General features: G+C 68.0%; 53 protein-coding genes, 1 tRNA gene and 2 pseudogenes (1 of these 56 cut by a window edge). 30 read left to right on the top strand and 26 right to left on the bottom strand.

All coding sequences use genetic code 11. The features are described from left to right. Window positions 1-632: 632 nt before the first annotated feature. The 3 genes and pseudogenes from JWP60_RS02245 to JWP60_RS02255 all read left to right on the top strand — a co-directional run bounded on the left by JWP60_RS02245 (window position 633) and on the right by JWP60_RS02255 (window position 3,250). A pseudogene (locus tag JWP60_RS02245) lies at window positions 633-1,768 on the top strand (aminotransferase class I/II-fold pyridoxal phosphate-dependent enzyme). A 47-nt stretch (window positions 1,769-1,815) separates the two neighbouring features. Beyond that, window positions 1,816-2,202 carry a hypothetical protein gene (locus JWP60_RS02250; protein ID WP_299785969.1) on the top strand — a complete coding sequence of 129 codons (387 nt, stop codon included), beginning with the start codon at window positions 1,816-1,818 and terminating at the stop codon, window positions 2,200-2,202. A 31-nt stretch (window positions 2,203-2,233) separates the two neighbouring features. Further along, complete coding sequence (locus tag JWP60_RS02255; protein ID WP_299785971.1) at window positions 2,234-3,250, top strand: succinylglutamate desuccinylase/aspartoacylase family protein; 1,017 nt, start codon at window positions 2,234-2,236, stop codon at window positions 3,248-3,250. 441 nt (window positions 3,251-3,691) lie between these two features. Here the strand turns inward: JWP60_RS02255 and JWP60_RS02260 are convergent, their stop codons facing one another. Next, window positions 3,692-3,967 carry a hypothetical protein gene (locus JWP60_RS02260; RefSeq protein ID WP_299785973.1) on the bottom strand — a complete coding sequence of 92 codons (276 nt, stop codon included), beginning with the start codon at window positions 3,965-3,967 and terminating at the stop codon, window positions 3,692-3,694. A 251-nt stretch (window positions 3,968-4,218) separates the two neighbouring features. On the opposite strand from JWP60_RS02260, the gene JWP60_RS02265 reads away from it, so the two are divergent. Next, window positions 4,219-5,013, top strand: coding sequence for a hypothetical protein (locus JWP60_RS02265; protein ID WP_299785975.1), 795 nt, complete (start codon window positions 4,219-4,221; stop codon window positions 5,011-5,013). A 687-nt stretch (window positions 5,014-5,700) separates the two neighbouring features. Then, window positions 5,701-6,189: a hypothetical protein gene (locus tag JWP60_RS02270; RefSeq protein ID WP_299785977.1), complete on the top strand. Its 489-nt coding sequence runs from the start codon at window positions 5,701-5,703 to the stop codon at window positions 6,187-6,189. 862 nt (window positions 6,190-7,051) lie between these two features. Here the strand turns inward: JWP60_RS02270 and JWP60_RS02275 are convergent. The 5 genes from JWP60_RS02275 to tolB form a co-directional block, all read right to left on the bottom strand. Further along, window positions 7,052-7,127: transfer RNA gene (locus JWP60_RS02275), tRNA-Lys, on the bottom strand. A 72-nt stretch (window positions 7,128-7,199) separates the two neighbouring features. Beyond that, window positions 7,200-7,973, bottom strand: a complete 774-nt coding sequence (locus tag JWP60_RS02280; RefSeq protein WP_299785979.1) for a tRNA threonylcarbamoyladenosine dehydratase — start codon at window positions 7,971-7,973, stop codon at window positions 7,200-7,202. A 27-nt stretch (window positions 7,974-8,000) separates the two neighbouring features. Beyond that, window positions 8,001-8,774 carry a tol-pal system protein YbgF gene (gene ybgF / locus JWP60_RS02285; RefSeq protein WP_299785981.1) on the bottom strand — a complete coding sequence of 258 codons (774 nt, stop codon included), beginning with the start codon at window positions 8,772-8,774 and terminating at the stop codon, window positions 8,001-8,003. A 5-nt stretch (window positions 8,775-8,779) separates the two neighbouring features. After that, on the bottom strand, window positions 8,780-9,319 hold the full coding sequence (gene pal, locus JWP60_RS02290) for a peptidoglycan-associated lipoprotein Pal (RefSeq protein WP_299785983.1): 540 nt from the start codon (window positions 9,317-9,319) through the stop codon (window positions 8,780-8,782). Between the two features lie 29 nt (window positions 9,320-9,348). Next, on the bottom strand, window positions 9,349-10,635 hold the full coding sequence (gene tolB / locus JWP60_RS02295) for a Tol-Pal system beta propeller repeat protein TolB (protein WP_299785985.1): 1,287 nt from the start codon (window positions 10,633-10,635) through the stop codon (window positions 9,349-9,351). A 112-nt stretch (window positions 10,636-10,747) separates the two neighbouring features. Here tolB and JWP60_RS02300 point away from each other — a divergent pair, with 112 nt between their 5' ends. After that, on the top strand, window positions 10,748-11,536 hold the full coding sequence (locus tag JWP60_RS02300; protein ID WP_299785987.1) for a glycosyltransferase family 2 protein: 789 nt from the start codon (window positions 10,748-10,750) through the stop codon (window positions 11,534-11,536). 136 nt (window positions 11,537-11,672) lie between these two features. Here the strand turns inward: JWP60_RS02300 and JWP60_RS02305 are convergent, their stop codons facing one another. Continuing rightward, on the bottom strand, window positions 11,673-12,497 hold the full coding sequence (locus tag JWP60_RS02305) for a glycosyltransferase (RefSeq protein ID WP_299785989.1): 825 nt from the start codon (window positions 12,495-12,497) through the stop codon (window positions 11,673-11,675). A gap of 146 nt (window positions 12,498-12,643) precedes the next feature. On the opposite strand from JWP60_RS02305, the gene JWP60_RS02310 reads away from it, so the two are divergent. Genes JWP60_RS02310 through JWP60_RS02325 form a run of 4 tightly spaced genes read left to right on the top strand, consistent with a single transcriptional unit; the run spans window position 12,644 to window position 17,757 of the window. After that, window positions 12,644-13,990, top strand: a complete 1,347-nt coding sequence (locus JWP60_RS02310; protein WP_299785991.1) for an O-antigen ligase family protein — start codon at window positions 12,644-12,646, stop codon at window positions 13,988-13,990. Beyond that, window positions 13,987-15,777, top strand: a complete 1,791-nt coding sequence (gene msbA / locus JWP60_RS02315) for a lipid A export permease/ATP-binding protein MsbA (protein ID WP_299785993.1) — start codon at window positions 13,987-13,989, stop codon at window positions 15,775-15,777. The genes JWP60_RS02310 and msbA overlap by 4 nt, the downstream gene beginning before the upstream one ends. Beyond that, entirely contained in the window at window positions 15,774-16,883 is a 1,110-nt protein-coding gene (locus JWP60_RS02320) for a glycosyltransferase family 9 protein (RefSeq protein ID WP_299785995.1), read from the top strand. Before msbA ends, JWP60_RS02320 begins: the two co-directional genes overlap by 4 nt. Before the next feature lie 7 nt (window positions 16,884-16,890). Then, window positions 16,891-17,757 (top strand): hypothetical protein, encoded by an 867-nt coding sequence (locus JWP60_RS02325; protein ID WP_299785997.1) that lies wholly within the window; start codon window positions 16,891-16,893, stop codon window positions 17,755-17,757. Between the two features lie 196 nt (window positions 17,758-17,953). Here JWP60_RS02325 and rng read toward each other — a convergent pair whose 3' ends face one another. The 9 genes from rng to JWP60_RS02370 form a co-directional block, all read right to left on the bottom strand. Then, window positions 17,954-19,423 (bottom strand): ribonuclease G, encoded by a 1,470-nt coding sequence (gene rng, locus JWP60_RS02330; protein ID WP_299785999.1) that lies wholly within the window; start codon window positions 19,421-19,423, stop codon window positions 17,954-17,956. 158 nt (window positions 19,424-19,581) lie between these two features. After that, the gene (locus tag JWP60_RS02335) at window positions 19,582-20,178 is read right to left on the bottom strand and encodes a Maf family protein (RefSeq protein WP_299786001.1); all 597 of its coding nucleotides are present in this window, start codon (window positions 20,176-20,178) and stop codon (window positions 19,582-19,584) included. A gap of 171 nt (window positions 20,179-20,349) precedes the next feature. After that, window positions 20,350-20,817, bottom strand: coding sequence for a 23S rRNA (pseudouridine(1915)-N(3))-methyltransferase RlmH (gene rlmH, locus JWP60_RS02340; RefSeq protein WP_299786002.1), 468 nt, complete (start codon window positions 20,815-20,817; stop codon window positions 20,350-20,352). Window position 20,818: 1 nt separating this feature from the next. Continuing rightward, window positions 20,819-21,541, bottom strand: coding sequence for a ribosome silencing factor (gene rsfS, locus JWP60_RS02345; protein WP_299786004.1), 723 nt, complete (start codon window positions 21,539-21,541; stop codon window positions 20,819-20,821). Next, a complete protein-coding gene (gene nadD / locus JWP60_RS02350) occupies window positions 21,541-22,140 on the bottom strand; it encodes a nicotinate (nicotinamide) nucleotide adenylyltransferase (RefSeq protein WP_363320818.1) in 600 nt (199 codons plus the stop codon). Before nadD ends, rsfS begins: the two co-directional genes overlap by 1 nt. Then, window positions 22,137-23,051, bottom strand: coding sequence for an oxygen-dependent coproporphyrinogen oxidase (gene hemF / locus JWP60_RS02355; RefSeq protein WP_299786006.1), 915 nt, complete (start codon window positions 23,049-23,051; stop codon window positions 22,137-22,139). Before hemF ends, nadD begins: the two co-directional genes overlap by 4 nt. Window positions 23,052-23,055: 4 nt before the next feature. Next, entirely contained in the window at window positions 23,056-24,336 is a 1,281-nt protein-coding gene (purD, locus tag JWP60_RS02360) for a phosphoribosylamine--glycine ligase (RefSeq protein ID WP_299786008.1), read from the bottom strand. Beyond that, window positions 24,333-25,058 (bottom strand): YebC/PmpR family DNA-binding transcriptional regulator, encoded by a 726-nt coding sequence (locus tag JWP60_RS02365; protein ID WP_299786009.1) that lies wholly within the window; start codon window positions 25,056-25,058, stop codon window positions 24,333-24,335. The genes purD and JWP60_RS02365 overlap by 4 nt, the downstream gene beginning before the upstream one ends. Before the next feature lie 161 nt (window positions 25,059-25,219). Then, window positions 25,220-25,756: a transposase gene (locus JWP60_RS02370; RefSeq protein WP_299786011.1), complete on the bottom strand. Its 537-nt coding sequence runs from the start codon at window positions 25,754-25,756 to the stop codon at window positions 25,220-25,222. 179 nt (window positions 25,757-25,935) lie between these two features. Here JWP60_RS02370 and JWP60_RS02375 point away from each other — a divergent pair, with 179 nt between their 5' ends. Genes JWP60_RS02375 through JWP60_RS02395 form a run of 5 tightly spaced genes read left to right on the top strand, consistent with a single transcriptional unit; the run spans window position 25,936 to window position 30,530 of the window. Continuing rightward, on the top strand, window positions 25,936-27,183 hold the full coding sequence (locus JWP60_RS02375; protein ID WP_299786013.1) for a GTP cyclohydrolase II: 1,248 nt from the start codon (window positions 25,936-25,938) through the stop codon (window positions 27,181-27,183). Next, on the top strand, window positions 27,180-28,448 hold the full coding sequence (locus JWP60_RS02380; RefSeq protein WP_299786015.1) for a URC4/urg3 family protein: 1,269 nt from the start codon (window positions 27,180-27,182) through the stop codon (window positions 28,446-28,448). The genes JWP60_RS02375 and JWP60_RS02380 overlap by 4 nt, the downstream gene beginning before the upstream one ends. A gap of 15 nt (window positions 28,449-28,463) precedes the next feature. Next, entirely contained in the window at window positions 28,464-29,099 is a 636-nt protein-coding gene (gene upp, locus JWP60_RS02385; protein ID WP_299786017.1) for a uracil phosphoribosyltransferase, read from the top strand. Between the two features lie 3 nt (window positions 29,100-29,102). Next, window positions 29,103-30,374: an amidohydrolase family protein gene (locus JWP60_RS02390; RefSeq protein WP_299786019.1), complete on the top strand. Its 1,272-nt coding sequence runs from the start codon at window positions 29,103-29,105 to the stop codon at window positions 30,372-30,374. 27 nt (window positions 30,375-30,401) lie between these two features. Next, the gene (locus JWP60_RS02395; protein ID WP_299786060.1) at window positions 30,402-30,530 is read left to right on the top strand and encodes an SDR family oxidoreductase; all 129 of its coding nucleotides are present in this window, start codon (window positions 30,402-30,404) and stop codon (window positions 30,528-30,530) included. Window positions 30,531-30,616: 86 nt separating this feature from the next. Here JWP60_RS02395 and JWP60_RS02400 read toward each other — a convergent pair whose 3' ends face one another. Beyond that, window positions 30,617-31,006 carry a collagen-like protein gene (locus JWP60_RS02400; RefSeq protein ID WP_299786021.1) on the bottom strand — a complete coding sequence of 130 codons (390 nt, stop codon included), beginning with the start codon at window positions 31,004-31,006 and terminating at the stop codon, window positions 30,617-30,619. A 244-nt stretch (window positions 31,007-31,250) separates the two neighbouring features. On the opposite strand from JWP60_RS02400, the gene JWP60_RS02405 reads away from it, so the two are divergent. After that, the gene (locus JWP60_RS02405) at window positions 31,251-32,003 is read left to right on the top strand and encodes an HAD family hydrolase (protein ID WP_299786023.1); all 753 of its coding nucleotides are present in this window, start codon (window positions 31,251-31,253) and stop codon (window positions 32,001-32,003) included. Between the two features lie 77 nt (window positions 32,004-32,080). Here the strand turns inward: JWP60_RS02405 and JWP60_RS02410 are convergent, their stop codons facing one another. Beyond that, window positions 32,081-32,974: a 2-dehydropantoate 2-reductase gene (locus tag JWP60_RS02410; protein WP_299786061.1), complete on the bottom strand. Its 894-nt coding sequence runs from the start codon at window positions 32,972-32,974 to the stop codon at window positions 32,081-32,083. Window positions 32,975-33,123: 149 nt separating this feature from the next. Here JWP60_RS02410 and JWP60_RS02415 point away from each other — a divergent pair, with 149 nt between their 5' ends. The 4 genes from JWP60_RS02415 to JWP60_RS02430 are packed head-to-tail and all read left to right on the top strand — an operon-like array spanning window position 33,124 to window position 36,663. Continuing rightward, window positions 33,124-34,134, top strand: coding sequence for an aminoglycoside phosphotransferase family protein (locus tag JWP60_RS02415; RefSeq protein ID WP_299786025.1), 1,011 nt, complete (start codon window positions 33,124-33,126; stop codon window positions 34,132-34,134). Next, the gene (gene eno / locus JWP60_RS02420) at window positions 34,131-35,408 is read left to right on the top strand and encodes a phosphopyruvate hydratase (protein WP_299786027.1); all 1,278 of its coding nucleotides are present in this window, start codon (window positions 34,131-34,133) and stop codon (window positions 35,406-35,408) included. Before JWP60_RS02415 ends, eno begins: the two co-directional genes overlap by 4 nt. A 27-nt stretch (window positions 35,409-35,435) precedes the next feature. Continuing rightward, window positions 35,436-35,894 carry an EVE domain-containing protein gene (locus JWP60_RS02425; RefSeq protein ID WP_299786029.1) on the top strand — a complete coding sequence of 153 codons (459 nt, stop codon included), beginning with the start codon at window positions 35,436-35,438 and terminating at the stop codon, window positions 35,892-35,894. 7 nt (window positions 35,895-35,901) lie between these two features. Continuing rightward, window positions 35,902-36,663: a TSUP family transporter gene (locus tag JWP60_RS02430; RefSeq protein WP_299786031.1), complete on the top strand. Its 762-nt coding sequence runs from the start codon at window positions 35,902-35,904 to the stop codon at window positions 36,661-36,663. 147 nt (window positions 36,664-36,810) lie between these two features. Here JWP60_RS02430 and JWP60_RS02435 read toward each other — a convergent pair whose 3' ends face one another. Both JWP60_RS02435 and JWP60_RS02440 read right to left on the bottom strand, forming a co-directional pair. Further along, window positions 36,811-37,965 carry a DUF1501 domain-containing protein gene (locus tag JWP60_RS02435; RefSeq protein ID WP_299786033.1) on the bottom strand — a complete coding sequence of 385 codons (1,155 nt, stop codon included), beginning with the start codon at window positions 37,963-37,965 and terminating at the stop codon, window positions 36,811-36,813. Then, entirely contained in the window at window positions 37,962-39,344 is a 1,383-nt protein-coding gene (locus JWP60_RS02440) for a DUF1800 domain-containing protein (RefSeq protein ID WP_299786035.1), read from the bottom strand. Before JWP60_RS02440 ends, JWP60_RS02435 begins: the two co-directional genes overlap by 4 nt. A gap of 113 nt (window positions 39,345-39,457) precedes the next feature. Here JWP60_RS02440 and JWP60_RS02445 point away from each other — a divergent pair, with 113 nt between their 5' ends. Next, a complete protein-coding gene (locus JWP60_RS02445; protein ID WP_299786037.1) occupies window positions 39,458-41,509 on the top strand; it encodes a M3 family metallopeptidase in 2,052 nt (683 codons plus the stop codon). A 127-nt stretch (window positions 41,510-41,636) separates the two neighbouring features. Here JWP60_RS02445 and clpA read toward each other — a convergent pair whose 3' ends face one another. Together clpA and clpS are read right to left on the bottom strand one after the other, a co-directional pair. Beyond that, window positions 41,637-43,982, bottom strand: a complete 2,346-nt coding sequence (clpA, locus tag JWP60_RS02450; protein ID WP_299786039.1) for an ATP-dependent Clp protease ATP-binding subunit ClpA — start codon at window positions 43,980-43,982, stop codon at window positions 41,637-41,639. 54 nt (window positions 43,983-44,036) lie between these two features. After that, a complete protein-coding gene (clpS, locus tag JWP60_RS02455; RefSeq protein WP_299786041.1) occupies window positions 44,037-44,405 on the bottom strand; it encodes an ATP-dependent Clp protease adapter ClpS in 369 nt (122 codons plus the stop codon). A 234-nt stretch (window positions 44,406-44,639) separates the two neighbouring features. On the opposite strand from clpS, the pseudogene JWP60_RS02460 reads away from it, so the two are divergent. Then, a pseudogene (locus tag JWP60_RS02460) lies at window positions 44,640-44,837 on the top strand (cold-shock protein); the annotation flags it as partial. 379 nt (window positions 44,838-45,216) lie between these two features. Here JWP60_RS02460 and JWP60_RS02465 read toward each other — a convergent pair. Both JWP60_RS02465 and icd read right to left on the bottom strand, forming a co-directional pair. Beyond that, complete coding sequence (locus tag JWP60_RS02465) at window positions 45,217-47,454, bottom strand: NADP-dependent isocitrate dehydrogenase (RefSeq protein ID WP_299786042.1); 2,238 nt, start codon at window positions 47,452-47,454, stop codon at window positions 45,217-45,219. Window positions 47,455-47,556: 102 nt separating this feature from the next. After that, window positions 47,557-48,813 (bottom strand): NADP-dependent isocitrate dehydrogenase, encoded by a 1,257-nt coding sequence (icd, locus tag JWP60_RS02470; RefSeq protein ID WP_299786043.1) that lies wholly within the window; start codon window positions 48,811-48,813, stop codon window positions 47,557-47,559. A 201-nt stretch (window positions 48,814-49,014) separates the two neighbouring features. Here icd and JWP60_RS02475 point away from each other — a divergent pair, with 201 nt between their 5' ends. Together JWP60_RS02475 and JWP60_RS02480 are read left to right on the top strand one after the other, a co-directional pair. Then, window positions 49,015-49,269, top strand: coding sequence for a hypothetical protein (locus JWP60_RS02475; protein WP_299786044.1), 255 nt, complete (start codon window positions 49,015-49,017; stop codon window positions 49,267-49,269). Window positions 49,270-49,347: 78 nt separating this feature from the next. Beyond that, window positions 49,348-49,785 (top strand): DUF192 domain-containing protein, encoded by a 438-nt coding sequence (locus JWP60_RS02480; protein ID WP_299786045.1) that lies wholly within the window; start codon window positions 49,348-49,350, stop codon window positions 49,783-49,785. 63 nt (window positions 49,786-49,848) lie between these two features. Here the strand turns inward: JWP60_RS02480 and JWP60_RS02485 are convergent, their stop codons facing one another. After that, entirely contained in the window at window positions 49,849-50,430 is a 582-nt protein-coding gene (locus tag JWP60_RS02485; RefSeq protein ID WP_299786046.1) for a Fe-Mn family superoxide dismutase, read from the bottom strand. Window positions 50,431-50,469: 39 nt separating this feature from the next. Then, complete coding sequence (xseA, locus tag JWP60_RS02490; protein WP_299786062.1) at window positions 50,470-51,843, bottom strand: exodeoxyribonuclease VII large subunit; 1,374 nt, start codon at window positions 51,841-51,843, stop codon at window positions 50,470-50,472. A gap of 348 nt (window positions 51,844-52,191) precedes the next feature. Between xseA and JWP60_RS02495 the strand changes: the two genes are divergently transcribed. The 6 genes from JWP60_RS02495 to adk all read left to right on the top strand — a co-directional run. Next, window positions 52,192-52,824, top strand: a complete 633-nt coding sequence (locus JWP60_RS02495; RefSeq protein WP_299786047.1) for a MotA/TolQ/ExbB proton channel family protein — start codon at window positions 52,192-52,194, stop codon at window positions 52,822-52,824. A gap of 13 nt (window positions 52,825-52,837) precedes the next feature. Further along, the gene (locus JWP60_RS02500) at window positions 52,838-53,269 is read left to right on the top strand and encodes a biopolymer transporter ExbD (RefSeq protein ID WP_299786048.1); all 432 of its coding nucleotides are present in this window, start codon (window positions 52,838-52,840) and stop codon (window positions 53,267-53,269) included. A 3-nt stretch (window positions 53,270-53,272) separates the two neighbouring features. Beyond that, window positions 53,273-54,265 carry a tetraacyldisaccharide 4'-kinase gene (gene lpxK, locus JWP60_RS02505; RefSeq protein ID WP_299786049.1) on the top strand — a complete coding sequence of 331 codons (993 nt, stop codon included), beginning with the start codon at window positions 53,273-53,275 and terminating at the stop codon, window positions 54,263-54,265. Then, window positions 54,246-54,452 carry a Trm112 family protein gene (locus JWP60_RS02510; RefSeq protein ID WP_299786050.1) on the top strand — a complete coding sequence of 69 codons (207 nt, stop codon included), beginning with the start codon at window positions 54,246-54,248 and terminating at the stop codon, window positions 54,450-54,452. Before lpxK ends, JWP60_RS02510 begins: the two co-directional genes overlap by 20 nt. A 13-nt stretch (window positions 54,453-54,465) precedes the next feature. Then, complete coding sequence (kdsB, locus tag JWP60_RS02515; RefSeq protein WP_299786051.1) at window positions 54,466-55,230, top strand: 3-deoxy-manno-octulosonate cytidylyltransferase; 765 nt, start codon at window positions 54,466-54,468, stop codon at window positions 55,228-55,230. A 133-nt stretch (window positions 55,231-55,363) separates the two neighbouring features. Beyond that, on the top strand, window positions 55,364-55,777 hold the 5' portion of the coding sequence (adk, locus tag JWP60_RS02520) for an adenylate kinase (RefSeq protein ID WP_299786052.1). Its footprint extends 246 nt past the window's final position; only the first 414 of its 660 coding nucleotides appear in the window; the start codon lies at window positions 55,364-55,366; its stop codon lies off the right edge, out of view.

Consider the following 55,777-nt stretch of genomic DNA (forward strand, 5'->3'; position numbering starts at 1 on the left):
GCCTCGGCCTGGCGGATGAACCCGATGATCTGCTCCTCGCTGAACCTGCTCTTCTTCATGCCCGTCATTCTCCTGGTTGACGGACTTCGCTAACTTCAGGCTGGTACGGCAGGAGGGGAGCAGGTCATTACCACGGCTTGCGCTTCAGCGGCGATGGGCATTGCCGCGGTACACCGGAGAAGTTGAGACTTGGAGAGGTTGACTGCTTCACGATCTCATGTTTTCCAGTCGTCTCTCAAGATGGGCTGGTCTGGACATGCTTGATACCTGGAAGCGATGAGAAGGTTCCGAAACTTCTCGGTCTCTCAGAGGATCGGGGGACGGGCGACGAAAAGCTGCCGCTAGCAGTTGGGGCTCGGGCGCGCTTCGATCGCAAGCCCCCAGGCAAAGTGGCCTCCGCAGCGAGCTACTGCGATCCGCTTGAAAGCCTCGCACTCGAAGAGTGTCGCAGGCTGCTCCAAACGATGGGCCTGCAGGCGCATGTGGACCTTAGATGACTTGCATGGCTGGGCGGATACCAAGGCGCGTTCGGTGAGTCGATGGAACCGGCCCATGAAGCACGGACCCGGTCTCTCTAGGATTCAAAGATGAAGCTTTCAAGGCGAGCTCAGACCACCTCTCCCTTCTTTGCGATGGACTTTGGAGAGCGTGCAGCTGCGCTCCAGGCGCAAGGGATCGATGTTGTCAAGCTTAGTATTGGAGAGCCTGACTTCGGACCACCTCCTGCCGTGCTCAGCGCAGCGCACGCCGCGATCGAAGCTGGTGATTTAAGGTATACGCCAGCGCTAGGTTTGCCCGAGCTGCGTAGTGCCATTGCAAACTTTACGCGACGACCCACAAGGTGGATATCTCGCCGAGTCGGGTCGTCGTCACAGCCGGGGCGTCGGCAGCGCTGCTTCTGGTCACGGCTGCTCTCGTCGACCCGGGTGATGAGGTGATAGTGGGCGACCCCTCCTACCCGTGCAATCGGCAACTTCTAAGCAGTTTTGGTGCAACAGTCAAATTGGTCCCTACCGGTCCCTCGAGTCGCTTCCAGCTCGATCTGAGCGGCGTTCAGAAGAACTGGTCCGACCGGACGCGGGGGATGATGATCGCGAGCCCATCCAATCCTACCGGTACTTCAGTGCCAGCCCACGAGCTGAGCGTACTTTGTGACTGGGTGCGGAGCCTTGGCGCATGGCGAGTCGTCGACGAGATTTATCTGAACCTCGGCGACCCTGACCAACAGGGCCGCGCCCCGCAGACCGTACTATCGTTCGACCGCGATGCCGTCGTGATCAACAGCTTTTCGAAGTACTTCGGAATGACGGGTTGGCGACTTGGGTGGTGCGTGGTGCCTCCGGGGATGGTGTCGGCAATAGAGCGCCTTGCGCAGAACTACTACATCTGTGCTTCGACGGTGGCGCAACGGGCTGCACTCGCATGCTTCTCCGTAGCGTCCCTCGAGGCTTGCGAGGCTCGTCGGATCGAGTTTGGTCGACGCCGGCGGCTTGTTCTTGATGGCTTAGCGGAGCTCGGTATTCCAGTTCCGGTGCCGCCCGACGGCGCTTTCTATGTCTATCTGGACGTAAGCGGCACCGGGCTAACGTCTTGGCAGTTTTGTGAGCGGGCCCTGGTGGAGGCTCACGTTGCACTGACGCCGGGAAAGGATTTTGGCAATTTTGGCGCGGACACTTATGTGCGACTGTCGTACGCTGCTTCGATGGCAACTCTTCAGGAAGCGATCAGCCGGCTTGGACGGGCCAGGAGTGCGCTGAGGGCGGGCTGAGGCACGTCATTGCGTATCGGTGGCGGCAACCTGATCTCGGGCGCTCCATGGCCGTGAAGTCCATGTACCGGAAGGTGATCGGCATCGAGTGGAGCGGCGCGCCCTCAATGCCGCGCCCAGTTAAGGAAGAGGCAAGCGCGCGGTGCTGGCGAACGTCACGTCGGTTCTCGGTGGCCTCGTGGTGCGCCAGTCGGCGAGAACAACCGCTGGTCGTGCAGCGCTCCGTGGACGAGATCGTGCTGGTCCACGACAGCAAGATCTTCGACTCAGTCGTGTCGCCTATGGAGCGTTGCAAGCTGGTGACCGAAGGCGCCGCAGCGGCGACGATCGCCGCCTTGCGCACGGGCAAGGTGAACATCCCCAAGGGCACGAAGGCCGTGTGCGTGCTTAGCGGCGACAAGCTGAAGGTCAATCAGATCAAGTGCCTGAACTGAAACTGTGGCGCGCAGGCGCAAGGAGGACGGCATGAGCAGCGGCACCCAGGTCAAATCACAGGTCGGCACCGAGATCAACTTCGAACGCGACGGCATCCAGACCGGTTGCCTGAGCGTCCCGTATTCGCACGACCGGGACGCCTACGGCTACATCCCAGTGCCGCTGATGGTGGCCAGGAACGGCGAGGGGCCGACGGTGTTCCTAAGCGGCGCGAACCACGGTGACGAATACGAGGGTTCGATCGCCATCATGCACCTGATGCGCGAGTTGAAGCTGGAGCACCTGCGCGGTCGCCTGATCCTCATCCCGGCGCTGAACTTCCCCGCGTACCTGAATGGCACGCGGACGTCGCCGGTCGACGGCGGCAACCTGAATCGGCTGTTTCCTGGCGATCCTAATGGAACTCCGACGCAGATGATCGCGCACTACATCGAGACGGAGTTGATGCCGAAGGCCGACTACATCGTCGACTTCCATGCTGGCGGCACGACGATGGACTACCTGCCGATGCTGTTCGTGAACCGTCCCAAGGATGCCGCGGCCAGCGACCGGACCGAGCAGCTGATCGAAGCCTTCGGCGCGCCCCGCGTGATGTACATGGACGAGATCGAAACCGAAGTTATGATCAGTTCGGCGGCGCGCAAGAACCAAACCTTTTTCGCCACCGGCGAATTCGGCGGCAAGGGCACGGTGAGCAAGGAAGGCCTCGCCATCGTGGAACGCGGCATCCGCGGGCTGCTGGCGACGCTTGGCGTGGTGCCTGCGCTCGCACCGAAGGACCGCCCTGCGCCCAGCCGGCGCTACTCCTTCCGCACCGAGAATTACATCTTCGCGCTGGTGCCCGGGATCTTCGAGCCCACCTTCGAGCTCGGTGACGAGGTCAGGGCAGACGACCTGGCCGGATACATCCACGATCCGTACCGCCCCTGGGCGGAACCGGAGCGCGTGCTGTTCCGCGCCAATGGACTGGCCGTGATGAAGCGCACCCTTGCCCGCGTCGACGCGGGCACCTGCCTGGGCCACCTTGCGCAGGAAGAAAACCGCTAGTCCGCAGTCGACGCCTTCATGGTTGCTCCTGGCGTGCGTGGATCGTATCGGGAATTATCGCCACCACCACTCCCCAGGTCCCGCTCCAAGGCTTGCCGCAAGCACTCACATCCGATGTGCGTTTAGGTCGCCGGTCAGCAGCGGCGACGTATGATGCGCGAATGTCCACTCCTGGCGCAGCTTCCGAACGTGCGGAAGAAACTCTTGAAGCAGTGTGAGCGTCCAGCCATCCCACCTTGTTTTGGGATGACGCGCCAGTGACGATGGTGTCCACCTAAAAGAGGTGGACACCAATGCAATCCCAAACATCCCAAACCCCGAGCCGACGCAGTCACGGCGTGAAGTTCAAGACCGCCGTGTTGGCTGCATGCCGCGAGCCTGGCGCGTCGGTGGCGGCAGTGGCCCAGGCCACGCGAGGACTCAGCCTCTCACGACAGCGGTCTACCTGCTCTTCCCGGCTTGCCGGGCGGACCAGTTCGCATAGTTCGTCCGCGCGCGCGCATCGAGTTTCAAACCGCGCGCCGCGCACCACTCCGGAAAATCATTTGGGTCCAGGTAGGCCAGCACCACCCGTATCCCCCTCATTTCGAACTGTCTCTTCGCCGCTTCGGCTTTCGACAGCCACGCTTCGTAGCGCGGAGAAATGGCCTGACTATCCTCGAACATCGATCGCATTTCGTCGAAGGACTCGCGACGAAACCACGCAAGTCCTGCCAAGCGAACTGGCTCCACATCCCACCTCCGGTCGTATGCCTACGAAACCATCGTAGCGGTGTTCGCCCAAGGCGGCACACGCCAGACTCTTACCCGGGCAGGGCAGAAGCCGGCCACGGGGCGGTATAACCTCGGCACGATGACGCCCACCAGCCCCGGCACTTTCCTCTACGCCAGCTTTCCCGACGAGATGCCGCAACGCTGCCACAGTCCTCGGATTTCGCTCGGCGGTCAGTGGCCGGTACACTGTGCCCATGGACACGCCGCGCCCTGAAGTCGATAGTCAGATCCTGGATGAGATCTCCGGGCTGATGGAGCACGGCCGGCCGGATGAGCTGACCCTGCGCAGGCTCGACCGCCGGGCCGAGCAGCTGATGCGCACCGACAGGCCGGACTTAGGGTGGGTGGCGCGAGCTGCTGTCGCCGCGTTCGCGTGGGACGTTGGCGCGGTCGAAGACATCTCTCGGCGTGCGCGGCAAGCATTTGGGCGGAATGCAGTGCAAATTGCGAACCTTTCGGTGTCCCATAAGCACGTGAACCTCATGGACCAAGCCGTGGAGTATGCCCGCGAGGCTACTGAGATAGCTCCTGGTGATGCCACGATCATGGATCACTTGCTCCAGGGGTTGGCGCTGAGTGGCCGTTGGAGCGAAGCACTTGCGATCTCGCGAGAGTTCATCCAACGCGTTGGCCCTACGCATGCTGGTCCCGTCGCTACTGAAATCGAAGCGGCATTCCCAATGCGACTCGACTGGCTTGCCCAGGCCGGTGTAAGTGAAGAGCAGCTGCAGTTCGAACTCCGTGAAGCGTGGGCCGCAATGCGAGAAGCACAGGTGCGCTCCGCTGGCGAGCAGTCTTGGTTCGAGGAGGATTGGGAAGGCGGCAGCGGGACGTTCTGTGTGCGCATCCAATTCCCTGGTGACATTGACCTAGAGATGCGGCTCGGATCGCTCTTGGGCCCGCGCCTCGCGCAGCTCCCGCACTGGGACCCCACTCGCTTGAGCGTGGATTTCGCTTATCACCGGGAAGATGCCGACGCAACCGCCTGAGATTCTCGCGTTGGCCGGTCGAATCCGGGATGCGAACCCTGACGAGTGCGGCAGACGAAGCGCCGCCTCCCGCGCATATTACGCGGCACTTCTGCACACTGAGGGGCTGCTTGGGAAGGCGCAGCGTCGGCCGCAGGGCCAGCCTGACTCAAGCCACGAGCAGATTATCAGAGCAGCCCTTCAGCGCAGCTCCTCGGGCGGAGCCGCAGGCGCTGCAGCAGCGAATTTCGCCCGGGAGTTGGCCAGAATGCGGGTGGAGCGAAACCGCGCCGATTACCGCTTACAGGAGACTTTCTCTGAAGCGAACTGCCGGGACATGTTCATCAGATCGAACAGCGTGATGCGTAACCTGCTCGCACTCGGCGACCCTCCGCCTGTCGCAGAAGCCCCAGCCGGCGGCGGCGGCAACGCGGGCACGTCTTCGTCGCCGGGTCCGGGCTCGCCACCGCCAACGGGGCCCCGACCACCGCTGAAGCGCATCCAGTAAGCCTACGCGGCGCGGCCTACTCAGGGTTGCACCGGGTTCGGCCGTCTCAGTGACGCATCGAGCACAGTGACGTGGCCGCCCAACGGCCGGCCGACTGCCAGGCCTCGCCTAGCGGTGATGCACAGCGGAGCCAACGAGAGAGTTGGCTCGGAGGAAATTTGGTATGGAGACGCTCGCCGCACTCGGTTGGCTCGTGGCCGGTGCCCTGGCTGCACGTGTGTTCTGGCCAGGCCTCACCGGCGATCGTCTTCATCGCGCTCTGGTACGAGTTCTCGTTCACCACAGCGCTTGTGGTTTGCGCCTGCCTGCTCGTGATCGGCTTCATCGGCCTGTACATGGCCAGGGACAGCGACTCTGATGACGATTCGACGACGATCACCATCAGGAAGCGTGAGCGCAAAAGCGGCGGAAAGAATAGCGCGGTTCCTGTCCGGATCGAGCCTCGCATCACCTACGTTGATGGCAAGGGAGAAACCACGACTCGCGACATTCGAACGATCAAGTACACAGTGGGATCCCCCGGTCGCATCTATGCGTATTGCAAGCGGGCGAAAGCCAACAGGACCTTTCGCACCGACCGGGTTCGCGAAGCGATCGACCTGGAGACCGGCGAGGTCATCGGGACGTTGCCAGGGTATATGCAAGCCAAGATCGAGCGCCCACAGATCGAAGCGGCCGCGGCGCAGTGATGCGCGTCACGTGCGCCATGTGCGGCCTTCCTGCCAGCCCTGGCGCTCGTCGACCACGTGCGGCCCACCAGGCAGGCTGGCCAGCAGCTGCGCGATCTCGGGGAACCACTTTGGTGCAGTCGACGCCGCTCTTCGTGCGCACTTCGGTCGGGCCGCCGCCAGCGCGCGCCATGCAACCGATAGCCGTCGTACTTCACCTCGTAGATCCCACTCGGCGTGTGTGAAGGGCTTGCCGCCCTCCGTGGCAAGCAATGGGCGGCGGGAGGCCCGCATCACGCCTACAGAATATTCGCGGCGATGGCTTTGGGGATCCCGCGTTGCTCGGCGGACCAGATCGCGTCCCTTTGTGGGATCAGCATCAGTTCTCGGCAGGCCGTGCACTGGAAAAGTCGCCTCCCTGGCAGCAGGCGCATCCAGCCCGCCCGATGCAGCCGGTCCAAGCGTCCGGCGTCGCACTTGCAGACGGCGAACCTCAGGGCAGGTCTACGAGCGATTCGTTCGGCGGCGCGCATGGCTGAGCTTATACGCGCTCCGCGTGCTCGGCCCCCCAGTGCAAGTACCGAGACTTCCCGTGGTTGTAGGAGCTCAGGCGGTAGGTGATGCGAACGGCGCCCACCGTCGGCACGAAGAGCACGACCTGGTGCTCGGGCTGGCCAGCTTGGTCGGGGCCGGCCGGTGGCAGCTCGGAGCTGGCACCGCCCACGCAGTGCCCGGGGACCAGGGCGAGGATGCCGTTGTCAGCCATATCAGATGATCCCAAGGCAAGCGGTGGCGTACTGTCACCGGACTGTCACCAGCGTCACAATGAAAAGAGCCCGCTATCGTTTCCGTAGCAGGCTCTTTATGTCTCACAAAGGCAAGTTGGTAGGACGTGCGGGGCTCGAACCTGCGACCAACGGATTAAAAGTCCGCTGCTCTACCAACTGAGCTAACGTCCCAACCGGTATTTGCCACTGCTTGCACAGCAGCAAAGCCCGCGATTATAGCGGGCTTTCCCGGGCTTTCCCGGGCTATCCGCGGGTGGCGAGGCGATCGAGCAGCCAACCTGCCGCGCACTGGCCGAAGGTCGCCGTCACGCTCACCACCGAGCCGTAACCATGGCAATTCAGCGACCCATCGCCTTCGATCGCGCACGAAGCATCCGGCGGAGCGACAGCCTCGCGGCTGAACACGCAGGGCACGCCGATGCGCTTGCCTTCCCTGGGCGCGCCATGGAACTTGCGCAGGCGATAGCGCAGTTGGGCCAGCAAGGGATCGTGCGTGGTCTGGGAGAGATCGTCGATGTCCACCATGTGCGCCAGGCGCTTGCCGCCGGCGGCGCCGCAGGCGACGAACAGCATGGCCTTGCGCTCGCGCGCCCACGCCGCCATCGCCGTCTTTGCCTTCACTGCGTCGCACGCATCGATGACCGCGGTGACGCCCTCGGGCAGCAACTGCGGCCAGTTCTCCGGTTCGACGAAGTCTTCCACGGTGTGCACGGTGCAGCGCGGATGGATCTGCGCGATGCGCTCGCGCATGGCCAGCACCTTGGCCTGGCCCAGCGTGCTTTCCAGCGCGTGGACCTGGCGGTTGATGTTGGACTCGGCAACGTGGTCCAGGTCGACCAGCGTCAGCGTGCCGACGCCGCTGCGCGCCAGCGCCTCGGCGGCCCAGGAGCCCACGCCGCCGATGCCCACCACCGCGACGTGCGCGCGGCGAATGGCAGCGGCGCCGGCGACGCCATAGAGCCGCTCCAGGCCGCCGAAGCGCCGCTGCAGGTCGGCGGCCTCGTCCAGGTGCGTCATGCGCGCCGGCGCCTCACGGCAGCCTGATCAGCGCAGGCGCGCCAGCCGCTCGCGGGCGGCACTGGCCGCTTCCGATTGCGGATAGGCCTTGACCAGTTCGTCAAGCGTGCGGCGCGCGCTGGCGTTGTCCTTCAGCTCGATCTGGCAGTTGGCGATCGACAGCACCGCTTCGGGCGCCCGCGGATGGTCCGGCGCCTGCTGCAGCAGCGCGCGGAAGTTGGCGATGGCGCCGCGGTAGTCGCGATTGGCGTACTGCGCATTGCCCACCCAGAACAGCGCCGCCGGGCGATAGCCGCTCGAAGGGTACTTGCGCAGGAAGTCGGCAAACGCCGCTTGCGCCGCGACGAAGTCGCCCTTGCGGAAGGCCGCGAGCGCCGCCTCGAATTCGCGCTGCTCGCCCGGATCGGCCGAGAACTCGCGGCCGTCGACCGTGACCTGCACCGGCTCGAACTTGCGCAGGCGCTCCTCGACGCCGGTGGCGATGTCCTTCTGCCGGCGCTGCACGTCCGAGAGATCGCGCGCCAGCTGCTCGTCGCTGCCACGCAGGCGCGCGACGTCCGCGCGCAGCGTCTCGATCTGGTTCTGCAGCTCCAGCAGGCTGCGCCGCAGGGTGCCGTTCTCGTCGTTCGAGCGGCGCAGTTCCTCCGTGAGGGACTGCGAAGCCTGCCGCTGCTGCTCGATGCGCTGGCGCAGGTCGAGGATGGCGCGACGGGCCTCATCGTCCTCGAACAGCGCGGCGTGCGCGGCAGCGGTGAACAGCGAGGCGGCGACCAGCGCCGCGGCCAGCGCGGAACGTTTCATGGCACTCATCGGTAGGCGATCTCGGCGCGGCGATTCTGTGCGAACGCCGATTCGTCGTTGCCGGGCACGGCGGGCTTTTCCTTGCCGAAGCTCACGGCCTCGACCTGCGCGTCGCGCACGCCCAGCAGCTCGAACGCGCGGCGCACGGCTTCGGAGCGGCGCTGGCCGAGGGCCAGGTTGTATTCGCGGCCGCCGCGTTCGTCGGTGTGGCCCTCGATCACCACGTGGCGCGCGCCGTTCTGCTTCAGGTAGCGCGCGTGCGTCTCGATCAGCGACTGGAACTCCGGCTTGATCGTGTAGCTGTCGTAGTCGAAGTACACGATGCGCGCGGCATCGCGCGGGCCGGCCTGGTTGCCCGCCACTTCGTCGGCCTGCACGGGCCGCACCGCGCTCTGGCCGCCGCCGCCGGGCGGCGTGGTGGCCGCATCGGACGGCACGCCGTGGCCGGTCTTGTCTTCCACCGGCACGTCGTCCAGTTTCACGCCGCTGGCGCAACCCGCCAGCGCCGCGGCGACGGTGAGTGCCAGGAACACACGCTTCATCATTTCCGTAATCCTCCTGTTGGAATCGATGTTCATCGTTGGAAGGGGCCCCAGTCGGGCTCGCGGATGTCACCGCCCTTGCCGGGCAGCCGCGCCTTGATCTTGCCGTCGAGTGTGGTGGTCATCAGTGCCTCGGAACCGCCTTGGCGGGTGGCATAGATGATGAGCCGGCCGTTGGGGGCGAAGCTCGGACTTTCGTCCGCGGTGGTGTCGGTGAGCGACTGCACCGTGCCGGTGGCGAGTTCCATCACTTGCAGCTTGAAGGCGCCACTGATGCGGGAAATGTAGGCCAGCGAGCGACCGTCGGGACTGAGGGCCGGCGAAATGTTGTAATTCCCTGTAAAGGTGACGCGCTGCGCCTCGCCACCACTCGCATTCATCTTGTAAATCTGCGGCGCGCCGCCGCGATCGCTGACGAAATAGATGCTGCGGCCATCGGCCGAATAGATCGGCTCGGTGTCGATGCTGCCCGAGGATTGCGTGAGTCGCCTGGGCTCGCCCCCGGTGGAGGGGATCGTGTAGATCTGCGAGCCACCGTCGCGGGTGAGCGTCACGGCCAGCGTGCGCCCGTCGGGCGACCACGCGGGCGCGCTGTTGGAGCCGCGGAAGTTGGCGATCAGGCGCCGGCTGCCGGTGGCCACGTCGTGCACGTACACCACGGGCTTGCGCGACTCGAAGGACACATAGGCCAGGCGCTTGCCATCGGCGGAGAAGGCCGGCGAGATGATCGGTTCGCCGCTGGCCAGGGCCGACTGCGCGTTCTCGCCGTCGGCATCGGCCACCCACAGGTTGTAGCGCGCGCCCGCCTTGGTGACGTAGGCGATGCGGGTGGAGAACACGCCTTTCTCGCCGGTGAGCTTCTCGTAGATCGTGTCCGCGACGCGATGCGCCGCGAGGCGCAGGTCGGCGGCCACCACCACGAAGCCGTCGGCCGCGAGGCTCTCGCCCTTGACCACGTCCCACAGCCGAAAGCGCACGTCGTAACGGCCGTCGGCGAGGCGCGTGGCGCTGCCCACGGCGAGCGAGTCGGCGGCACGCTGCCGCCAGGGGGCGAGATCGGGACGGCTGGTCTCGTCGACCTCACCGGCGCTAGAAGCGTCGATGGCCCGGAAGCGGCCGCTGCGCTCGAGGTCGGCCTGCACGATGCTCGCGAGCTTCTGCGGCAGGCCCTGCTCGCCGCGGAACGGCGCGATGGCGATGGGCAACTGGGTGAGCCCGACGCCGGTGACCTCGACGCGGAACTGGGCCAGGGCCGGCGCGAAGGGCGCCAGCAGGAGCACGCCGGCGCAGGCACGCCGGACGATGGAAATCTGGTTCATGGGCTTGGGCCTGTGTCCTTTCCACGGGGGTAGTTCGGAAGCGGCGCGGCGACGCGGCGCAGCATGGCGCATGGGCGCGAAAGCCCTGCCGGGCCATGAGGGACAATCCAGCATGCCCCGGCCCACGCTCTCCGTCGTCATCGCTGCCAGAAACGAGGCGCACCAGATCGTCGAATGCGTGCGCAGCGTCTCCTTTGCCGACCAGGTGATCGTACTTGATTCGTCCAGCACGGATGGCACCGCCGAGGTCGCGCGCGCCGCCGGTGCGCAAGTACATGTGACGGACTGGCCGGGATACGGACCGCAGCAGCGGCGGGGCATCGCGCTGGCCACCGGCGATTGGGTACTTTCGCTGGACGCCGACGAGCGCATCGGCGCCGAACTGGCCGCGGAGATTCGCGCCGCCATCGAACAACCGGTGGCCGACGGTTACCGCCTGCCACGTTTTTCCAGCTTCTGCGGCCAGTTCATCGAGCACTCGGGCTGGCGGCCCGACTACACGCTGCGGCTCGTGCGGCGTGAGCGCGCCGGCTTTACCGACCACTTCCTGCATGCGCACATGACGGTGGACGGGCAACGCGCCGACCTGCGCTCGCCGATCATCCATTACAGCTACCGTGACCTCGACGACGTGCTCGACAAATTGAGCCGCTATTCGCGCGGCGCGGCGATCGACGCCAACGACCACGGCCAGGCGGGCTCCCTGGCCCGCGCGCTCACCAGCGGCCTCTGGGCCTTCCTGCGGACGTATATCGTGCGGCAAGGCTTTCGCGACGGCCGCATGGGCCTGGTGCTCGCGATCTACAACGCGCAGACCACGTATTACAAGTACCTGCGGCTGTGGTTGATGCAGCGGCCGGTTTCGCTGAAGTCGTCGGTGGATTCGGGGAATGCCCGGTGAATGCGCGGTGACCCTGCGCTGACTACGAGGACGGTAGTTCGTAGGCTGGGCTGCCGAAGGCACCCCAGCGATCGTGCGCCAAAACGCTGGGGTGCCTGCGGCAGCCCAGCCTACAGGGGACGCTCGCGCTCCGGAATCAACCCCACTCGATCGCGCCGTCGCGGCAATACCCGCGCATGGTCATGCCGTAGCTTGCCATTTCGCTGTCGTGCCACTCCTTCTGCTGGCGCAGCAGCTTCGCCTTGTCCACCTTTCGCTGCAGCCACGACTTGCGCAGCAGGCGGTAGTTGTAGCGGTAGCCGAGGTTGTCCCGCTCGCGCAGGCCGCGCTCCTGCTTCATCGCGCTTTGCGTGATGGAGCCGAAATGATGCAGCCACGAGGCGCCGGTCGTGCCGCCCTCGATGCCGGCCTTGGCCATCTCGTGGAAGAAGAGCGAGTCCTCGTAGCCCAGGAGCCTGGGCACCGGCTGGAAATAGCCGACGTCCAGCCAGACCGAGCGGTGGATCGCCATGCAGACCGCATGGCACCAGCCGCGCCGCAGCGCGTCGCGCATCTTGCGTGACGCCTCGGGCGCGAGCGCCTCGAAGTCGTAGCCCAGTTCGCCTTCGACCAGCGCCGGTGAGATCACGCGCAAGCCGCTGCCGCGGGCGGCGCCGATCAGGCTTTCGATCCAGCCGGGGCTGACCAGGACATCGTTGTTCATCACGATGGTCCATTCGGCCTGCAGCGCCAGCGCACCCTGGTTCCAGGCTACGCCGCAACCCAGGTTGTCGCTGTTGTAGATGCGCCCGCCCAGGGGCAGCGTGGCCAGGTACTCGCGGGTGGCGTCCTTGGAGCCGTTGTCCACCACGACCAGCCGGTCGAGGGGGGTGCCATGGCGCACCATGCTCTCTATGCACTGCCGCGTGTAGTCGAGCTGGCCGTAGCAGGCGAAGGTGAGGGCGTATTCTGTCTTGTCCATCTCGGGGCCGGTGCCTGCGCGGGGGCGCAGGGCCCGGCGGCGGAGGATGGTACCCCAAGTGAAAAGTGCGAATTCGGTATCATCCGACACGTGCCCGATTCCGAGCGGCACCAACGGCCCCCGCGCCCCGCTTTCTGCTTTTTTGCGTGCCCACGTATTTCACCGCAACCCTGTCTCCTCCCATACGCGCCGCCGGAACGCACGGCTACTTCCGATTCGCCGTGGTCATGCTGGCGGCCATCGCGCTGGTGGGCTACTTCGTGCTGCCCGGTTGGCTGAGTGCGGCCGTGGTCCTGCTGGAGCTGGCCAGCCTCTGCTTCATCCTGCGGCCTTCCGTGCGACCGGAGCTCAGGCAACTGATGGAGCTGCGCGACACGCGTTGGATGGTGATGGCTTTCAGCGCGCCGCTGGTGGCCGTGACGATCGTCGAGATCGGCAACGTGGTGGCTTCGCAGCGCCGCTTCGAGGCGCCGGCACGCTTGTTCCTGGCTGCCGCGGTGATGCTGGCGGCCCTTGTCGCCCGGGTGGATTTCAGCCGGGTGGCCGCCTGGGTCTTCCCGACCGGGCTGCTGGTCTGCGCGGCCTGGGTCTTCCATCCCTCCAATGCCCTGTTCTACTGGGACGGCCGCGCGGCGACCATCTTCATGGACCCGATCTCGCTGTCGCAGCACGCAGTGATCTGCAGCTTCGTGTGCGCCTTCCTGATCGAGCGGGGGACCCACCAGCGCCGCCTGCAGCAGCTCGTGCTGGCGGCCGGCTTCCTGCTGGGACTGGCGGTAGCGCTGCGCACCGAATCACGCACGGGCTGGCTGATCGTGCCGCTCGCCGCGATCGTGCTGGCCGTCAAGAACACGCGTTGCAAGCGCAGCCTGGCGGCGACGTTGCTGGTCGTGATCGCCCTGCTGCTTGGCGTGTACCTGCTCGCGCCGACCGTGCAGACGCGCATCCATGAAGCGGTGCGGGAATTCGTCACCTACTGCGATGGCGGCGACCGGGACACGTCGATCGGCGTGCGGCTCTCGCTGTTTCGCACCAACCTGATCCTGTTCTCGCAGCGGCCTTGGCTGGGATGGGGCTTCTCGACCGACCCGGACATCCTCTCGATCCCGGCGATCCGCGCGCTCTACACGCCGCTGTTCGGCCACTACTGGACGACGGCCGGAGGCCACAACGAATACCTGCAGGCCATGATGCGCATGGGCCTGCTCGGCCTCGCCTCGCGCTTGCTGTTGCTCGTGACGCCGCTGTGCGTGTTCGCAGCGGCCGTCCGCTCGGGCAATGCGCTGCGCAGGCGCAATGGCTTCCTGGGGCTGGCCGTGGTGATCGGCTACATGGTCGGCGGACTTACGGTGGAGGTGCTCAATCTCTCGTATTCGAGTTCGTTCTACGCCCTGCTGGTCTCCCTGTTCGCCGCGGGCGCCCTGCCCCGGCCGCAGTCCTTCGGCGAGGCCACTGGCGTGCCGCCGATGACGGCATGCGGGACCCTGCCATGAGCGACGCCAGCGCCGCTGCCGCCGGCTCCGCACTGGCCAGCGCCACCCCCGGGCGCTCGGCGATGCTGGACGGCCTGCGCCGCTTCCTGCCCTACATCCGCAACGTGCGCGGCCTCTGGACGGCAGTGTTCCTGTCCACAGTGGTGGTGGCTGCCACCGAACCGGCCGTCCCTGCCCTGCTCAAGCCGCTGCTCGACCGCGGCTTCGGCCAACACCACTTCAGCCCCTGGTGGGTGCCCGCGTGCCTGCTGGTGGTGTTCGGCATCCGCGGGACGGCCGGCTTCATCGCCGACATCGCGCTGGCCAAGATTGCCAACTCCGCGATGTACGCGCTGCGGCAGGCGCTGTTCCAGCGCATGCTGGCCGCGCGCATGGACCTGTATGCGCGCGAGACGGCCAGTTCCCTGTCCAACAGCATCGTGCACGAGGTGCAGAACGCCGTGAGCATGCTGACCAACGCGCTCAGCAACTTGGCGAAGGATGGCCTCACACTGATCGCACTGCTCGGCTACCTGGTCTACCTGAACTGGATGCTCACGCTGGTGGTCGCCTTCCTCGCGCCCGCGGTGGCGTGGCTGATGCGCACGGCCTCGCGCCGGCTGCGCAAGCTCACGCGCAGCAGCCAGGCCGCGACCATCGAACTGGCGTACGTGGTGGAAGAGAACGTGCTGGCCAGCCGCGAGGTGCGCCTGCACGAGGCGCAGACGGCGCAGGCGCATCGCTTCGAGCGCCTGAGCACGACCTTGCGCCAGCTGGCGATGAAGTGGTCGGTGGCCGCGGCCGGCATCACGCCGCTGACGCACATGCTGGCGGCCTGCGCGCTCTCGGTCGTGATCTGCATCGCGCTCTCGCAGACCACCGACGGCATGACCGTTGGCGGCTTCGCATCGTTCGTGACGGCCATGCTGATGCTGCTGTCGCCGATCAAGAAACTGTCGGAGGCGACCAGCCCGATCACCAAGGCGCTCACCGTGCTGGAGCGCTCCTTCGCCCTGGCGGAGTCGTGCCCGCTGGAGACCGGCGGCAGTTTCGACCCCGGCAAGGCGCGGGGCAACATCGAGTTCCGCAACGTCACGATGGCCTATGCCGGCGCGACCGTCGCCGCGCTGCAGGACGTGTCGCTGCAGATCCGCCCTGGCGAAACGCTCGCGCTCGTCGGGCCGTCGGGGTCCGGCAAGACGACGCTTGCAAGCCTGCTGCCGCGCTTCGTCGAGACCACGGGCGGCACCGTGCTGCTCGATGGCCGCGACATCCGCGAATGGGACCTGCACGCGCTGCGCCGCCAGTTCGCCATGGTCAGCCAGAGCGTGGTGATGTTCAACGAGTCGCTGGCGGCCAACGTCGCGCTCGGCGAGGAAATCGATCGTGCGCGCGTGCTCGAAGTGCTGGAGGCGGCCAACCTGCAGGACCTGCATGCGCAGTTGCCCGAGGGCATCGACTCGGTGCTCGGTCACAACGCCGCCATGCTTTCCGGTGGCCAGCGCCAGCGGCTGGCCATTGCCCGCGCCCTGTACAAGGACGCGCCGATCCTGATCCTCGACGAGGCGACCTCGGCGCTCGACAACGAATCGGAGCGCATCGTGCAGCAGGCGCTGCGCCGCCTGATGGCCGGGCGCACCACGCTGATCATCGCGCATCGGCTCTCGACCATCCAGCATGCCGACCGCGTCGCCGTGCTCAAGAGCGGCCGGGTCGTCGAGCTCGGCTCGCATGCCGAGCTGATGCAGCAAGGCGGCTTGTACGCAACCTTGCGCGCCTTGCACGACGGCGGGGGACTGCTCGATTGATCCCTCCGGCACCCTCGTCCGTGCTGGTGGTCGTCACCCGGCAGATCGGCGATGTGCTGCTCACCACGCCGCTGATCCGCCGCGCGCGCGAGCTCTGGCCGCAGGCGCGCATCGACGTGCTTGGCTTCGAGGGCACGCTGGGCATGCTGCGCGGCAATCCCGACGTGAACGAACTCATCGCCGCCGGCAAGCGCCCGGGCTGGCGCGGCGGCTTGCGCCTGGTACGCCGGCTGTGGCGCCGCTATGACCTGGGCCTGGTGGCGGAGGCCAGCGACCGCGCGCACCTGATTGGATGGCTGGCCGCGCGGCGCCGGCACGGCCTGCTGCGCCGCGGCCACGGCAGCAACTGGTGGAAGCGCCTGGGCCTGGCCCACGCGGTCGAGAGCGATGGCGACACGGGCGAGGTGCACGTCGTCGACGAAAAGCTGCGCCTGCTCGAGCCCTGGGGATCCCCGGCTGCCCCGCGCGCGGTCGCACCGCCGCCCACACCGCTGCCCGCCGAGATCGCGGCGCAGGTGCAGCCCGGCGCCGTCGTCATGCACGTGCCCTCGATGTGGCCGTACAAGCAATGGGCGCCGGAGAACTTCCGCGCCGTGGCAAGCGAGCTGCTGGCGCGTGGCCACCAGGTGGTGCTGACCGGCACGGCTGGCGCGCGCGACCAGGAATGCATCGCGCCGCTGCGTGACCTGGCGCCGGCGCCGCGGCTGCTGGACGTGTCCGGCCGGCTCGACCTGGACCAGGTCGGCACGCTGCTGGCCGGTGCCGCGCTCTACATCGGGCCGGACACCTCGGTATCGCATCTCGCCGCGGCGGTCGGCGTGCCGACGCTGGTGGTGTTCGGGCCGACCAACCCGCAGCGCTGGGCACCCTGGCCCGCGACCGCGCAGGCGCCGGTGCAGTTCCAGCGGCGCGCGCCGGCGCAGACGATAGGCAACGTCACCATCGTGCAGGCGATGCTGCCCTGCGTGCCGTGCAGCCGCGCCGGCTGCGAGGATCACCTCGCCAGCCGCAGCGATTGCCTGCTGCAGATCACGCCCGGGGAAGTGCTGGCACAGGCGCTGGCACTGCTGCAGGCGCGCGCGCCGCGCGAACTGCACGCGCACTGAAGGCGGCATGGCCAACCCGCGCCCCCGCCTCTTCGACTGCTTCACCTTCAACGGCGAGCACGACCTGCTGCGCCTGCGCCTGCAGCTGCTGCGCGGCGTGGTGGACTATGCCGTGGTCGCCGAGGCCAGCCGCACCTTCACCGGCAAGCCCAAGCCGCTGCGCTTCGATCGCACGCTGCTGCCGGCCGATGGCCCGCAGGTGATCTACCTGCCGGTCGACGACCTCGAGGCCGATCCGCCCTCGCCCTGGTCCAACGAGAACCGCCAGCGCAATGCGCTCGGTCGGATCCTGGCCGAGCCGCCACCGGAACTGGCAGGCGGCGTGCGCGACGAGGACTGGATCCTGCTGTCCGACGTCGACGAGATCCCCGATCCACGGTGCCTGGCCGCGTTCCGGCCCGCGCTCTATCGCAGCGCCCTGCTGCTGCAACGCAATTTCTGCTACGCGTTCAACAACCAGGCGGTCACCGCGAGCGGCCGCGAGGTGCTGTGGCAGCGCGCGCGCCTGACCACCGCCGGCCACTTCCGATCGTGCTTCGGCACCATGCAGCGGCTGCGCGACTTCCGGGTGCCAGGTCCGCTGCGCAGCATCGCGCGCGGCTGGAACAAGTTGCGCACGCAACGGCTGGCGCAGGCCGGCTGGCACTTCTCGTACCTGATGACGCCCCAGCAGATCGTGGAGAAGCTTGCGGCCTTCTCGCACCAGGAATTCAACACCCCGGAGATCGCCAGCGTCGACTACATCCAGCGCTGCATGCGCGAGGGCAAGGACCTCTTCAGCGGTGGGCGCTTCCGCGTGGTGCCCGTCGACGAAAGCTTCCCGGCGCCGTTGCGGCAGGAGCGGGCGCGCTACGAGAAGTTCATCTGGCCGTGAGGCGGGGCGCCTGACCAGCGCCGCATGGATTGCGGGTCAAGCCCGCAATGACATGAGCGTGGAGTGAATGTCATTGCGAGGATGACATGAGCGTGGAATGGATGTCATCCCGGGCTTGACCCGGGATCCACCACGGCGTTTGCACGAGCGCCGCACGGATTGCGGGTCAAGCGCCCAATGACAGCCGATCGCCGTGTCACAGCAGCACGATGTCGTACTGCTCCTGTCCCATCGCGGCCTCGCTTTGCAGCGAGATCGGCTTGCCGATGAATTCCGACAGGCCGGCCAGGTGCTGGCTCTCCTCGTCGAGGAACAGCTCGATCACCTTGGGCGCGGCGATCACCCGGTATTCGCGCGGATTGAACTGGCGCGCCTCGCGCAGGATCTCGCGCAGGATGTCGTAGGCCACCGTGCGCGGCGTGCGCACGATGCCCTTGCCCTGGCAGAGGGGGCACGGCTCGCACAGCATGTGCGACAGCGACTCGCGCGTGCGCTTGCGCGTCATCTCCACCAGCCCCAGCTGCGAGAAGCCGGCGGCCATGGTCTTCACCCGGTCGCGCGTGAGCTGCTTGCGGAATTCGCCCAGCACCGCTTCGCGATGTTCCTCGCGCTGCATGTCGATGAAGTCGACGATGATGATGCCGCCCAGGTTGCGCAGCCGCAGCTGCCGCGCAATCGCCTGCGCCGCCTCGAGATTGGTCTTGAAGATCGTCTCGTCGAAATTGCGGGCGCCGACGTAGCCGCCGGTGTTGACGTCGACGGTGGTCAGCGCCTCGGTCTGGTCGACGATCAGGTAGCCGCCCGACTTGAGCTCCACGCGCCGGCCCAGGGCGCGGGCCAGTTCCTCGTCGACCGAATACAGGTCGAAGATCGGCCGTTCGCCGTTGTACAACTGCAGCCGCTGCGCCGCCGCCGGCATGAACTCCTGGCCAAAGGCCGCCAGCAGTCCGAACTGCTCGCGCGAGTCGATGCGGATGGTCTGCGTCTCCTCGGTCACCAGGTCGCGCAGCACGCGCTGCAGCAGGTTCAGGTCCTGCTGCAGCAGCGAGGGTGGCGGCAGCCGCGTGGCGGATTCGCGGATGCGCGTCCACGTCTTGCGCAGGTACGCGATGTCCTCGGCCAGTTCGGCGTCGCTCGCGTCCTCGCCGTTGGTGCGCAGGATGAAGCCGCCGCCCGCCGTGCCCACCAGCTTGTTCATGCGCCGGCGCAGCGCGTCGCGCAGGTCCTGCGGGATCTTCTGCGAGATGCCGATGTGGTCGTCCTGCGGCAGGAACACCAGCAGCCGGCCGGCGATGCTGATCTGCGTCGACAGGCGCGCGCCCTTGGTGCCTATCGGGTCCTTGATCACCTGCACCATCAGCGCCTGGCCCTCGAAGACCTGCTTCTCGATGGGCACCTGCGCCTGCGCGCTGCGCGTGGGCGGCTCGCCATCGGGCTGGCGCTGCCACACGTCGGCGACGTGCAGGAAGGCGGCGCGCTCCAGTCCCATGTCGATGAACGCCGACTGCATCCCGGGCAGCACGCGCGCCACCTTGCCCAGGTAGACGTTGCCGACGAGCCCGCGTTCGAGCGTGCGCTCGACGTGCAATTCCTGCACCGCGCCGTTCTCGACGATGGCGACCCGCGTCTCCTGCGGCGACCAGTTCACCAGGATGTCCTGCTGCATGTTGGGGGAAAGGATAACCGACCGGTCGGGCTCGCGCGCCGCTTGTTCGAGTGGGCCGGCGCGCCGGTGCCGGCGTGCTGGCGCCGAAGGACGGCCTCCGAGGGCATGGATGGCGCCCCGCTCCTGCCTTTCTCCAGAGCGCCTGGCGGCCGGAGAGGCTAGGCCACTCCCAGCTGCCGCAGCAGCGCCGCGGTCTCGTACAGCGGCAGCCCCATGATGCCGGTATAGGAGCCGGCGATGTGTTCGATGTGCGCCGCCGCGCGCCCCTGCACCGCATAGGCGCCGGCCTTGCCCATGGGCTCGCCGCTGGCGACATAGGCGCGGATCTGCGGCGGCGTCAGCGCTGCGAAGCGCACCCGCGAATCGCTCACGGCCTGCACGCGGGTGCGGCGCGACTGCACCGCGACGGCCGTGAGCACGCGGTGCGTGCGCCCGGAGAGCTCGCGCAGCATGCGACGGGCGTCGGCCTCGTCCTCGGGCTTGCCGTAGATCGCCCGGCCCAGGGCGACGGTGGTGTCCGAGCACAGCACGGGCGCAGGCGGCAGTCCGCGGCGCCGCAGTCGCGCGAGTGCGGCATCGAGCTTGAGGCCGGTGACACGCTGCACATAAGCGGCCGGCGCCTCGGCCGGGCGCACGGCCTCGAGCGCCTCGCTGTCCTCGTCGGGATCGGGCAACAGCAGTTCGTGGCGCACGCCGATCTGTTCCAGCAACTGGCGGCGGCGCGGGCTTTGCGAGGCGAGGTAGATGAAGTCCATGGGCTGCGGATCATGACAGGCGGCGATGTCATTGCGGGTGACATCCTTTCCATGTCATTGCGGGCTTGACCCGCAATCCATGCGGCGCTTGTGCCAGCGCCGTCGTGGATCCCGGGTCAAGCCCGGGATGACATCCGAAGACAGGACATCCGACGGCATGACCTCGCAGCCTCACTCCCGGTGATACGGATGCCCCGCGTTGATCGACCACCCGCGATAGAGCTGTTCGGCGAGCAGCACGCGGACCATCGCGTGCGGCAGCGTCAGGTCGGACAGGCGGATGCGTTCGTGCGCCGCCTGCCGCAAGGAGGGATCGAGTCCGTCCGGCCCGCCGATCAGCAGTGCGACGACGTCGTTTTCCAGCTGCCACACCTTCAGCTTGGCCGCCAGTGCGACGGTGGTCAGCGCTGTCCCGCGTTCATCCAGGGCAACGATGCGCGCACCGCGAGGGATCGCCGCTTCGATGCGCTCGCGCTCCGCCGACAGCAAGGCCGGCAGCGTCTTCGAGGCGCGCGGCTCGGTCTTCACCGCCTTCAGTTCCAGCCGCATCTCGGGCGGAAAGCGCTTGGCGTAATCGTCCCAGGCGGTCTGCGCCCAGTCGGGCACGCGCTGGCCGACCGCCACGACCAGCAGGCGCATGTCAGGCCCTGGTCGGCGTCTTCTTGGCGGCGGTCTTCACCGGAGCGGTCTTCACCGGAGCCTTCTTCGCCGCGGTCTTGGCGGGCGCCTTCAAGGCCGCCTTGCCGGCGGCCGTCCTGGCGGTGGACACCGCGCCGGTCTTGACGGGCGTGTGGGCGGCCGTCTTCGCCGGTGCCTTGGCCGCCGTCCTGCCGCCCGCGCTGCGGGGCGGAGCCTTCTTCGCCGGCCGCTTCTTCGCGGTCTCTGCCGCCTGCTTGGCCTCGCGCTCCGCGGTCTTGGCCGCGCTGCTGCGCCGCAAGGAGGTCGGCACCTTCTTCGCCGGCACGGGCTCACGCTCCGGCGTCGCCGGCTTGGACGCGCCCAGGCGCAGCCGGATCGGCTTCTCGCCCCAGATTTCTTCCAGGTGGTAGTACTGGCGGATGGCCGGCTGCATGATGTGGGCGACGGCGGCGCCGCAGTCCACGATGATCCATTCGCCGTTGTCCTCCCCCTCGATCCGGGGCTTGGGGAAGCCGGCCTCACGCACGGCGTCGATCACGCTGGAGGCCAGCGCCCTGGTCTGCCGGTTCGACGTGCCCGATGCGACGATCACCCGTTCGAACAACGGCGACAGATGCTCCGTGTCGAAGACCTGGATGTCGTGGCCTTTCACGTCTTCGAGGCCGTCGACGATGGCCCTCTGGAGTTTCTGCGTGTCCTTCTTGGCGGCGGTTTCTGTCGTCATCAGTGGGTGTGATAGAGATGATGGGATTCAATATAACTGGCAACCGCTGGACCAACCAGATCGGTGATGTCCTGCCCGGCTGTCAGCCGGGCCCGGATTTGGGTGGCACTCTCGGGCATCTGCGGCAGCGCCAGCAGGGCCACGCGCACTCCGGGCAGCGCCCGCAGCGTGGCCACGCCGGCACCGTCGCCGCGGCCCGCGACGCACAGAACCGCGAGTTGCGCGATCTCCTGCCAGGCGTGCCAGCGCGTGAAGCCCGCGGCCTGATCTTCGCCCAGCAGCAGGTGCAACTGCGCAATGGGATGCTCTGCCTGCAATTCATGCAGCGTGTCGACGCTGTAGGTCGGGCCCGAGCGCCTGAGTTCACGATCGTCAACGTACACGGCTGCGATCCCGGCAAAGGCGAGCCGGCTCATCGCCAGGCGATCTTCCGCTGGCGTGAGCGTGCGGCTCTTGTGCCAGGCATTGCCGGTGGGCAGGACGTAGAGGCGATCGAGCGCGAGCTGCGCGATCGCCGCGTGCGCCATTGCGACATGGGCGCGATGGGGTGGATCGAAGGCGCCGCCGAACATGCCGACGCGTTGCAGCGAAAGCGTCAAACCCAGTCCTTGCGGACCAGGAAGCGGTCCAGGAGTTCGGCTTCACGCGTGCCCGCGGCGGGCTGCTGCCGGTAGGCCCACGAGGCCTGTGGCGGCATCGACATCAGGATCGATTCGGTGCGGCCGCCGGACTGCAGGCCGAAGTGCGTGCCACGGTCCCACACCAGGTTGAATTCGACGTAGCGACCGCGGCGCAGCAGCTGCCACTCGCGTTGCGCCGGTGTCGCCGGCAGATCCTTGCGCCGCTGCAGGATCGGCAGGTAGGCCGCCAGGAAATGGTCGCCCACCGACTGCAGCAATGCGAAGCTGGGCGCGAAGCCCTGCTCGAAATAATCGTCGAAGAAGATCCCGCCGATGCCGCGCGGCTCGCCGCGGTGCTTGAGGAAGAAGTAGTCGTCGCACCAGGCCTTGAAGCGCGGGTGCTTGTCGGCGCCGAAGGGCGCGAGGCTGTCGCGGCAGACGCTGTGGAAGTGGACCGCGTCCTCCTCGTACCCGTAGTACGGCGTGAGGTCCATGCCGCCGCCGAACCAGTACACCGCGGGCGCAGCGGCCGGCAGCGCAGCCAGCATGCGCACGTTCATGTGCACGGTGGGCGCCTGCGGATTGCGCGGATGAAAGACCGCGGAGACGCCCATCGCCTCGAACGACGCGCCCACCAGCTCGGGCCGGTTCTGCGTGGCCGAGGGCGGCAGCTGGGGCCCGCGCACGTGCGAGAAGCCGCAGCCGGCGCGCTCGAATACGCGGCCCTCTTCGAGGATCATGGTGACGCCTTCACCCTGCAGCGGCTCGCCCGGCTCCTTGCGCCAGGCGTCGCTGCGAAAGGGCGTGCCCTCGATCTCGGCGCAGGCGCCGGTGATGCGCTGCTGCAGGCCGGTGAGCCAGTCGCGCACGGCGGCGATGCCCTGCTCCACCCCTTCAGCCTTTCACGGCGCGATGGCCGATGTCGCGGCGGTACTGCGCGCCGTCGAAGGTGATGCCGCGCAGCAGCTCGTAAGCGTGCATCTGCGCTGCCTTCACCGTGGCGGCGAGCGCCGTCACGCACAGCACGCGGCCACCGGTGGTGACCGTCTGGCCGTCACGGGCCGCGGTGCCGGCGTGGAACACCACCGCCTCTTCGGTGTTCTTCGGCAGGCCCTGGATCACGTCGCCCTTGCGCGGATCCATCGGGTAGCCGGCCGCGGCCATTACCACGCCCAGCGCGGTGCGGCGGTCCCATTCCAGGGCGACCTGGTCCAGCGAGCCGGAGGTGGCCGCCATCATCACGTCGAACAGATCGGACTTCAGCCGCACCATGATCGGCTGGGTCTCCGGGTCGCCCATGCGGCAGTTGAACTCCAGCGTCTTGGGCTGGCCGTCCTTGTCGATCATCAGTCCGGCGTAGAGGAAGCCGGTATAGGGGATGCCGTCCTTCTCCATCCCGCGTACCGTGGGATCGATGATCTCGCGCATCACCCGGGCGTGGACATCGGGCGTCACGACCGGCGCCGGCGAATACGCGCCCATGCCGCCGGTGTTGGGTCCCTGGTCGCCATCGCGCAGGCGCTTGTGGTCCTGGCTGGTGGCCAGCGCCGTCACGTTCCTGCCGTCGCACAGGACGATGAAGCTCGCTTCCTCGCCGTGCAGGAACTCCTCGATCACGACGCGCGCGCCGCCGGCGTTGTGCGCCACGCCCAGCTGGTCGCCGACGAGCATGAAATCGATGGCCTCGTGCGCCTCCTGCGGCGTCATGGCCACGACCACGCCCTTGCCCGCGGCCAGCCCGTCGGCCTTGACGACGATGGGCGCGCCCTTGCGGTCAATGTAGGCGTGCGCAAGGGCGGGATCGGTGAAGGTCTCGTAGTCCGCCGTCGGAATCCTGTGCCGCTGCATGAAGGCCTTGCTGAAAGCCTTGGAGCTTTCCAGCTGCGCGGCCGCCTGCGTGGGCCCGAAGATGCGCAGGCCGTGGGCGCGGAAGTCGTCGACCACGCCGGCGGCCAGGGGTCCCTCGGGGCCGACCACCGTCAGCGCGATCTTTTCCTTCAGGGCCCAGTCGCGCAGCTGGCGCAGGTCGGTGATGGGCACGTTTTCGAGCCGCGGATCGAGCGCGGTGCCGCCGTTGCCGGGCGCGACGTAGACCGCCTGCACCTTGGGTGACTGCGCCAGCTTCCAGGCCAGCGCGTGCTCGCGCCCGCCGCCGCCGATGACCAGGACCTTCATTCGGTGATTTCCGCGTTGTGATACACGGCCTGCACGTCGTCGAGGTCTTCCAGCATGTCGACGATCTTCTGCATGCGCGTGGCGTCGTCGCCGGCGAGCGGGATCGAGTTCTCGGGCCGCATCGTCACCTCGGCGATTTCGGCCTTCAGGCCCGCGGCCTCGAGCGCGTTCTTCACGGCCTCGAAGTCGCCCGGCGCCGTCAGCACCTCGATGGCGCCGTCTTCGTCGGTGACGACGTCCTCGGCGCCGGCCTCCAGCGCGAGCTCCATCACCTTGTCCTCGCTGGTGCCGGGGGCCAGGATCAGCTGGCCGCAATGCTTGAACTGGAAGGCCACCGAACCTTCGGTGCCCATGTTGCCGCCGTACTTGCTGAAGATGTGGCGCACCTCGGCCACCGTGCGGACCTTGTTGTCGGTCATGGTGTCGACGATGATCGCGGCGCCGCCGATGCCGTAGCCCTCGTAGCGGATTTCCTCGTAGTGCACGCCTTCGAGGTTGCCCGTGGCCTTGTCGATGTTGCGCTTGATCGTGTCGGCCGGCATGTTGGCCGCCTTGGCCTTCTCGACCGCCAGCCGCAGCCGCGGATTGATGGCCAGGTCGCCACCGCCCTGGCGCGCCGCCACCATGATTTCACGGATGACGCGCGTCCACACCTTGCCCCGCTTCTCGTCCTGGCGCCCCTTGCGGTGCTGGATGTTCGCCCATTTGCTGTGTCCGGCCACGTCAATCTTCCTTGTCGATCTTCTGCGTTACTCTTGGCTATGGTGCCATTCTACTTTTCGCACCCGTGGCGGGCTATTTTGGGAAAGAGCCCGCTGCCCTTGATGCGCGGCGCTGCGCAACCGTAGGCTGGGCTGCGCGCCAGCGCACCCCAGCAACCGCCCTACTCCCCAAATTGGCCCTCGATCGCGGCCGACAGGCCCCAGTCGGCCCCAAGCCTCCCCTCCCGCACGAAGCGATGCAGGCTGGAATGCGGCCAATCCCGCGCCCGCATCACCCAGCCGTGCTTCACCGGGTTGAAATGGATGTAGTCCACGTGGCGCTCGTAGTCGAGATCGTCCCGGATCTGGTGCTCCCAGAAGCGACGCTGCCAGACGCCGCGCTCGTCCTCGCCGCGTCTCGAGCGCGCACCCACCTCGAGAACACCCTGCTGCATCAGGCAGTGCGTGAAGCTGCGCTTGATCAGCCGCCAGCGCAAGGAGAAGTCCGCGTCCTCCTCTGGCAAGGTCCACAGCGCGTGCAGGTGGTCCGGAAGAACCACCATCGCGTCGATGTGAAACGGATGCGCGGTTTTCACCCGAGCGACGCAGGCGCGCAATGAGCTTACATGGTCCACCAGCCAACGGGCACTGCGGTCCTGCAAGGCGGCGGTGAAGAAATAGGTGGCCCCGGGGGTGTTGGCGCGGATGTAGCGTCGCATGAGGCATGTAACGGCAGCGGCGGCGGCGGGATGACGGTGGATGTGGTTCGGGGCATCGCTGGGGTGCGCTTCGCGCAGCCCAGCCTACGAAGCCGTCGAAGCCCATGGCAGCCCCTGGTCGTGCAATACATCCGGCCCGCTCTTTGCTAGAGTTGGCTTTTCGCCTCCTGCGAGCCACGATGCCCACCGATACCTCTGCACCACGCCATATCCGGCTGACCTCTCACGCGGGCGGCCAGGGGGCGCTCCCTATCCAGTGGGGCGCGGCGACGCCAGCGGAACGCGGGCCGGTCGTGGGCACCACGACGAAGCGCGCGCACCGCAACGTGATCGGCACCCACAGCGGCTCGTACAGCGTCTACCGCGCGTTGGCGGTCGCCGCCGGTGCGCTCAAGCGCGAACACAAGGCCGATCTCACCAACACGGCGCCCACCGACATCATCGGCCCCTACCCGCAATGGACCGATCCCGGCAAGATCGTCAGCCTCGACCCTTGGGGTGCCACGGTGGCCGAGGTGTTCTCGGGCGAACTTGCCGCCGGCTACGACATCCGCCCCACCATCGCCGTCACCAAGGCGCACGTGATCCTGCCGGAGGTGATCGAGGCGCTGCAGTCCGGCCGCCTGAAGGCCGACGGCCACTTCCTCACCGACGGCGGCGCCGCGATGGTGACCAAGGCCGCGATCGAGCCGGTGTGGTATCTCCCCGGCGTGGCCAGGCGCTTCGGCTGCAGCGAGTCGACCCTGCGCCGCGTGCTGTTCGAGGAAACCGGCGGCATGTATCCCGAGCTGGTCACGCGCAGCGACCTCGAGGTCTTCCTGCCGCCGATCGGCGGCCAGACCGTCTACATTTTCGGCGACCCGCGCGACCTGGCCAACCCGGAAGTCGAACTCACCGCCCGCGTGCACGACGAGTGCAACGGCTCCGACGTGTTCGGCTCCGACATCTGCACCTGCCGCCCCTACCTCACGCACGCGATCGAGGAATGCATCCAGGGCGCGCAGCGTGGCGGCGTCGGGCTGGTGTCCTATTCGCGCAAGGAAGGCCGCGCGCTCGGCGAGGTCACCAAGTTCCTGGTCTACAACGCGCGCAAGCGCCAGGTGGGCGGCGACACGGCCGACCAGTACTTCGCCCGCACCGAATGCGTGGCCGGCGTGCAGGACATGCGCTTCCAGGAGCTGATGCCCGACGTGCTGCACTGGCTCGGGGTGAAGAAGATCCACCGCCTGGTCTCCATGAGCAACATGAAGTACGACGCGATCACCGGCTCCGGCATCGAGGTCGGTGAGCGCGTCGACATTCCCGACTCCCTGATTCCGGCGGATGCCCGCGTCGAGATGGACGCCAAGAAGGCGGCGGGCTACTTCACGCCCGGCGTGGTGCCCGATGCCGAGGCGCTCAAGCAAACCAAGGGACGCACGCTATGAGCAGTACCGAATTCGTCCTCGGCTCCGGCGAGGCCGAACAGGCCGCGCACACGCTGCGCTCCACCCGTACCGTGCGCGAGCGCTGCGGGCAGTTGCTCGAGCGCGCGCGCGACGGCCGGTCGTCGTGGTTCGAGGTCGACGATGGCGCCATCGCCGCTGCCGCGCGCGCGGTGGCCGATCTCACTCACCGGCGATTTCCCAAGGGACACATCCCGCTGCACAGCCGCTGGCGCCACCTGGAAGCCGGCGGCGTGGACCGCCGGGGCGAACTCCAGCGCCTGCTGGGCGACGTGCCCAAGGCGACGCTCGGCCAGTGCCTGGTGGACCTCACCTTCGTCAGCGTCCTGCTGGATGCCGGCGCGGGGCCGGACTGGAAGTACACCGACTCCGCCACCGGGCAGACCTTCACCCGCTCCGAGGGACTGGCAGTAGCCAGCTACCACGCGTTCGTCGGCGGCATGTTCTCCAGCGACAAGCAGCACCCGCTGCAGGTCGACGCCGAGGGCCTGCGCGCGCTTGCCACCGACCAGCTCGCGCAGGTCTTGCAGGTGCACGGGAACAATCCGCTGGTGGGCCTGGAGGGCCGCGCCATCCTGCTGCGCCGTTTCGGCGAGGCCATGGGCGAGCAGCCCGAAGTGTTCGGCCAGAACATCGCGCGCCCGGCCGGCATCTACGACCAGATCCTGGCGCCTTCGCCCGAGCTGCCCTATACGGCGGACGTGGCGGCCCACGACATCCTCTCGCAGATCCTGGTGTCCTGCTCGGGCATCTGGCCGGCCGACAACGCGATCGGCTTCGTCCCCCTGGGCGACTGCTGGCGCCACGAGGCGGTGCGCGGCGAAGGCCAGAGCGACGGCTGGGTGCCCTTCCACAAGCTCTCGCAGTGGCTGACCTATTCGCTGCTGGAGCCCTTCGCCTGGTCGGGCGTGAACGTGCGCGGCGTCGAGGCGCTGACCGCCCTGCCCGAGTACCGCAACGGCGGACTGCTGATCGACAGCGGCGTGCTGCGCCTGCGCGACGAGGCGGTGACGCGCGCGGTCTGGCAAGCCGGCGACGAGCTGATCGTCGAGTGGCGCGCATTGACGGTGGCCCTGCTCGAGGAAGTGGCGGTCGAAATGCGCAAGCTGCTGCATCTCGATGCCGAGCGCCTGCCGCTGGCCCGCGTGCTCGAGGGCGGCACCTGGGCCGCCGGCCGCGAACTCGCCCAGCGGCAGCGCAACGGCCTGCCGCCGCTGCAGGTGGCCAGCGACGGCACGGTCTTCTGAACAGGCACTCACGACATGCAGAACAACAACGTCCACCTGATCGACCACCCATTGGTGCAGCACAAGCTGTCCCTGATGCGGAACAAGGAGGCCAGCACCAACAGCTTCCGCCGCCTGCTCAACGAACTGGCCATGCTCATGACCTACGAGGTCACGCGCGACGTGGCGATGCAGGACGTCGAGGTCGAGACGCCGCTGGAGAAAATGAAGACCAAAGTCATCGACGGCAAGAAGCTGGTCTTCGTTTCGATCCTGCGCGCGGGCACCGGCATCCTCGACGGCATGTTGAGCGTGGTGCCGGGCGCGCGCGTGGGCCACATCGGCCTGTACCGCGACCCGAAGACGCTGATGGCCGTGGAGTACTACTTCAAGATGCCGCAGAACATGGAGGAGCGCGACGTGATCGTGGTCGATCCCATGCTGGCCACCGGCAACTCCGCGATCGCCGCCGTGGAGCGGCTGAAGGAACTGAGCCCGAAGTCGATCAAGTTCGTGTGCCTCCTGACCTGCCCCGAGGGCGTGCAGGCCATGCAGCAGGCGCACCCCGACGTGCCGATCTTCACCGCCGCCATCGACCGCCAGCTCAATGAGCACGGCTACATCCTGCCGGGCCTGGGCGACGCCGGCGACCGGATGTTCGGCACCAAGTAAGCTATGCTCGACCTGCTGATCACCAATGCGGCACTGCCGGACGGCCGCACCGGCATGTCCGTCGCCGTGCAGGCGGGTCGCATCAGCGAGATCGCGCCGCAGCTCGAGGCGCCGGCGCGCGAGACCGTCGATGCCGGCGGCTACCTGCTCTCGCCGCCCTTGTGCGATCCGCACTTCCACATGGACGCGACCCTGAGCTACGGGCTGCCACGCGTCAACGAGAGCGGCACGCTGCTCGAAGGCATCGCGCTGTGGGGCGAGCTCAAGCCGCTGCTCAAGGCCGAAGACCTGATCCAGCGCGCGCTCGCGTACTGCGACTGGGCGGTCGCGCGCGGGCTGCTGGCGATCCGCAGCCACGTCGACACCAGCGATCCCTCGCTGCTGCCCGTGGAGGCGATGCTGGAGGTGAAGAAGCGCGTGGCGCCCTACCTCGACCTGCAGCTGGTCGCCTTCCCGCAGGACGGCTTGCTGCGTACACCGGGCGGCATCGACAACATGAAGCGCGCCCTCGACCTGGGCGTCGACGTGGTCGGCGGCATCCCGCACTTCGAGCGCACGATGGCGGACGGCGCCACCAGCGTGAAGCTGCTGTGCGAGGCCGCCGCGCGCCGCGACAAGCTGGTCGACATGCACTGCGACGAGAGCGACGACCCGCTCTCGCGCCACATCGAGACGCTGGCCTTCGAGACGCAGCGCCTCGGCCTGCAGGGCCGGGTCAACGGCTCGCATTGCACGTCCATGCACAGCATGGACAACTACTACGTGAGCAAGCTGCTTCCCCTGATCGCGGAGAGCGGCGTCAGCGTGGTCGCCAATCCGCTGATCAACATCACGCTGCAGGGCCGCCACGACACGTATCCGAAGCGCCGCGGCATGACCCGCGTGCCCGAGTTGATGGCCGCCGGCGTCACCGTCGCCTTCGGCCACGACTGCGTGCTGGACCCCTGGTACGGCATGGGCTCGGCCGACATGCTGGAAGTGGCCCACATGGGCCTGCACGTGGCGCAGATGACCAGCCAGGCGGGGATCCGCGCCTGCTTCGACGCGGTGACCGGGAACGCCGCGAAGGTGATGCACCTCGAAGGCTACGGGCTGGAGCCGGGATGCGACGCAAGCTTCGTGCTGCTGCAGGCGCGGGATGTGGTGGAGGCGATCCGCCTGCGCGCGCATCGCCTGAAGGTCTGGCGCAAGGGGGTGGTGGTGGCCGAGACGCCGGAGGTGGTCGCCAAGGTGACGCTGCCGGATCGACCGGCCGCCGTGCGCTTCCTGCGGTGAACCAGCCCCCAGGCGGGCGTCGAACGCATCGATGCGTCGGAACTCGCGCAGCCGTCGGACATCGCCGCGGCGGTCGCCTATCTCGCCTCGGGCGACGCAACCATGGTGCAGGGCGCAGGCCTCATCGTGGATGGCGGCCGACTCAGCGAACTATGAGCTGGTGAGTGTGCCGGGGGCGGTGAATGCCGCCTCCATGGCCTCCCGGTACAGATCCGGGGCTCATTGCGCGCCGCCGCCGCGGATCACCGCGTCGTGGTCGGCGCCGGCACCACCACGATGGTGTCGCCGGTCCGGCCACGCTGGCCGGTGGCTCCCGTGTCGCCGGTCGCACCGGTGCTGCCCGCGACTCCCGTGGTGCCTGTGTCGCCAGTCGCCCCCGTGCTGCCGGTGAGGCCCGAGGCTCCCGTGTCGCCGGTCAGCCCGGTGGAGCCCGTGCTGCCCGTGTTGCCCGACGCTCCGGTGTTGCCGGTCGCGCCGGTGGCACCCGCGGGGCCGGCCGGGCCGGGCACCACGACCACCGCCGCGGGCGCGGGGGCGGGCGCGGCGACCGCCGGCACCACTGCCACCTCGCGCTGGCATGCGGTCAATGCGAGGGCGACCACGGTGATCGAGAGAGCTGCTGCGTATTTCATGTGATTCCTGCCGTTCGAAGCGAAAACCGCGCTCCCCCGGCAGAAATTTGCATGAGGCGCAGTTGACCATGCAAGCCTGAGCCTTGGCGAGCCGCCGTTCCGTCCGCTAGCGTACGAAGGGCGTACCGTTGCCGCGACTGGAGGCTTTCGCCTACAAGCGCGCCGGGCCGCTGGTCAGTTCTTCCCCGGCTTCGGGATCACCTTCGTCCACCCCGGCGGCCTGGGGTTCTCCTATGCTTGCCGCATGGCCCTCGAGCTCTCCCGCGTTCGTGCCCTCTGTTTCGACGTCGACGGCACCATCGCCGACACCGACGATCACCTCGTGGCGCAACTCGCGGCGCTGCTCGACGCGATCCCCGGCGTCAGCGGCCGGCGCAGCGAGCGCCTGGCCCGGCAGGTCGTGATGGGACTGGAGACGCCGGTGCATGGCGCCTATGCCTTGCTCGATCAGCTCGGTCTCGACACGCCGATCGACCGCCTGCGCACGCGCCTGAAGACGATGAAGCAGCGGCAGGCGGACCCCGCCCACACGCGCAATCCCGAAGCGCTGGACGAGGTGCCGCACGACATGGTGCCCGGCGTGCAGGAGATGCTGCACAAGCTGGCCGCCCACTATCCGATGGTGACGATCTCCACCGGGGGCGCCCCGCGCGTGGAACGCTTCCTGGTGCACTACGGCGTGCGCGACCTGTTCACGGCGGTGGTCGGCAGCCAGACCACGCGGCGCATGAAGCCGCACCCGGAACCGCTGTTCTACGCGGCGGAGAAGATGGGCGTGGAGCCGGGGCAGTGCCTGATGATCGGGGACACCACCATCGACGTGCGCACGGGGGTCGCGGCAGGCGCGCAGACGTTGGCGGTGCTGTGTGGCTTCGGGACCGAGCGGGAATTGCGCGATGCGGGGGCGGGACTGATCTTGCGGACCACGTCGGATCTGCTGGGGGTGCTGTTGCCGCAGGAGGATGAATTGGGGAAGACGGCGAGTCCGCGGCCTTGATTCCGAGGCGGGGGAGCGCCCCCACCCCAGCCCTCCCCCGGTGGGGGAGGGGGCAAGACCACCGGCGCGGAGAAGAGTCAGTGCTTTCGTTCGAGCAGCTTCACCAGCGCCCACAGCACGCGGTTGGCAGGCGTGCGAATGCCCAACGTTTCACCGCGGCGCACCACGTAGCCGTTGAGGAAGTCGATCTCCGTCGGCTTGCCGCGCGCCAGGTCCTGCGCCGTCGACGAGTACTGCGCCGGCATGCTCTCCACCAGCTTGCGCGTGACGGCATGGGCATCCGCCGGCACCTGCACGCCGTCGGCATGCGCCACGGCCAGGCACTCGTCGACCACATCGCGCATCACGTCCCAGATGCCCTCGCCCTTGACGTTCTCGCCGTAAGGCTGCTGCGCGATCGCGGAGATGGCGTTGTAAGCGCAGTTGATGATCAGCTTGAGCCACAGCGCGCCGCGCACGTTGGCCGAGATCTCCGTCGGCACGCCGGCCGCAACCAGTGCTTGCGCGACTCGCTGGCTGACGCGCGCCGGCTCGATCACCAGCTCGCCGCGGCCGTGGTGCTTCAGGTGGCCGGGGCCGGCCATCTCGGTGGCGACATAGACCACGGCCGCCGCGACCTCGTGGGCGGGTAGCACGCTGCGCAGCCGCTCGGCGTTGTCGACGCCGTTCTGCAGGCACAGCACCAGAGTGTCCGGCCGCAGGAAGGGCCGCAGCTCCTCTCCGGCGGATTCCGTGGCCATCGACTTGACGCAGAACAGCACCGCGTCCGCCTCGCGCGCACCGGACGCATCGGTGACGGCGCGCACCGGCACCTGCTCGTCGAAGCTCCTGGTCTCCATGCGCAGGCCGGACCGGGCGATCGCCTCGACGTGCTCCGGCCGGGCGATGAAGGTCACGTCGTGGCCGGCGCGTGCGAGCATGCCGCCGAAGTAGCTGCCGACGGCGCCGGCGCCCATCACGGCGACGCGCAGGCGGTTGGGGATCGAAGCCATGGACTTTCTCCTGAATCGCGCAGGCAGGGCCCGCGGGAAGCGCGATGCTAAACGAAGGGCGGAGCGCCCCCACCCCAACCCTCCCCCGGAGGGGGAGGGAGGAACGCGACGCGCGGACATAATCGTGCATGGCCTATGTCGACCTGTCGCGGCAGCCGGACGCGGTGCGGCGCATCGTGCTGGCGCTGGGACTCGCGCGCGCGGACGAACCGGTGCACGCCACCGCGTTGACCGGTGGCGTGTCTTCGGGCATCTACCGTGTCGATCTCGCCTCCGGCAGCTACTGCATCAAGCAGGCGCTGCCGCAGCTGAAGGTGGCCAAGCTGTGGCAGGTGCCGGTGGAGCGCGTGTTCTCGGAGATCGCCTGGCTGCGGGCCGTGCAGCGCATCGTCCCCGGCCACGTGCCACGCGTGCTGGGTGAGGACGCGGCGACCGCCAGCTTCGTCATGCCCTTCCTCGGCCCCGAGTACCGCAACTGGAAGAGCGAGCTGCTCGCGGGCCGCATCGCGCCCGACATGGCCCGCACGGTGGGCGATCTGCTGGGGCGCATCCACGCAGCCACCGCCGACCGGCCGGAGATCGCCGCGCAGTTCGCCAACGGCGACCACTTCCATGCCCTGCGGCTGGAGCCCTATCTGGTGGAGTGCGCCCGCGTGCACCCTGCCCTTGCCGATCGCCTGCACGCCCTCGTCGATCGCACCGCGCGCACCCGGCGCGTGCTGGTGCACGGCGACGTCAGCCCGAAGAACATCCTGCTCGGCCCGGACGGACCGGTGCTGCTGGACGCCGAGTGCGCCTGCATCGGCGACCCGGCCTTCGACCTCGGGTTCTGCCTCAATCACTTGCTGCTGAAGTCGGTGTATGCGCCTGGGCAGGCATCGTTGTTGCTGCAAGCATTCCGGGCGCTGGCCGACGGCTACTGGCCGCATGTGCAATGGGAGGCGCAGCCGGCGCTGGAGGCGCGCGTCGCGACCTTGCTGCCGGCACTGACGCTCGCGCGCATCGACGGCAAGTCGCCGGTGGAATACCTGGGCGAGCCGCAGCGCGCCGCCGTGCGCAGGGAGAGCATTGGCTTGCTGCAGGATCCACCCTCCTCCCTCACCCAACTCGCGGACCGCTGGGTCCGCTCCTTCGCATGACCATCCAGAGCATCGAGGCGCGCCGCATCTGGGATTCGCGCGGGCGGCCCACCGTGGAAGTGGAAGTCGGCAACGCCGACGGCAGCATCGGCCGCGGCATCGCGCCGGCGGGTGCATCGCGCGGCACACGCGAGGCCGTGGAACTGCGCGACGGCGGCCCGCGCTTCGGCGGCCTCGACGTGCAGCGGGCGCTGCGCGGCATCGAACTGGAGATCGCACCGGCGCTGGTGGGCCGTGACGCATCCGACCAGGCCAGCATCGACGCCCTGCTGATCGCGCTGGACGGCACGCCCGACAAATCGCGCCTGGGCGGCAACGCGCTGATCGCCACGTCGCTCGCTGTGCTGCACGCCGCCGCGGCACAGGCGCGGCTGCCGCTGTGGCGCTACCTCGCGCAGGGCCGGCCGGTGCAGTTGCCGCTGCCGCAGGTGCAGGTGTTCGGGGGCGGCGCGCATGCGGGGCGGCGCGTGGACGTCCAGGACTTCATGGTGATCGCCACCGGCGCGCGCTCGTTTGCGCAGGCGATGGAGATGAGCGCCGAGGTGTACCGGGCGGCCGGCGCGCTGATGGCCGAGCGCGGTGCATTGGCCGGCGTCGCCGACGAAGGGGGCTGGTGGCCGGCCTTCGCGCGCAACGAGGATGCGCTGGACACGCTGCTCGCAGCCATCGAGCGGGCCGGCTACACGCCGGGCAGCGAGGTGGCGATCGCGCTCGACATCGCGGCCTCCGAGTTCGGGCACGGCGGCCGCTACCGGCTCGCGCTGGAGAACGAGGAACTCGATTCGGACGCGCTGTGCGAGCGTCTGCTGCGCTGGCTGGAGCGCTATCCCATCGTCTCCATCGAGGATCCGCTGGCCGAGGACGACGAGGCCGGCCTGATCGCCTTCACGCGCGCGGCGGCCGGCCACGTGCAGGTGGTGGGCGACGACTATCTCGTGACCAGCGCGCAGCGCGTGCGCACGGCAGCCGAACGCGGTGCCTGCAACTGCCTGCTGGTCAAGCCGAACCAGGCCGGCACGGTCAGCGAAACGCGCGCGGCCCTCGATGCGGCGCGAGAATCTGGCTACGGGACCATCGTCTCGGCGCGCTCCGGCGACACCGAGGACGTGGCCATCGTGCACCTGGCCACCGGCTGGAACGCGGGCCAGATCAAGGTGGGCTCGTTCGCGCGCTCCGAACGCATGGCCAAGTGGAACGAGGGCATCCGGCTCGAAGGCCGCGTGCCGGCGCCAGCAGGCTTCGCGGGACGGGCCGCGCTGGCGGGTGGGCGCTGACGCATTCGCGGCGACAATCGCCGGGCGATGAACTACTGGCTGATGAAGTCCGAGCCGGCCGAGGTCTCGGTCGACGATGCGCTGGCCGCCCCCGCTGCCACGGTGCCCTGGACCGGCGTGCGCAACTACCAGGCGCGCAACTTCATGCGCGATGCGATGCGCGTCGGCGATGGCGTGCTGTTCTATCACTCCAGTTGCGCGGAGCCGGGCGTCGTGGGCATCGCGCGCGTCGCGTCGACGGCCTATCCCGATCCGACGCAGTTCGATCCGTCTTCCCCTTATCACGATGCCGCCTCCAAGCGCGAAGAACCGCGCTGGCTGCTGGTCGACGTGCAGGTGCTGCGCAAGACGCGCACGCTGGGCCTGCCGGAGTTGCGTGCCGATCCGCAGCTGCAGGACCTGGTCGTGCTGAAGAAGGGCAATCGCCTCTCGATCACGCCGGTGGAGGCGCGGCACTGGCAGCGTATCCTGGCGCTGCTGGCGTGACGCGGACATGAGCGGCTGGCAGCTGGCCGGCTTCCTGCTGTGCGTCGCGATCGCCACCTGGGCCCAGAGCATCACCGGCTTCGCGCTGGCGCTGATCCTCCTCGGCTTGGCCAGCCTGCTGCAGCTCGCGCCCTTGCCCGATGTCGCGAATGTGGCGATGGTGCTTTCACTGGCCAGTGCCGCCGTCGCCCTGCGCGGGTCGCGCCGCTCGCTGAACCGCGGGATATGGCGCGCCACGGTCAGCGGCAGCGTGGTGGGTGTCGCGGTCGGCGTGGCGATCATGGGCTGGCTGCAGGCCAACGTGGTGATGCTGTTGCGGCTGCTGCTCGGTGTGGTGGTGATCGCCTGCGCGGTGGTGGTGCTGCTGCGCGCAAAAACGCTGCCGCGCACTTCATCGCGGCTGTCCTTCGGCGTATTCGGATTCCTCTCGGGCGTGCTGGGCGGACTGTTCTCCGCATCCGGGCCGCCACTGGTGTACCAGTACTACCGGCAGCCGCTTTCGCTGGACGAAGTGCGCGATACGCTGGTCGCGACGCTGGCCGCGGGCTCGCTGGTCCGCCTGGGCATGGTGGTGCCGGCCGGCCATTTCTCGCTGCGCTCCCTGCTGCTGTGCGCGCTGTCGGTGCCGCTGGCGATGGCCGTGACCTGGTGGATGCGCCGGCATCCGCCCGCGTGGCGGCGCGAGACCGTGTTGAAGGTGGTGTGCGCGCTGTTGATCGTGACGGGGGTGGGTCTGATCGGGCCGGCGGTGAAGGCGCTGGTGCGGTGAGCATCATGGTGGGACGCGGCGGTGCCGCGTCCCACCCTACACAGCTGGAGTGGCGGCGGTGGGTCTGGCATGGTGTGCGGCTGCACCCGACGACCACGCTGCCCGGTAGGGTGGGATGCGGCGCAGCCGCACACCACCGCGCCTGCCCTAGCCCCGCAACAAGCGCGGCACCCCCTGCCCCGCCGCCATCTGCGGAAACAGCACCCGACCCACCCGCTCGCGCTCCAGCCCGAAGCTCTCGGCCGCGACGCTGGCGATCAGCGCATCCAGGCCCAAGGTCGGCCGCAGGTCCCGTCCTTCGTAGAGCGCAGCAGGGGCCAGCCCCGGCCAGTCCGCGATCACGCGGCCACCCTGCAGCGCACCGCCTGCCAGCAGCGCCGCCGACGCGGTGCCGTGGTCGGTGCCGCCCGTGCCGTTGACCGCTGCCGTGCGGCCGAACTCGGTGGCGACCAGCACCACCGTCTGCCGCCAGCTGTCGCCCAGGCCTTGCTTGAGCGCGGCCACCAGCGTGTCCAGCGCGCGCAGCTGCGCGGCCAGGCGCGGGTTCTGGCCGCCGTGCGTATCCCAGCCGTTCGTCTCGATCATCGCAATGCGCGCGCCCTTGGGCTGTGCGAGGAAGTTGGCGGCCATGCGGCCCAGCGCCGCAGGATCCTGGCGCTTGCCTTCCAGGCCGGCCGCACCGGCCATGCCACGGGCTTGCATCGCCGCCGACCACAGCGCGTGCAGCTGCGCGTCCTGGGCATAGAGCTGCTGCACGCGCAGCAGCAGGTCGTCGCCGGCCGCCGGCAATGCGGAAGGCGCATACGAGGTCACCTCCGCGGGCCCGCGCAGCGCCAGCGGCACGGTGGGCGCGAGTGCGATCGCCGGTTCGCCCGGGCGCGGCAGCAGGCCGACCAGGCGGTTCAACCAGCCGTCCTTCAGCTGGTAAGGCGCGGTGCCGCCGCTTTCCAGGACGTTCTGGCCGTCGAAGTGGGAGCGGTCGCGGTAAGGCGAAGCCACGGCCTGCACGAACAGCGCCTCGCCGGCGGTGTAGAGCGCGCCGAATTGCGCCAGCGACGGATGCAGCGCAAAGCTGCCGTCCAGGCGGATGGCGCCGGCCGCATCGATCGCGAGCGGCCCGCGCAGGGAGGCGTAGGCGGGATCGGCATAGGGGATGACGGTGTTCAGTCCGTCGGCCGCCCCCCGCTGCAGGATGAAGACGAAGCGCCGCTCGGTGGCAGCCTGCGCGAACGCCACGCGCGGTGCAAGCAACAGGGCCGCGGTGCCGGCCAGGAAGCCGCGTCGGTCCAGGGACAAGCTCATCTCCTCAGGAAATCGGGCGAGACCAGCAGCAGCGCCAGCGCGCCCGCAGGACTCTCGGAACGCGCGATCGCGGAAGCCGTCGCCTCGCTGAGGGCACCCGGCAAGACACGCGGCGCCAGCACCCGCGCATCCACGGCGTCGCCGGCTTGCGCGGCCAGGCGCTGCGCCATCTCGACGCGGCGCACCAGCGCATCGGGCGCCGCCCAGCTCGCGGCGATGTCGTCGTAGCCGGCCGGCGAACCGGGGCGCCACACTGGTTGCCCCAGCTGGTTCATCAGCTCGGCGAGCTGCATGGGTGCGATCTCGCGCTGGCCCATGGCACGCAGGCTGGATAGCGCCCAATCCCAGGGCGTCTTGAACTTGGCCGGCGTCGCCTGCCACGCCTCGCGTGCGACGACCAGTTCGCGGTACACCGTGGGCAGGTCGCCGCCGCTGCGGGTGAAGGCATCGGCAAGCCGCTGCACCAGCGCCGGCGGCGGCTCGTCGCCGACGAAGTGGCGGGCCAGCTTGGTGGCGATGTGCCTTGCGGTCGCCGGCGCCGTGGCCAGGTCGTGCAGGATCGCGCGGGCCTGCTCCTCGCCCGGCTGCGGATAACTGTGTGCCAGCAGCGTGCGCGTGCCCGGCTCGTGCAGCGCGGGGCGAAACAGCGAGGGGACGGGTGCGGCCTCTTTCGAGGGATCCGCCGCAGCGACCGCGGGCAGCGTCCACCCGGTGAGAGCGCGCGCGAATTCGGTGACGTCCGCCTGCGTGTAGCCGCTGCGCACGCCCAGCGTGTGCAGCTCCATGATCTCGCGCGCAAGGTTTTCATTCAGGCCACGGCGGCGCGGCTGTGCGCCCTCGGCAGCGCGCAGGGCGGCAGCGCTTTGCGGGCCGATCGAGTTGGGCTGGTCCAGATAGAGCAGCATGGCGGGATGCCGGGTCACCGCCATCAGCATGTCCTCGAGGCGGCCGAGAACGTGCGGCCGGATCGCATCCGCCTCCAGCGCACCGGCGAGGCCGACCACGGACATCTTGTCGACGGACACCGCGAAGTGATTCGCCCAGAAGTGAACCAGCCGCTCGACGAAGGGCGCGGGCGTGACGAGCGCACTGGCGCCCCGCGCGCCGAGCGCCGCGAGATAAGCCTCGCGCCCCTCGCGACGATAGACCTGGCGCGCCGCCTGTTTCTCGCCCTCGGGGGCGTCGCGCACGGCGCGCTGCCGGGCCAGCAGCTCCTGCAGGAGCGCGGGGGTGCGAGGAAGCGCGGCCCACGCGGCGGGCGCGGGATCGTAGCGACTGAATTGCGCGAGCAGCCAGCCCTGCGGGTCGCTTGGCGGGGTGTCCTCGGCGCGCGCGCCAAGGCCGAAGCGGTTGAGGGCGATGCTGGCAGCGGCGGTCACGCAGGGGATTGAACCGCGCCTGAAGCAGCTCGTGTTGTCGCCGACGTTTCGCGGGTGTAAATCCGGGGCGTCGGGCGTGCACGCCGCAGGGGAAGCCGCTCCTAGAATGGCCCATGCCTCCCGACCGCGCCGCCAATCCCCTGCTCGCCCCCTGGACCGCGGCCTTCGGCTTGCCGCCTTTTGCACAGATCCAGGCTCATCATTTCCCGCCCGCCTTCGAGCAGGTGCTGCAGGAGCACCGCGAGGCAATCGCGGCCATCGGCGAGGCCGCCGCGCCGCCCGACTTCGACAACACGGTTGCGGCCTTCGATCGCAGCTTTCGCGCGCTCGGGCGCCTGCGCATGGTGTTCTACAACCTGTGCGCGTCGGAGACCTCCGCCGAGCTGCAGCAGGTGCAGCGGCAGATGGCGCCGGTGCTGGCCGCCCATGACAGCGCGGTCTCCATGCACGCGGGCCTGTTCCGGCGCATCGCCCTGCTGCATGAGCGGCGAGCCGACCTCAAGCTAGGTCCCGAGCAACTGCGGCTGATCGAACGCGTGCACCTGGACTTCGTGCGCTCCGGCGCCCTGCTGGCGCCGTCGGCGCAGGCCCGCTATGCGCAGGTGGCGCAGGAGCTCGCGGCGTGCTGCACGGCCTTCGGGCAGAACGTGCTGCATGACGAATCGGCCTGGGCCCTGGAGCTGCATGACGAGGCCGAGCTCGCCGGGCTTCCCGAGTTCGTACGCGCCGCCGCCCGGCTTGCCGCGCAGCAGCGCGGATTGGGCGACGTGCATGCCATCACGCTGTCACGCTCTTCGATCCTGCCCTTCCTGAGCTTCTCCGAGCGGCGCGACCTGCGCGAGCAGGCCTGGCGCGCCTGGGTGGAACGCGGCACGCACGCGGGCGAGCACGACAACCGGCCCCTCATAGGCCACATCCTCGCGCTGCGGCAGGAGCAGGCGCGCTTGCATGGGGATTCGAGCTATGCGGAGTTCGCACTGGTGGATCGCATGGCGCGCACGCCCGCCGCCGTCGACCGCCTGCTGGACGACGTCTGCGATCGCGCCATCGCCGTGCTGGTGCACGAGCGGGAGCGGCTGGCCGCGGTGCAGCGGGCGGCCGGCGTGGAGCAGCCCATCGAAGCCTGGGACTGGCGTTACTGGGCGGAGAAAGTGCGGCAACGCGACTTTGCCGTCGACGACGCGGAGCTCAAGCCCTACTTCTCGCTCGACGCGATGGTGCGAGCGGCTTTCGACTGCGCACAGCGCCTGTTCGGGTTGCGCTTCACCCCGCGGCCCGACCTGGTGCTCTATCACCCCGATGCGCGCGGGTACGAGGTGCACGACGAGGACGGCCGCGCTGTCGGCCTCTTCATCCAGGACAACTTCGCGCGTCCCAGCAAGCGCAGCGGTGCCTGGATGAGCAGCCTGGCCGTGCAGTCGCGCAATGGCGGCGAGGTGCTGCCCGTGATCCTGAACAACAACAACTTCGCCCAGGGCAGTCCGACGCTCCTGAGTTTCGACGACGTGCGCACCTTGTTCCACGAGTTCGGGCACGGGCTGCACGGGCTGCTGTCGAACGTCACCTATGCCAGGCTCGCCGGCACCAGCGTGCTGCGCGATTTCGTGGAGTTGCCCTCGCAGTTGTTCGAACACTGGGCCTCGGAGCCCGCGGTGCTGCAGCGCCACGCGCGGCATGTGCACACGGGCGAGCCGATTCCCGCGGCGCTGATCGAGCGGCTGCAGGCAGCGGAGCGCTTCGGCGAGGCGTACGAGACGGTGCGCTACTGCGGCAGTGCGATCGTGGACATGGCGGTGCACCGCCATCCCGATCCCGGCTCCGTCGCCGACTGGCCGGCCTTCGAGGCGCAAACGCTGCGCGATCGCGGGCTGCCCGCAGCCGCCGGCACCAATCATCGACTCGCCCATTTCCAGCACCTGTTCAGCGGCGACAGCTATGCGGCGGGCTATTACGTCTATCTCTGGGCCGAGGTGCTGGACGCGGACGCGTGGGGCGCGTTCGAGGAGGCGGGGGATCCCTTCCATCGCGAGACCGCGCAGCGATTGAAGCGCTGCATCTATGCGGCGGGCAACAGCGTGGAGCCCGGCGCGGCGTTCCGCGCGTTCCGGGGGCGCGATCCGGTGATCGCGCCGCTGCTGCGGCAGAAGGGGCTGGTGAGGACTTAGCACCCGTGTAGGGTGGGATGCGCAAAGCGCACACCACCACGGCGGCCGGTGGTGTGCGCCTTGCGCATCCCACCCTACCGGCATGAAAAAAGCCGCCCGAAGGCGGCTTTTTCAAAGGGCAACCGGCTTACTGGTTGTCCGTGGAGATTTCCTCCGGCTCGGGCTTGGCGCGGCCTTCCTTCCGGGGCAAGGGCTGGATGTCCAGCTGCACGTCCGCCGTCTCGTTGCCCTTCTCGTCGGTCTTCACCTCCATGTCCACCGTCAGGCGACCGCCCTCGGTGAGCTTGCCGAACAGCAGCTCGTCGGCCAGTGCCCGACGGATCGTGTCCTGGATAAGGCGCTGCATCGGCCGCGCACCCATCAGCGGATCGAAGCCCTTCTTGGCCAGGTACTTGCGCAACTGGTCGGTGAAGGTGACCTCCACGCGCTTCTCGGCAAGTTGCTGCTCCAGTTGCAGCAGGAACTTGTCGACCACGCGCAGGATGATCTGTTCATCCAGCGCCCTGAAGCTGACGATCGCATCCAGGCGGTTGCGGAACTCCGGCGTGAACAGGCGCTTGATGTCGGCCATCTCGTCGCCCGTGTCGCGCGAGTTGGTGAAACCGATCACCGCCTTGTTCATGGTCTCGGCACCCGCGTTCGTCGTCATGATGACGATGATGTTGCGGAAGTCGGCCTTGCGTCCGTTGTTGTCGGTCAGCGTGCCATGGTCCATCACCTGCAGCAGCACGTTGAAGATGTCCGGGTGCGCCTTCTCGATTTCGTCGAGCAGCAGCACCGCGTGCGGCTTCTTCGTGACGGCTTCGGTCAGCAGGCCGCCCTGGTCGAAGCCCACGTAGCCGGGGGGCGCGCCAATGAGGCGCGACACCGCATGGCGCTCCATGTACTCCGACATGTCGAAGCGGATCAACTCGATGCCCATGATGTAGGCCAGCTGCTTGGCCGCTTCCGTCTTGCCGACGCCCGTCGGGCCGGAGAACAGGAAGGCGCCGATCGGCTTGTCGCCGCGGCCGAGGCCGCTGCGCGCCATCTTCACCGAGGCCGCCAGCACTTCGAGTGCCTTGTCCTGGCCGAACACCACCGACTTCAGGTCGCGCTCGAGGGTCTGCAGCTTGCCGCGGTCGTCGTTGCTGACGGAGGCGGGCGGGATGCGCGCGATCTTGGCCACGATCTCCTCGACCTCGGTCTTGGAAATCGTCTTCTTGCGCTTGCTCACCGGCAGGATGCGCTGGGCCGCGCCGGCCTCGTCGATCACGTCGATGGCCTTGTCCGGCAGGTGCCGGTCGTTGATGTACTTCGCCGACAGCTCCGCCGCCGCCTGCAGGGCACCCGCCGCGTACTTGACGCTGTGGTGCTCCTCGAAGCGGCTCTTGAGGCCCTTGAGGATCTCGATCGTCTGCTCCACGGTCGGCTCGACCACGTCGACCTTCTGGAAGCGCCGCGACAGGGCCGCGTCCTTCTCGAAGATGCCGCGGTACTCGGTGAACGTGGTCGCGCCGATGCACTTGAGCGCGCCGCTCGAGAGCGCCGGCTTGAGCAGGTTGGACGCGTCCAGCGTGCCGCCCGAGGCCGCCCCGGCGCCGATCAGCGTGTGGATCTCGTCGATGAAGAGGATCGCGTTGGGCTTGTCCTTGAGCGAGCGCAGCACGCCCTTGAGGCGCTGTTCGAAGTCGCCGCGGTACTTGGTGCCCGCCAGCAGCGCGCCCATGTCGAGGGAGTAGACCTGCGAGTCCGCGAGGATCTCGGGCACTTCCTTTTGCACGATGCGCCAGGCCAGGCCTTCCGCGATGGCGGTCTTGCCCACGCCGGCCTCACCCACCAGCAGCGGGTTGTTCTTGCGGCGGCGGCACAGGATCTGGATCACGCGCTCGACCTCGTACTCGCGGCCGATCAGGGGATCGATCTTGCCGTCCTTGGCCGCCTGGTTCAGGTTGAGCGTGAACTGCTCGAGAGGCGATGCCTTCTCGTTCTTCTCGCCACCCTCGCCCTCTTCGGACGACGCGTTCTCGCCGCTCTTGGCGGGCTCCGGCGGATCGCTCTTCTTGATGCCGTGCGCGATGTAGTTCACCACGTCGAGACGGGTGACCCCCTGCTGGTGCAGGTAGTACACGGCGTGCGAGTCCTTCTCGCCGAAGATCGCGACCAGCACGTTGGCGCCGGTGACTTCCTTCTTGCCGTTGCCGGTGGACTGCACGTGCATGATCGCGCGCTGGATGACGCGCTGGAAACCCAGCGTGGGCTGGGTGTCGACGTCGTCCGTGCCCGCGACCTGGGGCGTGTTGTCCTTGATGAAGTTCGACAACGACTTGCGCAGGTCGTCGATGTTGGCGCTGCAGGCGCGCAGCACTTCGGCCGCGCTGGGATTGTCCAGCAGGGCCAGCAAAAGATGCTCCACCGTGATGAACTCGTGGCGCTGCTGACGCGCTTCCACGAAGGCCATGTGGAGGCTGACTTCCAATTCCTGGGCAATCATGAGATTTCCTTCTGCCTATCGTTCAAAACTGATCTGTTCCTTCAGAGTGCCGGTTCACTCCACCGGTTCACTCAAACATTGCAGGGGGTGCCCCGCTTGACGCGCTGCCTCCTGCACCTGCTGGACCTTCGTGGCCGCGACGTCACGGGAATAGACGCCGCAGATGCCCTTTCCGTCCAGGTGGATCTTCAACATGATCTGGGTTGCCGTCTCTCTGTCCTTGCCAAAAAACTCCTGGATCACCACGACCACGAATTCCATGGGTGTGTAGTCGTCGTTCAACATGACGACCTGGTACATCTGCGGAGGCTTGGTCTTCTGGGTTTTCCGCTCTGCGACCACCGAGTCGCCGCCATCGTCCGACGGCCGGATGACGGGACCGGCCGGGGGCGGAATTGGTGTCTGACTGGCCATGAAAATCATTCTATCGACGGGGAATCGCTCTCGCCGACCCAAGGTGAATTGGAGACGGTCCCGTCACATTCAAGCGACAACCGTACAGTACCCCTGTTTCTCCTCTCACGGATGGCGCCCTGGAGGGCGCGAAATGCAGCGCCGGCACGCACTTGCGGGCGACTAAGTGAAAATATTGACAGCTGAGCCGGCTTCAACGACACTCGCGCCCCTTGAGGGAACAAATAAGCGAGGGCGCGCATCATGGCGACCGGAACAGTCAAGTGGTTCAACGATGCCAAGGGCTTCGGGTTCATCGAACCCGATGGCGGCGGCTCGGATATCTTCGCCCATTTTTCGGCGATCACGATGGAGGGTTTCAAGACCCTCAAGCAGGGCTCGCGCGTCAGCTTCGAAGTCCAGCAGGGGCCCAAGGGCCAGCTCGCCCAGAACATCCAGGCGCAGCCCGGCCCCATCCAGACCCAGCCGGCCACCCCTGAGCGGCCCCAGCGCCAGCCCAAGGTGCGCGCACCGCAATTCCATGCGGCGATGGGGCACAGCGGAGAGCACGCGAGCAAGTGACTTCCGGCGCGCGCCAGCGCGCCATCGAAGTCACCCTCCCACGATGAAGCAAAGCCGCCCTCGGGCGGCTTTCGGCCTTTCTCCTTCCCCCGTCGGGGGAAGGTTGGGATGGGGGCGCCCCTCGCACTGTGCGCGCCGCAGCGCCCCCACCCCAGCCCTCCCCCGGCGGGGGAGGGAGCCAACTGCCAAGCCCCACGAAAAAGCCGCCCGAAGGCGGCTTGGAGTCCCTGGTCCCGGCCTGCCCGGAACGACCTGAGACTCAGACCTGCGCCGATGCCAGCGCCGCATTGAACGTCGCGCTCGGACGCATCAGCGCCGTCACCTTCTCGCGGTCCGGGAGGTAATAGCCGCCGATGTCGGCGGGCTTGCCCTGCACCGCATTGAGCTCGTCGACGATCTTCTTCTCGTTGTCGGTCAGGGTCTTGGCCAGGGGCGCGAAGCGCTTCGCCAGTTCGGCATCCTCGGTCTGCGCCGCCAGGGCCTGCGCCCAGTACAGCGTCAGGTAGAACTGGCTGCCCCGGTTGTCCAGCTGGCCGGTCTTGGGCGACGGGGTCTTGCTGTTGGCCAGGAGCTTGCCGGTGGCGGCATCGAGCGCGGTGGCCATGACCTTGGCCTTGTTGTTGCCGGTCTTGATGCCCTCGTCCTCCAGGCTCACCGCCAGCGCGAGGAACTCGCCCAGCGAGTCCCAGCGCAGGTGGTTCTCTTCCACCAGTTGCTGCACGTGCTTGGGGGCCGAGCCACCCGCGCCCGTCTCGTACATGCCGCCGCCGGCCATCAAGGGCACGATGGAGAGCATCTTGGCGCTGGTACCCAGCTCCATGATCGGGAACAGGTCGGTCAGGTAGTCGCGCAGGATGTTGCCGGTGACGCTGATCGTGTCCTTGCCGCGGATCACGCGCTCCAGCGTGTAGCGCATGGCGCGCACCTGGCTCATGACACGGATGTCGAGGCCGTTGGTGTCGTGGTCCTTCAGGTACTTCGCGACCTTCTTGCGCATCTCCGCCTCGTGCGGGCGATACGAGTCGAGCCAGAACACCGTGGTCATGCCGGAATTGCGCGCGCGCGTGACGGCCAGCTTTACCCAGTCGCGGATCGCGGCGTCCTTGGTCTGGCACATGCGCCAGATGTCGCCCTGTTCCACCTTCTGCGTCATCAGGACCTCGCCGGTGGCCAGGTCCGTGATGTTGGCGACGCCGTCCTCGGCGATCTCGAAGGTCTTGTCGTGCGAGCCGTATTCCTCGGCCTGCTGCGCCATCAGGCCCACGTTGGGCACCGTGCCCATGGTCTTCGGATCGAAGTTGCCGTGCCACTTGCAGAAGTTGATGATCTCCTGGTAGATGCGGGCAAAGGTCGACTCGGGGATCACCGCCTTCACCTCGTGCAGGCGGCCGTCGGCGCCGTACATCTTGCCGCCCTGGCGGATCATGGCCGGCATCGAGGCGTCCACGATCACGTCGTTGGGCGAATGGAAGTTGGTGATGCCCTTGGCGGAATCGACCATCGCGAGCGCGGGGCGGTGCTCCTGGCAGGCATGCAGGTCACGCTTGATCTCGTCCTGCTGCGACTGCGGCAGCGTGGCGATCTTCTCGTACAGGTTGGCCATGCCGTTGTTCACGTTCACGCCCAGCTCGTCGAACAGCTTGCCGTGCTTGTCGAAGGCTTCCTTGTAGAACATGCGCACGGCGTGGCCGAACACGATGGGGTGCGACACCTTCATCATCGTGGCCTTGACGTGCAGCGAGAACATCACGCCGGTGTTCTTCGCGTCCTCGATCTGCCTTTCGTAGAAGGCCAGCATGGCCTTCTTGCTCATGAACATCGAGTCGATGATCTCGCCTTCGAGCAGCGGGACCTTGGCCTTGAGCACGATCGTCTTGCCGGACTTCGTGAGCAGCTCCATCTTGACGTCGCGCGCGCGGTCCAGCGTCATCGACTTTTCGCCGGCGTAGAAGTCGCCGCCGACCATGTGCGAGACATGGCTGCGCGAAGCGGGGCTCCACTCGCCCATGCTGTGCGGGTGGGCGCGGGCGAATTCCTTCACCGCCTTCGGCGCACGGCGGTCGGAGTTGCCCTCGCGCAGGACGGGGTTCACCGCGGAGCCCAGCACCCGGGCGTAGCGCTGGCGGATCGCCTTCTCTTCGTCGGTCTTCGGGTTCTCCGGGTATTCGGGAACCATGTAGCCCTTGCCGCGCAGTTCGCGGATCGCGGACACCAGCTGGTTCTGCGAGGCGCTGATATTGGGCAGCTTGATGATGTTGGCATCGGGCTGCAGCGTCTTCTTGCCCAGTTCGGAGAGCGTGTTGGGCACCCTCTGCTGCTCGCTCAGGGAGTCCGGGAACTCGCCCAGGATGCGGTTGGCCACGGAGATGTCGCTCTCGACCACCTCGATGCCGGCAGCGGCGGCGAAGGTGCGGACGATGGGAAGGAACGAATGCGTCGCCAGGAAGGGCGCTTCGTCGGTCAGCGTGTAGATGATCTTCGAACGGTCTGCAGCCAAGGGATGTCTCTCAGGGAAGGTTGGTGGGTCGCGAGCGCCACGATGCGAGCCGTCATTTTAGGCCGCGCAAGCCGCCGGGCCGCCACGGCGGCTTGCGCCAGCTCACATGTTCTCGATCATCACCTGCCCGAAGCCCGAGCAGCTGACCTGCGTGGCGCCCTCCATGAGCCGGGCGAAGTCGTAGGTCACCTTCTTGGCCAGGATGGACTTCTCCAGCGAGGCGATGATGATGTCGGCGGCTTCGGTCCAGCCCATGTGCCGCAGCATCATCTCGGCGGCCAGGATCTCGGAGCCGGGATTGACGTAGTCCATGCCGGCGTACTTCGGCGCAGCGCCATGGGTGGCCTCGAACATGGCGACAGAGTCGCTCATGTTGGCGCCCGGGGCGATGCCGGTACCGCCGACCTGCGCGGCCAGGGCATCGGAGAGGTAGTCGCCGTTCAGGTTCAGGGTGGCCACGACGCTGTATTCGGCGGGGCGCCGCAGGCTCTGCTGCAGGAAGGCGTCCGTGACCGCGTCCTTGACGATGATGTCGCGGCCGGTGCGCGGATTGCGCAGCTTCAGCCAAGGGCCGCCGTCGATCACGATCGCGCCGAACTCCTTCTTCGCCAGCGCATAGCCCCAGTCGCGAAAGCCGCCCTCGGTGAACTTCATGATGTTGCCCTTGTGCACCAGCGTCACCGAGGGTTTGTCGCGGTCGATGGCGTACTGCAGGGCCTTGCGCACCAGCCGCTCGGTGCCCTCGATGGAGACCGGCTTGATGCCGATGGCCGAGGTGTCGGGGAAGCGGATCTTCTGCACGCCCATCTCGCGGGTCAGGAAGTCGATCACCTTCCTGGCCTGCTCCGACTGCGCGGCGTACTCGATGCCCGCATAGATGTCTTCCGAGTTCTCGCGGAAGATCGCCATGTTCGTCTTCTCCGGCTCCTTCAGCGGCGAGGGCACGCCGTGGAAGTACTGGATCGGGCGCAGGCACACGTACAGGTCCAGCGCCTGGCGCAGGGCGACGTTCAGCGAGCCGGCGCGGCCGCCCGCCGGGATCGCCAGCGGCCCCTTGATCGAGACGACGTACTCGCGCGCGGCGGCCAGCGTTTCCTCGGGCAGCCACACGTCCGGGCCGTAGACGCGGGTGGCCTTTTCGCCGGCGAAGATCTCCATCCAGCGGATCTTCCGCGCGCTGGCGTAGGCCTTGTCGACCGCCGCATCCACCACCTTCAGCATCACGGGCGTGATGTCGATGCCCGTTCCGTCGCCCTCGATGTACGGAATGATCGGCTCATGGGGGACGTTCAACGACAGGTCGGCGTTGACGGTGATCTTCTGCCCCTGCGAGGGCACCTCGATGTGCTGGTAGGCCATGGGGGAAAACGTCTCCGGGGCGGGATGGCGCCTGCGCGCGGCGGGCAGCCTGGCGGCGAGCCGCGAATTCTAGCTGTGAACTGTCGGGTCGCCCTCCAGGCACGCTTGTCAGCACAACCGTGTCAACCGGCTGAGCTACTGCCGCGTTGCCGAGTGGTCTGACATTCGTTGGGCAAAGTCAAACGACCTGAAGGAATTACCATGACCAAGCTGCTCGCCACCCTGATCGCCGGCCTCTTCTCCGCCGCCGTGTTCGCCCAAGCCACCCCCGCCACGCCCGCCACCGCGGCTGCCCCCGCTGCCAAGACGGAAGCGAAGAAGGAAGCCAAGGCCGAGAAGAAGGAAGAGAAGGCGGAAGCCAAGACCGACAAGAAGGCCGACAAGAAGGTCGCGAAGAAGTCTTCCAAGAAGGCCGCTCCCAAGGCCGAAGAGAAGAAGGAAGACAAGAAGTCGTAATCGACTGCTTCGTCGCCTTGCACGAAAGAATGCCCGCCTGTGCGGGCATTTTTTCTGGCGTCCCCGACAATACGAGCCATGAAGAAGCACCTCGCCCTCGCCGCCGCCCTGGTCGCCTGCGCCGCCTTCGCCCAGGACCAGCCGCAGACGACCCTGCCGCGCGTCAAGCTGAACGCCGGCATGCACATCATCGACGCCCAGGTGGCCTCCACGCCCAACGAACGCGAAACCGGCCTGATGTTCCGCAAGGAAATGCCGCAACAGGAGGGCATGCTGTTCGTCTTCGAATACCCCTCCCAGCAGTGCTTCTGGATGAAGAACACGCTGCTGCCGCTGTCCGTGGCCTTCGTGCACGACGACGGCACGATCGCCAACATCGAGGAAATGCAGCCGCAGACGCTGGATTCGCACTGCTCGGTGCAGCCGGTGCGCTACGTGCTGGAGATGAACAAGGGCTGGTTCGCCAAGAAGGGGATCAAGGCCGGCTCCAGGCTCGAAGGCCAACCCTTCAGATAATGGACAAAACAAGGGCCCTGACGGGCCCTTGGAGTTCGGCGGCGCCGCGTGCGCGGCGTCGGGTTACCCGAAATTCTTCGCCGCGAAATCCCAGTTCACGAGCTTGTCGAGATAGGTCTCGACGAATTTGGGACGCAGGTTGCGGTAGTCGATGTAATACGCGTGTTCCCACACGTCCACGGTCATGACGGCCTTGTCGGCGGTGGTCAGCGGGGTGCCCGCGGCGCCGGTGTTGACGATGTCGACGCTGCCGTCCGGCTTCTTCACCAGCCAGGTCCAGCCCGAACCGAAGTTGCCCACGGCGGACTTCACGAAGGCATCGCGGAAGGCCTGGTAGCTGCCCCACTTGCTGCTGATCGCCTGCGCCAGCGCGCCGGTGGGCTCGCCGCCGCCTTGCGGCTTCATGCAGCTCCAGAAGAAGGTGTGGTTCCAGACCTGCGCGGAGTTGTTGTAGATCGCGCCCGACGACTTGCGGATGATCTCCTCGAGGGGCATGTTCTCGAACTCGGTGCCCTTCTGCAGGTTGTTGAGGTTCACCACGTACGCGTTGTGGTGCTTGCCGTGGTGATACTCGAGCGTCTCCTGCGAATAGTGCGGAGCGAGCGAATCGATCGGGTAAGGCAGGGGGGGCAGGACGTGTTCCATCTTCTTCCTCGGTGGGTTGTGGTTTCGACTGGGGGCATTCTAGGGACGATTGACTGCGGCAGGCGCGACCCGCAAATCAACCTCGCCGTCGGCGAGGACGGCGCGCACCGCCTGTCCGGGCTGCACATGGTGCACGCTGGTGATGGGATGCCCCGCTTGCGCATCGGTCAGCAATGCATAGCCACGCTGCAGCACCAGGCGGGGGTCGAGCAATTTCAGGCGCAGCTCGATGTGCTCGCACTGCCGCCTCGCGCGCTCCAGCCGCCCCGCAAGGCCGGCGCGCAGTGCCTGCTGGTCGCGCACGAGTTGCTCGCGCGCCCGCTGCACGCGTGTGGCCAGGGCCAGGCGCAGCCGCGGCCCGCGCCGGTGCGTGACTTCGTCCTGCGCACTGCGCACGCGCGTGGCGACCGCAAAGCGCAGGCGCTGCGCCTGGCGCTCGCTGCGAAGATGTTGCTGGGCCGTGCGCGCCGAAGGGCGGCCGAGATGGGCTGCGGCCTGGTCGAGGCGCTGGCTGGCGCGATCGAGGCGACGCAGCGCGGCCCCCTGCAGCCGCTCGTGCAGCAGGTGCAGCGCCGCGAGCCAGGTCTCCCTCGGCTGGGCGGCGAGTTCCGCGGCCGCGGTCGGCGTGGGCGCGCGCAGGTCCGCGCAGAAGTCGGCGATGGTGAAGTCCGTCTCGTGCCCGACCCCGCTCACCACCGGCACCGGGCTGCGCACGATGGCCCGCGCAAGCTGTTCGTCGTTGAAGGCCCACAGGTCCTCGATGGATCCGCCGCCGCGCACCAGCAGCACCAGGTCGATGGTGCCGCGCTCGGCGAGGCTATACAGCGACTCCAGCGCGCGCACCAACTCGCCCGGCGCCTGGCTGCCCTGCACCGCCGCCGGCGCCAGCACCACCGGCACGTGCGGCGCGCGCCGATGCAGGCAGGTCACGACGTCGTGCAGCGCCGCGGCACCCAGGGAAGTGACGATGCCGATGCCGCGCGGCAGCAAGGGCAGCTCGCGCTTGCGCTCGGCATCGAACAGGCCCTCGTCCTCGAGCCTGGCCTTCAAGCGCAGGAACTGCTCGAACAAGGCGCCCTGCCCCGCGCGCCGCATGCTTTCCACCACGAGCTGCAGGTCGCCGCGCTGCTCGTACACACCGAGCCGCCCCGTCACCTCGACCAGTTCGCCGTCGCGCGGCGCAAACGACAGAAGCCCGGCCGCCCGACGGAACATCGCGCAGCGGACCTGGCCCTGCTCATCCTTCAGCGAAAAGTAGCAGTGGCCGCTGCCGGCGCGCGAAAAGCCGGTGATCTCGCCGCGCACGGACACAGGATTGAAGCGGGCTTCCAGCGCGTCGGCAACCGCGCGGCAGAGCGCGCCCACGGCCCAGATCCGGCGGCCGGCGGATGCGGCCGGGGCTCCGTCCGTCAGCAAACCAACGGCCTCCAAGGGTAAACCCGATGGAAATCCATCCACAGCGTGCACGGTTCCGGCAAGACCGCGCGGACCTCCGCGCGCGCCCTGATTTCTCGGGGCAAGTCCTTGAATTCAAAGGGAATTTTCCTGCTCATCGGGTCATCGTTTGGTCACGATCATGAATTGGCGCGGTAGCGCACCATGGGTAGGGGGATTTCTCAACAAAGTTATCCACAACATTTGTGAGTGTCGTCCTACGGCCACGTCGGCTCGTCCTACACCGCGCGAGTCCGCCATAATCCGCCGCACCGACGCAGGCACCGCGTGCCTGCCGGCCCCTAGAGACCCGGCGGAGTACCCCTTTTGCTTTCGATCATACAAGCCGCAGGCTGGCCTATCTGGCCGCTGGTTGCCTGCTCCATCCTGGCCCTGGCCCTGATCATCGAGCGCTTCATCAGCCTCAAGACCGCGAAGGTGGCACCGCCCAAATTGCTGGACGAAGCCCTGGCGGTCTCGCGCGTGACCGTGCCCGCACCCGACGTCGTGCGCCAGCTCGAACAGAACTCCGCGCTCGGCGAAGTGCTGGCCAGCGGCTTTCGCGCGCTGAACTCCGACCCGCGCTGCAGCGAAGCGGACCTGCGCGCCAACATGGAAAACACCGGCCGCGCCGTCGCGCACCGGCTCGAGCGCTACCTGAACGCACTCGCGACCATCGCGTCGGCGGCGCCGCTGCTGGGCCTGTTCGGCACCGTGATCGGCATGATCGAGATCTTCGGCTCGCAGTCGGCGACGGCCGGCACCGGCGGCAGCAATCCGGCGCTGCTGGCGCACGGCATCTCGGTGGCCCTGTACAACACGGCGTTCGGCCTGATCGTCGCGATCCCCGCGTTGATCTTCTGGCGCTATTTCCGCGGCCGCGTCGACGAGTACCTGCTGACGCTGGAACTGGCCGCCGAACGATTCGCGCGCCACCTGAACAACCTGCGCCGCGCCTGAGCGAAGCCGCACCATGAACTTCCGTCCCCGCGCCAAGGACGAACCGGAGATCAACCTGATCCCGTTCATCGACGTGCTGCTGGTGATCCTCATCTTCCTGATGCTGACCACCACCTACAGCAAGTTCACCGAGATGCAGCTGAAGCTGCCCGTGGCGGACACCGACGCCCAGCGGGACTACCCCAAGGAAGTGGTGGTCGCCGTTTCGACCGACGGCCGCTACATGGTCAATCGCGAGGCGGTCACCGGCCGCGGGCCCGACGCGCTGGCCAGTGCCATGGAGGCCGCTGCCGCGAGGGCCGGCAAGGACTCGGTGGTGATCATCAGCGCGGATGCCACGGCCACCCACCAGTCCGTGATCACGGTGATGGAAGCGGCGCGCCGCATCGGCCTGTCGCAGATCACCTTCGCGACGCAATCATCGGCGCAGGCCGGGAGCAAGTAAGCCTTGGCCGGTGCGCTACAGCGCGCCTGGCTGCGCCGCGGCCTGCTGGCGCGGCTGCTCTTTCCGGTGTCCCTCCTGTATCGCGCGCTCGGTGCGTTGCATCGCGCCGCGTATGCCGTGGGCCTGCGGCGGACCGAACGCCTGCCGGTGCCAGTGATCGTCGTCGGCAACGTGATTGCCGGCGGCGCCGGCAAGACACCCGTCGTGCTGGCCCTGCTGCAACACCTGCATGCGCGTGGGCTGCAGGCGGGAGTCGTCTCGCGGGGCTACGGGCGCCGCACGAGCGGCTGCCTGGAGGTGTCGGCGCAGGACACGGCCAGCGGCGTCGGCGATGAGCCGCTGCTGCTGAAAAGCAGATCCGGCGTGCCGGTGTTTGTCGCAGCGCGTCGCGCCCAGGCCGGTCGCGCCTTGCTGCAGGCCTACCCCGCCGTGCAGGTCATCGTCAGCGACGACGGGCTGCAGCACCATGCGCTCGCGCGGGACATCGAGGTCTGCGTGTTCGATGGGCGCGGCATCGGCAACGGCTGGCTGCTGCCCGCGGGCCCGTTGCGCGAACCGTGGCCGCGCAAGGTGGACCTGGTGCTGTCGCATGGTGGCGCCCCCGGCATGGCCGGTCATGCGATGCAGCGCGCGCTGGCCACCGAGGTCGTGCGCGGCGACGGCTCCCGCCGGCCGCTCGCGCAACTGCAAGGGCAAGCCGTGCACGCGCTGGCCGGCATCGCCAACCCGGAGGCCTTCTTCGCGATGTTGCGCGCCGCGGGCCTCACCTTGGCAAGCACGCACGCGCTGCCGGACCACCACGACTTCGCCGATGCGGCCGGTCTGCCTGAGGGCACGCTCGTCTGCACCGAGAAGGACGCGGTGAAGCTGTGGCGCTTGCGACCGGACGCCTGGGCGGTGCCTTTGCAGCTGACGATCCCGCCCGCTTTCTGGTCGGAGTTCGATCGCCTGCTGGATGCGCGGCTATCATCCCCGCATGGATCCCCGACTGCTTGAGCTGCTCGTGTGCCCCGTGACCAAGGGGCCGCTGGACTACGACCGCCAACGCCAGGAACTGCTCTCGCGCAGCGCCCGCCTCGCCTATCCGATCCGCGACGGCATCCCGGTGCTGCTCGAAGAGGAAGCGCGCACGCTCAGCGACGACGAACTCGAGCGACTGCCGGCGCGCACCCCGCTGGTCTGAGAAGCTGATCGCCGTGGGCTTCACCGTCCTGATTCCGGCGCGGCTGGCGTCCAGCCGATTGCCGGACAAGCCACTCGCGGACATCGCCGGTTTGCCGATGGTCGTGCGCGTTGCCCAGCGCGCCGAGCAATCGTCGGCCGCGCAGGTGGTGGTCGCCGCCGACAGCGAACGCATCGCCGATGCCTGCAGCCGCCATGGCGTGCGCGCCGTGCTCACTCGCGCCGATCATGCTTCGGGCAGCGACCGCCTCGCCGAAGCCTGCGGGCACCTCGGACTGGCCGGTGACGATGTGGTGGTCAACGTGCAGGGCGACGAACCCCTGATCGCGCCCGCGCTGATCGACGCCGTCGCCGCCCTGCTCGAAGCGCGGCGCGAAGCCAGCATGAGCACCGCAGCGCACCCGATCGCCAGCGTCGCCGACTTCATCAATCCGAACGTGGTGAAGGTGGTGTTGCAGGCCAACGGCCTGGCGCTGTACTTCAGCCGTGCCCCGATCCCGTGGTGGCGCGACGGTTTCGCGGCCGGCGTGAGCGCGCTGCCCGATCCCGCGCCACTGCGCCACGTCGGCATCTACGGCTACCGCGCAAGCTTCCTGCTTGATTTTCCGCAACTGCCCGCGGCGCCGGTGGAAAGCTGCGAGGCCCTGGAGCAACTGCGCGCGCTGTGGCACGGCCACCGGATCGCCGTGCACGTGAGCGCTGCGGCGCCGGGCGCGGGGGTCGACACCCCCGAGGATCTCGAGCGCGTGCGCGCCTTCTTTTCGCAGGGCGCGCGCTAGGTTTCGCGACCTCGCAGCGCGATGTCCGCGCGCGAGGGTGCATGCTATCCTCTGCGCCAACAGGCGCCAAGGCGAAGCGGGAGGGCTTCGCCCGCAGGGCCGAGCGATTCAAGAAACCATCCGAGGATTTCCCATGAGACTGATCCTGTTGGGCGCGCCCGGCGCCGGCAAAGGAACACAGGCCACCTTTCTCTGCCAGAAGTACGGCATTCCACAGATCTCGACCGGGGACATGCTGCGCGCAGCGGTCAAGGCCGGCACTCCGCTGGGCCTCGCCGCCAAGAAGGTCATGGACTCCGGCGCCCTGGTCAGCGACGACATCATCATCGGCTTGGTCAAGGAGCGCATTGCGCAGGCCGATTGCGCCAAGGGCTTCCTCTTCGACGGCTTCCCGCGCACCATCCCGCAGGCCGAGGCCATGAAGAACGGCGGCGTCAAGATCGATTGCGTGCTGGAGATCGACGTGCCCTTCGCCGCGATCGTGGAGCGCATGAGCGGCCGCCGCTCGCATCCGGCTTCCGGCCGCACCTACCACGTCAAGTTCAAC

Source organism: Ramlibacter sp. (assembly GCF_028291745.1).
Taxonomy (GTDB): domain Bacteria; phylum Pseudomonadota; class Gammaproteobacteria; order Burkholderiales; family Burkholderiaceae_C; genus Ramlibacter.

Excerpts from the sequence above, each read along its gene's own strand:
- JWP60_RS02250 (WP_299785969.1), top strand. The coding sequence starts at position 1,816 with ATGGCCGTGAAGTCCATGTACCGGAAGGTGATCGGCATCGAGTGGAGC.
- JWP60_RS02255 (WP_299785971.1), top strand. The coding sequence starts at position 2,234 with ATGAGCAGCGGCACCCAGGTCAAATCACAGGTCGGCACCGAGATCAAC.
- JWP60_RS02265 (WP_299785975.1), top strand. The coding sequence starts at position 4,219 with ATGGACACGCCGCGCCCTGAAGTCGATAGTCAGATCCTGGATGAGATC.
- JWP60_RS02280 (WP_299785979.1), bottom strand. The coding sequence starts at position 7,973 with ATGACGCACCTGGACGAGGCCGCCGACCTGCAGCGGCGCTTCGGCGGC.
- ybgF (WP_299785981.1), bottom strand. The coding sequence starts at position 8,774 with ATGAAACGTTCCGCGCTGGCCGCGGCGCTGGTCGCCGCCTCGCTGTTC.
- pal (WP_299785983.1), bottom strand. The coding sequence starts at position 9,319 with ATGATGAAGCGTGTGTTCCTGGCACTCACCGTCGCCGCGGCGCTGGCG.
- tolB (WP_299785985.1), bottom strand. The coding sequence starts at position 10,635 with ATGAACCAGATTTCCATCGTCCGGCGTGCCTGCGCCGGCGTGCTCCTG.
- JWP60_RS02300 (WP_299785987.1), top strand. The coding sequence starts at position 10,748 with ATGCCCCGGCCCACGCTCTCCGTCGTCATCGCTGCCAGAAACGAGGCG.
- JWP60_RS02305 (WP_299785989.1), bottom strand. The coding sequence starts at position 12,497 with ATGGACAAGACAGAATACGCCCTCACCTTCGCCTGCTACGGCCAGCTC.
- msbA (WP_299785993.1), top strand. The coding sequence starts at position 13,987 with ATGAGCGACGCCAGCGCCGCTGCCGCCGGCTCCGCACTGGCCAGCGCC.
- JWP60_RS02325 (WP_299785997.1), top strand. The coding sequence starts at position 16,891 with ATGGCCAACCCGCGCCCCCGCCTCTTCGACTGCTTCACCTTCAACGGC.
- rng (WP_299785999.1), bottom strand. The coding sequence starts at position 19,423 with ATGCAGCAGGACATCCTGGTGAACTGGTCGCCGCAGGAGACGCGGGTC.
- JWP60_RS02335 (WP_299786001.1), bottom strand. The coding sequence starts at position 20,178 with ATGGACTTCATCTACCTCGCCTCGCAAAGCCCGCGCCGCCGCCAGTTG.
- rlmH (WP_299786002.1), bottom strand. The coding sequence starts at position 20,817 with ATGCGCCTGCTGGTCGTGGCGGTCGGCCAGCGCGTGCCCGACTGGGCG.
- rsfS (WP_299786004.1), bottom strand. The coding sequence starts at position 21,541 with ATGACGACAGAAACCGCCGCCAAGAAGGACACGCAGAAACTCCAGAGG.
- purD (WP_299786008.1), bottom strand. The coding sequence starts at position 24,336 with ATGAAGGTCCTGGTCATCGGCGGCGGCGGGCGCGAGCACGCGCTGGCC.
- JWP60_RS02370 (WP_299786011.1), bottom strand. The coding sequence starts at position 25,756 with ATGCGACGCTACATCCGCGCCAACACCCCCGGGGCCACCTATTTCTTC.
- JWP60_RS02375 (WP_299786013.1), top strand. The coding sequence starts at position 25,936 with ATGCCCACCGATACCTCTGCACCACGCCATATCCGGCTGACCTCTCAC.
- JWP60_RS02380 (WP_299786015.1), top strand. The coding sequence starts at position 27,180 with ATGAGCAGTACCGAATTCGTCCTCGGCTCCGGCGAGGCCGAACAGGCC.
- upp (WP_299786017.1), top strand. The coding sequence starts at position 28,464 with ATGCAGAACAACAACGTCCACCTGATCGACCACCCATTGGTGCAGCAC.
- JWP60_RS02390 (WP_299786019.1), top strand. The coding sequence starts at position 29,103 with ATGCTCGACCTGCTGATCACCAATGCGGCACTGCCGGACGGCCGCACC.
- JWP60_RS02400 (WP_299786021.1), bottom strand. The coding sequence starts at position 31,006 with ATGAAATACGCAGCAGCTCTCTCGATCACCGTGGTCGCCCTCGCATTG.
- JWP60_RS02405 (WP_299786023.1), top strand. The coding sequence starts at position 31,251 with ATGGCCCTCGAGCTCTCCCGCGTTCGTGCCCTCTGTTTCGACGTCGAC.
- JWP60_RS02415 (WP_299786025.1), top strand. The coding sequence starts at position 33,124 with ATGGCCTATGTCGACCTGTCGCGGCAGCCGGACGCGGTGCGGCGCATC.
- eno (WP_299786027.1), top strand. The coding sequence starts at position 34,131 with ATGACCATCCAGAGCATCGAGGCGCGCCGCATCTGGGATTCGCGCGGG.
- JWP60_RS02425 (WP_299786029.1), top strand. The coding sequence starts at position 35,436 with ATGAACTACTGGCTGATGAAGTCCGAGCCGGCCGAGGTCTCGGTCGAC.
- JWP60_RS02430 (WP_299786031.1), top strand. The coding sequence starts at position 35,902 with ATGAGCGGCTGGCAGCTGGCCGGCTTCCTGCTGTGCGTCGCGATCGCC.
- JWP60_RS02435 (WP_299786033.1), bottom strand. The coding sequence starts at position 37,965 with ATGAGCTTGTCCCTGGACCGACGCGGCTTCCTGGCCGGCACCGCGGCC.
- JWP60_RS02445 (WP_299786037.1), top strand. The coding sequence starts at position 39,458 with ATGCCTCCCGACCGCGCCGCCAATCCCCTGCTCGCCCCCTGGACCGCG.
- clpA (WP_299786039.1), bottom strand. The coding sequence starts at position 43,982 with ATGATTGCCCAGGAATTGGAAGTCAGCCTCCACATGGCCTTCGTGGAA.
- clpS (WP_299786041.1), bottom strand. The coding sequence starts at position 44,405 with ATGATTTTCATGGCCAGTCAGACACCAATTCCGCCCCCGGCCGGTCCC.
- icd (WP_299786043.1), bottom strand. The coding sequence starts at position 48,813 with ATGGCCTACCAGCACATCGAGGTGCCCTCGCAGGGGCAGAAGATCACC.
- JWP60_RS02475 (WP_299786044.1), top strand. The coding sequence starts at position 49,015 with ATGACCAAGCTGCTCGCCACCCTGATCGCCGGCCTCTTCTCCGCCGCC.
- JWP60_RS02480 (WP_299786045.1), top strand. The coding sequence starts at position 49,348 with ATGAAGAAGCACCTCGCCCTCGCCGCCGCCCTGGTCGCCTGCGCCGCC.
- JWP60_RS02485 (WP_299786046.1), bottom strand. The coding sequence starts at position 50,430 with ATGGAACACGTCCTGCCCCCCCTGCCTTACCCGATCGATTCGCTCGCT.
- JWP60_RS02500 (WP_299786048.1), top strand. The coding sequence starts at position 52,838 with ATGAACTTCCGTCCCCGCGCCAAGGACGAACCGGAGATCAACCTGATC.
- JWP60_RS02510 (WP_299786050.1), top strand. The coding sequence starts at position 54,246 with ATGGATCCCCGACTGCTTGAGCTGCTCGTGTGCCCCGTGACCAAGGGG.